The 57,671-nt window shown below is 38.8% G+C and carries 55 protein-coding genes, 1 tRNA gene and 2 other annotated features (2 of these 58 running past the window's edge); of the genes, 5 read left to right on the top strand and 51 right to left on the bottom strand.

Going from position 1 to position 57,671, the window contains the following annotated elements; all coding sequences use genetic code 11:
* From QRX23_RS07215 to QRX23_RS07370, 32 genes are all read right to left on the bottom strand, one after another.
* Positions 1-738, bottom strand: the 5' portion of a protein-coding gene (locus QRX23_RS07215) for a RecX family transcriptional regulator (RefSeq protein WP_040760478.1). It extends 57 nt beyond the left edge of the window; only the first 738 of its 795 coding nucleotides appear in the window; the start codon lies at positions 736-738; the stop codon falls past the left edge of the window.
* A gap of 91 nt (positions 739-829) precedes the next feature.
* Positions 830-1,504: a phosphate signaling complex protein PhoU gene (gene phoU, locus QRX23_RS07220; RefSeq protein ID WP_330155150.1), complete on the bottom strand. Its 675-nt coding sequence runs from the start codon at positions 1,502-1,504 to the stop codon at positions 830-832.
* 49 nt (positions 1,505-1,553) lie between these two features.
* Positions 1,554-2,312, bottom strand: coding sequence for a phosphate ABC transporter ATP-binding protein PstB (pstB, locus tag QRX23_RS07225; protein ID WP_002827753.1), 759 nt, complete (start codon positions 2,310-2,312; stop codon positions 1,554-1,556).
* A 15-nt stretch (positions 2,313-2,327) separates the two neighbouring features.
* Positions 2,328-3,092, bottom strand: a complete 765-nt coding sequence (gene pstB / locus QRX23_RS07230; RefSeq protein ID WP_330156131.1) for a phosphate ABC transporter ATP-binding protein PstB — start codon at positions 3,090-3,092, stop codon at positions 2,328-2,330.
* Positions 3,093-3,164: 72 nt separating this feature from the next.
* On the bottom strand, positions 3,165-4,058 hold the full coding sequence (gene pstA / locus QRX23_RS07235) for a phosphate ABC transporter permease PstA (protein WP_330155151.1): 894 nt from the start codon (positions 4,056-4,058) through the stop codon (positions 3,165-3,167).
* 1 nt (position 4,059) lies between these two features.
* Positions 4,060-4,977, bottom strand: a complete 918-nt coding sequence (gene pstC / locus QRX23_RS07240; protein ID WP_330155152.1) for a phosphate ABC transporter permease subunit PstC — start codon at positions 4,975-4,977, stop codon at positions 4,060-4,062.
* 12 nt (positions 4,978-4,989) lie between these two features.
* Positions 4,990-5,862 carry a phosphate ABC transporter substrate-binding protein PstS family protein gene (locus QRX23_RS07245; RefSeq protein WP_330155153.1) on the bottom strand — a complete coding sequence of 291 codons (873 nt, stop codon included), beginning with the start codon at positions 5,860-5,862 and terminating at the stop codon, positions 4,990-4,992.
* A 100-nt stretch (positions 5,863-5,962) separates the two neighbouring features.
* Entirely contained in the window at positions 5,963-7,111 is a 1,149-nt protein-coding gene (locus tag QRX23_RS07250; RefSeq protein ID WP_330155154.1) for a hypothetical protein, read from the bottom strand.
* Between the two features lie 108 nt (positions 7,112-7,219).
* A complete protein-coding gene (locus tag QRX23_RS07255) occupies positions 7,220-7,999 on the bottom strand; it encodes a TIGR01457 family HAD-type hydrolase (RefSeq protein ID WP_330155155.1) in 780 nt (259 codons plus the stop codon).
* A gap of 1 nt (position 8,000) precedes the next feature.
* Complete coding sequence (locus tag QRX23_RS07260; protein ID WP_330155156.1) at positions 8,001-8,672, bottom strand: YutD family protein; 672 nt, start codon at positions 8,670-8,672, stop codon at positions 8,001-8,003.
* Between the two features lie 18 nt (positions 8,673-8,690).
* Positions 8,691-10,067, bottom strand: coding sequence for a bifunctional metallophosphatase/5'-nucleotidase (locus QRX23_RS07265; RefSeq protein ID WP_330155157.1), 1,377 nt, complete (start codon positions 10,065-10,067; stop codon positions 8,691-8,693).
* A gap of 4 nt (positions 10,068-10,071) precedes the next feature.
* Entirely contained in the window at positions 10,072-10,692 is a 621-nt protein-coding gene (locus QRX23_RS07270) for a metallophosphatase (protein WP_330155158.1), read from the bottom strand.
* Positions 10,693-10,707: 15 nt separating this feature from the next.
* Positions 10,708-11,160: a hypothetical protein gene (locus tag QRX23_RS07275; RefSeq protein WP_002827765.1), complete on the bottom strand. Its 453-nt coding sequence runs from the start codon at positions 11,158-11,160 to the stop codon at positions 10,708-10,710.
* Positions 11,161-11,163: 3 nt separating this feature from the next.
* On the bottom strand, positions 11,164-12,261 hold the full coding sequence (locus QRX23_RS07280) for a M24 family metallopeptidase (RefSeq protein WP_330155159.1): 1,098 nt from the start codon (positions 12,259-12,261) through the stop codon (positions 11,164-11,166).
* A 39-nt stretch (positions 12,262-12,300) separates the two neighbouring features.
* Entirely contained in the window at positions 12,301-13,407 is a 1,107-nt protein-coding gene (gene menC, locus QRX23_RS07285) for an o-succinylbenzoate synthase (RefSeq protein ID WP_330156132.1), read from the bottom strand.
* Positions 13,408-13,437: 30 nt separating this feature from the next.
* Complete coding sequence (gene menH, locus QRX23_RS07290; protein WP_330155160.1) at positions 13,438-14,241, bottom strand: 2-succinyl-6-hydroxy-2,4-cyclohexadiene-1-carboxylate synthase; 804 nt, start codon at positions 14,239-14,241, stop codon at positions 13,438-13,440.
* Positions 14,238-15,917, bottom strand: coding sequence for a 2-succinyl-5-enolpyruvyl-6-hydroxy-3-cyclohexene-1-carboxylic-acid synthase (menD, locus tag QRX23_RS07295; RefSeq protein ID WP_330155161.1), 1,680 nt, complete (start codon positions 15,915-15,917; stop codon positions 14,238-14,240). The genes menH and menD overlap by 4 nt, the downstream gene beginning before the upstream one ends.
* Entirely contained in the window at positions 15,910-17,091 is a 1,182-nt protein-coding gene (locus QRX23_RS07300) for an isochorismate synthase (RefSeq protein ID WP_330155162.1), read from the bottom strand. Before QRX23_RS07300 ends, menD begins: the two co-directional genes overlap by 8 nt.
* A 204-nt stretch (positions 17,092-17,295) precedes the next feature.
* Positions 17,296-18,486 (bottom strand): DUF2075 domain-containing protein, encoded by a 1,191-nt coding sequence (locus QRX23_RS07305; RefSeq protein WP_330155163.1) that lies wholly within the window; start codon positions 18,484-18,486, stop codon positions 17,296-17,298.
* A 137-nt stretch (positions 18,487-18,623) separates the two neighbouring features.
* Entirely contained in the window at positions 18,624-18,977 is a 354-nt protein-coding gene (locus QRX23_RS07310; protein WP_330155164.1) for a YisL family protein, read from the bottom strand.
* Between the two features lie 61 nt (positions 18,978-19,038).
* Positions 19,039-19,701 carry an ABC transporter ATP-binding protein gene (locus QRX23_RS07315; RefSeq protein WP_002827774.1) on the bottom strand — a complete coding sequence of 221 codons (663 nt, stop codon included), beginning with the start codon at positions 19,699-19,701 and terminating at the stop codon, positions 19,039-19,041.
* Positions 19,702-19,721: 20 nt separating this feature from the next.
* Positions 19,722-21,176 (bottom strand): ABC transporter permease, encoded by a 1,455-nt coding sequence (locus QRX23_RS07320; RefSeq protein WP_330155165.1) that lies wholly within the window; start codon positions 21,174-21,176, stop codon positions 19,722-19,724.
* 180 nt (positions 21,177-21,356) lie between these two features.
* Positions 21,357-21,668 (bottom strand): 50S ribosomal protein L27, encoded by a 312-nt coding sequence (rpmA, locus tag QRX23_RS07325; protein WP_002827793.1) that lies wholly within the window; start codon positions 21,666-21,668, stop codon positions 21,357-21,359.
* A 25-nt stretch (positions 21,669-21,693) separates the two neighbouring features.
* Positions 21,694-21,996: a 50S ribosomal protein L21 gene (gene rplU, locus QRX23_RS07330; protein WP_040760485.1), complete on the bottom strand. Its 303-nt coding sequence runs from the start codon at positions 21,994-21,996 to the stop codon at positions 21,694-21,696.
* 28 nt (positions 21,997-22,024) lie between these two features.
* Positions 22,025-22,100: a sequence feature (ribosomal protein L21 leader region), on the bottom strand.
* A gap of 157 nt (positions 22,101-22,257) precedes the next feature.
* A tRNA-Arg gene (locus QRX23_RS07335) sits at positions 22,258-22,331 on the bottom strand.
* A 64-nt stretch (positions 22,332-22,395) separates the two neighbouring features.
* On the bottom strand, positions 22,396-22,911 hold the full coding sequence (locus tag QRX23_RS07340; RefSeq protein WP_002827796.1) for a hypothetical protein: 516 nt from the start codon (positions 22,909-22,911) through the stop codon (positions 22,396-22,398).
* A gap of 4 nt (positions 22,912-22,915) precedes the next feature.
* Entirely contained in the window at positions 22,916-23,941 is a 1,026-nt protein-coding gene (locus QRX23_RS07345; protein ID WP_040760487.1) for a hypothetical protein, read from the bottom strand.
* A gap of 1 nt (position 23,942) precedes the next feature.
* Entirely contained in the window at positions 23,943-24,821 is an 879-nt protein-coding gene (locus QRX23_RS07350; RefSeq protein WP_330155166.1) for a hypothetical protein, read from the bottom strand.
* Positions 24,822-24,969: 148 nt separating this feature from the next.
* A complete protein-coding gene (gene glnA / locus QRX23_RS07355) occupies positions 24,970-26,316 on the bottom strand; it encodes a type I glutamate--ammonia ligase (RefSeq protein ID WP_150191420.1) in 1,347 nt (448 codons plus the stop codon).
* A 35-nt stretch (positions 26,317-26,351) separates the two neighbouring features.
* The gene (locus QRX23_RS07360) at positions 26,352-26,699 is read right to left on the bottom strand and encodes a MerR family transcriptional regulator (protein ID WP_002827800.1); all 348 of its coding nucleotides are present in this window, start codon (positions 26,697-26,699) and stop codon (positions 26,352-26,354) included.
* A 65-nt stretch (positions 26,700-26,764) separates the two neighbouring features.
* Positions 26,765-27,688 (bottom strand): tRNA (adenosine(37)-N6)-dimethylallyltransferase MiaA, encoded by a 924-nt coding sequence (miaA, locus tag QRX23_RS07365; protein WP_330155167.1) that lies wholly within the window; start codon positions 27,686-27,688, stop codon positions 26,765-26,767.
* 9 nt (positions 27,689-27,697) lie between these two features.
* Positions 27,698-28,327, bottom strand: coding sequence for a glycerophosphodiester phosphodiesterase (locus QRX23_RS07370; protein WP_330155168.1), 630 nt, complete (start codon positions 28,325-28,327; stop codon positions 27,698-27,700).
* Between the two features lie 73 nt (positions 28,328-28,400).
* Between QRX23_RS07370 and QRX23_RS07375 the strand changes: the two genes are divergently transcribed.
* Complete coding sequence (locus QRX23_RS07375; RefSeq protein ID WP_002827804.1) at positions 28,401-28,583, top strand: DUF3042 family protein; 183 nt, start codon at positions 28,401-28,403, stop codon at positions 28,581-28,583.
* 83 nt (positions 28,584-28,666) lie between these two features.
* Here the strand turns inward: QRX23_RS07375 and QRX23_RS07380 are convergent, their stop codons facing one another.
* The 7 genes from QRX23_RS07380 to QRX23_RS07410 form a co-directional block, all read right to left on the bottom strand.
* A complete protein-coding gene (locus tag QRX23_RS07380; protein ID WP_002827805.1) occupies positions 28,667-29,056 on the bottom strand; it encodes a rhodanese-like domain-containing protein in 390 nt (129 codons plus the stop codon).
* A gap of 161 nt (positions 29,057-29,217) precedes the next feature.
* Positions 29,218-30,000: a COG3942 and LysM peptidoglycan-binding domain-containing protein gene (locus QRX23_RS07385; protein WP_330155169.1), complete on the bottom strand. Its 783-nt coding sequence runs from the start codon at positions 29,998-30,000 to the stop codon at positions 29,218-29,220.
* Between the two features lie 267 nt (positions 30,001-30,267).
* Positions 30,268-31,236 carry an ROK family glucokinase gene (locus tag QRX23_RS07390; RefSeq protein ID WP_330155170.1) on the bottom strand — a complete coding sequence of 323 codons (969 nt, stop codon included), beginning with the start codon at positions 31,234-31,236 and terminating at the stop codon, positions 30,268-30,270.
* A gap of 109 nt (positions 31,237-31,345) precedes the next feature.
* On the bottom strand, positions 31,346-31,564 hold the full coding sequence (locus QRX23_RS07395) for a YqgQ family protein (RefSeq protein ID WP_002827809.1): 219 nt from the start codon (positions 31,562-31,564) through the stop codon (positions 31,346-31,348).
* A 17-nt stretch (positions 31,565-31,581) separates the two neighbouring features.
* Entirely contained in the window at positions 31,582-32,262 is a 681-nt protein-coding gene (locus QRX23_RS07400) for a rhomboid family intramembrane serine protease (RefSeq protein ID WP_330155171.1), read from the bottom strand.
* On the bottom strand, positions 32,259-32,813 hold the full coding sequence (locus tag QRX23_RS07405; protein ID WP_330155172.1) for a 5-formyltetrahydrofolate cyclo-ligase: 555 nt from the start codon (positions 32,811-32,813) through the stop codon (positions 32,259-32,261). Before QRX23_RS07405 ends, QRX23_RS07400 begins: the two co-directional genes overlap by 4 nt.
* 78 nt (positions 32,814-32,891) lie before the next feature.
* Positions 32,892-34,946 (bottom strand): peptidoglycan D,D-transpeptidase FtsI family protein, encoded by a 2,055-nt coding sequence (locus QRX23_RS07410; protein ID WP_330155173.1) that lies wholly within the window; start codon positions 34,944-34,946, stop codon positions 32,892-32,894.
* 181 nt (positions 34,947-35,127) lie between these two features.
* On the opposite strand from QRX23_RS07410, the gene QRX23_RS07415 reads away from it, so the two are divergent.
* Positions 35,128-37,770 carry a YfhO family protein gene (locus tag QRX23_RS07415; protein ID WP_330155174.1) on the top strand — a complete coding sequence of 881 codons (2,643 nt, stop codon included), beginning with the start codon at positions 35,128-35,130 and terminating at the stop codon, positions 37,768-37,770.
* A gap of 110 nt (positions 37,771-37,880) precedes the next feature.
* Positions 37,881-38,366 (top strand): transcription elongation factor GreA, encoded by a 486-nt coding sequence (gene greA / locus QRX23_RS07420; protein WP_330155175.1) that lies wholly within the window; start codon positions 37,881-37,883, stop codon positions 38,364-38,366.
* A 76-nt stretch (positions 38,367-38,442) separates the two neighbouring features.
* On the opposite strand, the gene QRX23_RS07425 is transcribed toward greA, so the two are convergent.
* From QRX23_RS07425 to QRX23_RS07455, 7 genes are all read right to left on the bottom strand, one after another.
* Entirely contained in the window at positions 38,443-39,432 is a 990-nt protein-coding gene (locus QRX23_RS07425; protein ID WP_330155176.1) for a glycosyltransferase family 2 protein, read from the bottom strand.
* 18 nt (positions 39,433-39,450) lie between these two features.
* Entirely contained in the window at positions 39,451-41,592 is a 2,142-nt protein-coding gene (locus tag QRX23_RS07430; RefSeq protein WP_330155177.1) for an ArnT family glycosyltransferase, read from the bottom strand.
* 259 nt (positions 41,593-41,851) lie between these two features.
* Positions 41,852-43,675, bottom strand: coding sequence for a DNA helicase RecQ (recQ, locus tag QRX23_RS07435; RefSeq protein ID WP_330155178.1), 1,824 nt, complete (start codon positions 43,673-43,675; stop codon positions 41,852-41,854).
* A 132-nt stretch (positions 43,676-43,807) separates the two neighbouring features.
* A complete protein-coding gene (mltG, locus tag QRX23_RS07440) occupies positions 43,808-44,962 on the bottom strand; it encodes an endolytic transglycosylase MltG (RefSeq protein ID WP_330155179.1) in 1,155 nt (384 codons plus the stop codon).
* 100 nt (positions 44,963-45,062) lie between these two features.
* Complete coding sequence (pheT, locus tag QRX23_RS07445) at positions 45,063-47,486, bottom strand: phenylalanine--tRNA ligase subunit beta (RefSeq protein WP_330155180.1); 2,424 nt, start codon at positions 47,484-47,486, stop codon at positions 45,063-45,065.
* Between the two features lie 6 nt (positions 47,487-47,492).
* On the bottom strand, positions 47,493-48,533 hold the full coding sequence (gene pheS / locus QRX23_RS07450; protein WP_002827820.1) for a phenylalanine--tRNA ligase subunit alpha: 1,041 nt from the start codon (positions 48,531-48,533) through the stop codon (positions 47,493-47,495).
* A gap of 63 nt (positions 48,534-48,596) precedes the next feature.
* Positions 48,597-48,805, bottom strand: a binding site (T-box leader).
* Between the two features lie 37 nt (positions 48,806-48,842).
* Positions 48,843-49,202, bottom strand: coding sequence for a winged helix-turn-helix transcriptional regulator (locus tag QRX23_RS07455; protein WP_002827821.1), 360 nt, complete (start codon positions 49,200-49,202; stop codon positions 48,843-48,845).
* 241 nt (positions 49,203-49,443) lie between these two features.
* On the opposite strand from QRX23_RS07455, the gene QRX23_RS07460 reads away from it, so the two are divergent.
* Positions 49,444-50,574 carry an MFS transporter gene (locus QRX23_RS07460; RefSeq protein ID WP_330156133.1) on the top strand — a complete coding sequence of 377 codons (1,131 nt, stop codon included), beginning with the start codon at positions 49,444-49,446 and terminating at the stop codon, positions 50,572-50,574.
* Between the two features lie 93 nt (positions 50,575-50,667).
* Here the strand turns inward: QRX23_RS07460 and QRX23_RS07465 are convergent, their stop codons facing one another.
* Entirely contained in the window at positions 50,668-51,147 is a 480-nt protein-coding gene (locus QRX23_RS07465) for an HD domain-containing protein (protein WP_330155181.1), read from the bottom strand.
* A 42-nt stretch (positions 51,148-51,189) separates the two neighbouring features.
* The gene (locus QRX23_RS07470) at positions 51,190-51,960 is read right to left on the bottom strand and encodes a TrmH family RNA methyltransferase (RefSeq protein WP_330155182.1); all 771 of its coding nucleotides are present in this window, start codon (positions 51,958-51,960) and stop codon (positions 51,190-51,192) included.
* Positions 51,961-52,053: 93 nt separating this feature from the next.
* On the opposite strand from QRX23_RS07470, the gene femX reads away from it, so the two are divergent.
* Positions 52,054-53,070, top strand: a complete 1,017-nt coding sequence (gene femX / locus QRX23_RS07475) for a UDP-N-acetylmuramoylpentapeptide-lysine N(6)-alanyltransferase (protein ID WP_150177765.1) — start codon at positions 52,054-52,056, stop codon at positions 53,068-53,070.
* A gap of 103 nt (positions 53,071-53,173) precedes the next feature.
* Here femX and prfB read toward each other — a convergent pair whose 3' ends face one another.
* The 3 genes from prfB to gltX form a co-directional block, all read right to left on the bottom strand.
* The gene (gene prfB / locus QRX23_RS07480) at positions 53,174-54,289 is read right to left on the bottom strand and encodes a peptide chain release factor 2 (RefSeq protein WP_040760497.1); all 1,116 of its coding nucleotides are present in this window, start codon (positions 54,287-54,289) and stop codon (positions 53,174-53,176) included.
* Between the two features lie 182 nt (positions 54,290-54,471).
* On the bottom strand, positions 54,472-56,838 hold the full coding sequence (gene secA, locus QRX23_RS07485; protein ID WP_330155183.1) for a preprotein translocase subunit SecA: 2,367 nt from the start codon (positions 56,836-56,838) through the stop codon (positions 54,472-54,474).
* Positions 56,839-57,064: 226 nt separating this feature from the next.
* A protein-coding gene (gene gltX, locus QRX23_RS07490; RefSeq protein ID WP_330155184.1) for a glutamate--tRNA ligase crosses the window boundary here: on the bottom strand, positions 57,065-57,671 show its final stretch. The gene runs 890 nt beyond the window's last position; only the last 607 of its 1,497 coding nucleotides appear in the window; its start codon lies off the right edge, out of view; it ends in the stop codon at positions 57,065-57,067.

Raw genomic sequence — 57,671 nt, forward strand, 5'->3', positions numbered from 1 at the left:
CATGGCCGCTTTTAATTTGTTTTTAAATTCCCATCCTTCAAATGAAGCGTAGCGATTTGCTGCTATCGTCGCATCACGATCTAGATTTTCCCATTCTTGATCAGCATCAGGCGCTTCAATTGCCCGATGTTCACTGATTGCTTGTTGTATGAGGCGCTGGTCAAAACCCTGTTGTAGCAATTTTTGCTGCGTTTTTTGTTCTGCCAGGAATGTTGAATGACGGGCATTTTTTTCTAACAACTGACCAACCCGTTCTGCCAATGCATCAACTTGATCTGTAATCGTATATGCAGCTAATGCATCCTCAATCACAAATTGATCAATACCTGCTTGTTGTAATTTAAATTTCACACCTCGTGGACCTAACTTACCTGCTGACTTTGCTTGATCAACATAGGTCTCAGCATATGTGACATCATCAAGAACATGATCGTCCTTTAAACGACTGATTACGTCCTTAATAATTTGCTGGTCATATCCTTGTTCTTTCAGTTTAAGATAGACTTGCTGACTGGTACGCATTTGACCAGTTGCATAAATTAATGCTCTTGTATAAGCTTTCTGGCTAAATTCTGCTGACTTTATTTGTTCAATGGCTGCATCATCTAAGGTCGCCCCTTTAAACAAATTATATGTAATTAATATTTTCTCATCAACTGCAAAGGCATACTCATCATCTAAATAAATATTGTAGCGTCCCATTCGACGCTGCCGAGTCACTTTTGTCACTGTTTGCATCGTGCCCTCCATTCATTCACATCCATTTTAACCGAAATAGCAAAAAACAGCGAACCAAGATTTAAGCTCACTGTTTTAATATTATATGGTATTAGATGAATGAAGATGTCCCAGGATTTAACTCAACAATCTTTCCTGTTCGCTTATAAATAATCCATTCAGCAATATCCGTCACATAGTCAGACGTGCGCTTTAGATAGCCAGCAACCACTAAATAGTCAGTAGCCGCCGTTACCTGTTCAGGATCAGCCTTGCTGGCATCAATCGATAGCTCACGAATATGTCTCGTCGCATCCGAAACCCCTGAAGCGACTTCAGATATTCCCTCAGCTGCTACGGCATCATCATTAACATAATAATCTAATACTTGCGAAACCATCTTGGCAACGACTGAACCAGTACTACCAATTGTCTCTTCAATTTCAGCAACCCGCTTATTACCTTTAACATGAATAGTTGACATGGCAATGTTTCGTGCGTTATCCCCGATACGTTCCAAAACAGACACTGCTTTTAAAACCGTCATAATTTCACGCAAGTCAGTTGTTACTGGTTGATACAAGGCAATCATTTCAAAACTTTTCTTCTCAATTGCGATTTCGCGCTGGTTGATGGCCTTATCACGTTCAATAATGTCTTGGGCGACAACGCGATCATGATCTAAAAACGCCTGTACAGCTTCATCTAAAGTTTCAGAAACAAGTAACCCCATTTCTTTAAAGGATGTATCTAAGTCTGCTAATTCATCATCAAAATACTGTCGCATACCAATATTTCCTTTCTACTGTTTCTCTTATCATACCCTAAGAAGCAACTTATCCAAAGCGTCCTGATATATAATCTTGTGTTTCTTGTTTATCAGGATCTAAGAAAATCTTCTTTGTATGATTGAATTCAACTAACTCGCCATCCATAAAGAAGGCAGTCTTATCAGATATACGAGATGCCTGCGCCATTGAATGCGTCACAATAATCATCGTTAATTGATCGCGTAATTGCATCATTGTATTTTCAACTTTACTAGCTGACCCTGGATCCAAGGCAGCAGTTGGTTCATCAAGTAGTAAAATCTCTGGATTAGTTGCCAATGCACGTGCAATCGACACACGTTGTTGTTGACCACCTGATATTGATAGTGCAGATTTGTGCAGATTATCTTTAACTTCATCCCAAATGGCTGCTTGTTTCAAAGATTTTTCAACAATTTCGTCTAGTTCAGCTTTGCTTTTTTTCCCAGCCGTTCGAACACCAAAAGCAACATTATCATAAATTGAAAATGGAAAGGGGTTAGGTTGTTGAAAGACCATACCAATTTTTTGTCGTAAAGCAACTGTATCTGTATTCGGTGCATAAATATCATTGCCATTAAACATGAAAGTACCATTGACAGTCACATAATCTGTTAAATCATGCATACGATTTAAAGCACGTAAATAAGTTGATTTTCCTGAACCAGATGGACCAATCAAAGCTGTTATGTCATTTTTATTAAAGTCAAGGTTGATACCATGTAAGGCTTCTTTTTTCCCATAATAAAGATGAACATTCTCAGTTGTTAAAATTTTCTGTGTCATCTTCTAGCTCCCTTTTTAACCAAAGTTACCATTTACATAATCAATGGTCATTTGTACCTTAGGACGTGTAAATATCTTTCTCGTCAAATCATATTCAAGCACTTTACCAGTATGAAAGAATGCTGTGTAATCCGAAATACGACTAGCTTGTTGCATATTATGTGTCACAATAATAATCGTATATTGTTTCTTTAATTCCATCAATGTATCTTCAATTTTAGCACTTGAAATTGGATCCAATGCTGAAGCAGGCTCATCCAATAATAAAATGTCTGGCTTCATTGCAATTGCCCGAGCAATAACTAATCTTTGCTGTTGACCACCTGACAAAGATAAGGCTGAATTTTTCAAGTCATCCTTCACTTCATCCCACAACGCAGCTTGTTTTAAAGATGTTTCAACAACTTCTGCTAATTTTTCTTTATCACGCATACCATGTTGCTTTAGAGCAAATGTAATATTGTCAGTAATTGACTTTGCAAATGGGTTTGGCCGTTGAAAGACCATGCCAATATGTTTTCGCATTTCATACACATCAATATCTTGTGAGTTAATGTCTAAACCACGGTACATAATATTCCCCTTTACCGTAGCAACATCATCATTCATTCGATTTAATGAACGCAAAAAAGTTGATTTCCCTGAACCAGATGCCCCAATCAATGATGTAATCTTAAATCTTTCAAAAGATAAATCGGCATCTTGTAATGCTAAATGATCACCATAATAAACTTGTAAATTTTTTGTAGACAGAGCAATTTCATGCTCATTTTCGTTCATATGATAAATATGACGATCCGGTTGTTCACCCGTTAAGTTTAATCCTGCTGCCATAAATACCAATCCTCTTTTCTATCTTGTCGCAGTCAAGCGTTTGTATAGAACGCTACTTAAGAACCGTGCTAAAAAGTTAAATAGCAACACGGCAATAATTAAAACGGCAGAAGCCCCGGCTGAAACTGCTGTTGCATCAGGCATAATTCCTTCCGAATTAACTTTCCAAATATGAACGGCTAAAGTTTCAGCTGGTCGCATAATATTTAATGGACTAGCCGTATTGAATGGATTCCAGTTGGCAAAGTCCAAAGCTGGTGCTGATTGCCCAGCAGTATATATCAAAGCAGCAGCTTCTCCAAACACACGTCCTGCTGAAAGAACAACCCCTGTAACAATAGATGGCACGGCAGCCGGTAGAATAATGTGACCAACTGTTTCCCAACGTGACAATCCTAATGCAGAACCAGCCTCTCTTTGTAAGTCAGGTATGCTCCGCAAAGATTCTTCTACTGAACGCGTTAATAGCGGTAAGTTAAAGAAAGTTAGTGCAATGGCTCCTGATAAAATCGAGAATCCTAGCTTAAACTGAACAACAAATAGCAAGAAACCAAACAACCCAACAACTACTGAAGGCAGTGAAGAAAGAATCTCAATTGCCGTTCTAATTAGCTGAATCAATCGACTCTTTTGATTTGCATATTCATGTAGATAAATGCCAGCTCCCAAAGCAATTGGAAAGGAAATGATCATTGTAATAATCAGTAGATAAAACGAATTAAACAATTGCACACCAATACCACCACCAGCTGTAAATGAAGATGACGGTGCCGTTAAAAAGTGCCATGACAAGTGTGGTACACCTTGTACAAGAATATAGCCCACTAATGCTGCCAATATCAATATGACTAATCCAGCAATTGCGTACAAGATAGCACTTGCTAATTTATCACTTTGTTTTGGGTTTAACATCTTATATCGCTCCCTTCTTTGCAATTGCTCTAATAATGATATTAAAGATCAACGACATCAATAGTAAAATAAGCGCTAAACTCCACAATGCATTATTTTCTAATGACCCCATCACTGTATTTCCAATACCTTGCGTCAATATCGAAGTCAATGTTGATGAAGGGGCTGTTAATCCTTTGGGCATTAAAGGTGCGTTTCCAATAACCATTTGTACGGCCAATGCTTCACCAAAAGCCCGCGCCATACCGAAAACAACGGCTGTTAAAATTCCTGGTGTGGCTGACCGCAAGATAACCTTATAAATCATTTGCCATCTAGTAGCTCCCAGCGCCAATGCGGATTCACGATAATGACGGGGCACAGATTTTAATGTATCTACAGTCATTGATGTTACTGTAGGTAAAATCATAACAAATAGCACCATAGCACCAGCTAAAATACCAAAACCAGAGCCACCGAAAATGTGACGCATAACAGGTACAACGACTGATAAACCAATAAATCCATATACAACTGAAGGAATACCAACTAACAGTTCAGTAACTGGGCCTAAAATTTTGGCACCACGTTTAGGTGATATTTCTGTCATAAAGACAGCTGTTCCAATCGCAAATGGTGTTGCGACCAGTGCTGAAATTAGGGTTACCAAAAATGATCCAGTAATCATTGGTAAAGCACCAGTTAAAGGTTGTCCTTGCGCATTTTTTTGCCCAGGGGCCCATTTTGTACCAGTCAAGAAATCCCAAAGATTAACTTTATTAGTAAAAAATGTTGCCAAACCTTTTGAGGCGACAAACCAAAAAATAGAAACAACAACAACTACGATCAATAACAATGCTGAAAAAGTAATTACGCGACCGAATTGATCTTTCTTAGTAGCCTTTGACTTCTTTAATAATGATTCACGGATTAAATCCATGGCCTAAACTCCTTAATCTACTTTATTTAACTTACCATTTTCATCGCGAGAAACTTTCATATCATGAATTGATATATATCCTAACTTTGGAACAAGTGTTTTTTGAATATGTTCTGAATCAATATAAGCGAGGAATTTCTTGACTTCACCGGTTGGTTGACCTTTCGTGTAGATATGCTCGTAGGACCAAATTGGCCACTTTCCTGAGATAACATTCTCATTTGTAGCAGCAACACCATCAATTTTTGGTGAAATAACTGACTTATTCAAGTATCCAAATGAGACATACGAGATGGCTCCTGGCGTTGAACTAACCATTGATTGAACAGTTCCTGAGGAATCTTGTTCTTGAGAATCCGCTGATTTAGCACCATCAAGACCCCACTTCTCAAAAGTAGCTCGTGTACCAGAACCAGTCACACGATTAATAAGTATGATTGGCAAATCAGCACCACCAACCTGGCGCCAATTTGTCACTTTTTTTGTAAAAATTGCAATTAATTGTTTTTTAGTTAAATGATCAACGTGTGCTTCTTTGTTAATCATTGGTGATATACCGACGACGCTGACCTTATGATCAACTAGCTTTTGCGGATTGATACCGTCCTTTTCACCAGCGAACATATCAGAGTTTCCCAGGTCAACGGCACCGGATTGGATTTGTGCTAATCCAGTACCTGTACCACCACCTTGTACGTTAATATAAACGCCAAGATTTTTACCAGCAAAATCCTCTCCTGCTGCCTCTACTAGTGGCTGTAATGCTGTCGAACCAACTGCAGTGATATTCACGCCACTATTTTTTTGTCGCGTTGCGTAACCAAATGTTAATAGGCAGCCAGCAACAACCACGATTGCAGCACTTATCAACCAATTGCGTTTCATTCGTGAACGCCTCCTAAATTTATTTTGCTATGACCATATATTTATTATCTCTAATCTTTGTAAATGTGATACCTATTTTTTGTAAATTTTTCCTTTACATTTAATAATTTTCCCAAATAACCGTCCAACATTGTCGTGAACATTGTATTTTCCGGTGCTGACTCATCACGGTTAATGGTTTGCTTGGTTGCACGACCATTTGCTGGTTTGTTTGCCTGATTTTTATTTTTTGTCCATCACGGTCAAACGTTAATTCACGCCTACCTAATAAAGGTAATCGTGGCCAATTTTCAATAACTAATCGTTCATCAACAAAGCAACCACCAATTAGTTGCTGCCAAAACCCAGTAAGAATTGGTACCCAGTCACATTGCCAAGTCAAACAATTAAAATCTCCGGTAACGTCTAATGGTGGTGCCCATAATAATTGTTGAATTTCTGCAATTGATTTTACGAAATGTACTTCATACATTAAACGACGATATAATCTTGCCCAACGATAACCTGTTTCCCATTTAATATCAAATAATTGCCAGTAATCTTCCCATAATTGACGGTGATGACCAAATGTTTTTTTAAATAATTGCGTTTCTATTACTAGTTTATCATGTGCCTCATAAAAAACGTGTTTCCCATTTTTTCGTAATGGACTATTACTTATCCACTCATCTTTGGTTGATAAGCCAATTGATATAAACACCGGTTTACTAGATGTCACCATCATTCGTTGTCCTACCCACTGATTAGTTTCAACTGAGCGTATTTTCAAGATAGTTAGTTGACAGTACTGAGTCAACATATACGTTATGATTTGACAGCCGTATAAATACTCTTCGCTCACTGTCCAAATTGTCTGGTTATCAATTGGTAGGTGTTTTTGATTTAAATAAATTGTACGCAAATCTGCTGGTTTTAATGCGAACGATTGATCCGCTATGCCATAACACTGACGTTCACACCACACGGCACTATCATTCAATTCACGCCATCGATCAGACTGACATACTGTGATGTGACATAACTCCGCCCAATTATATGCCCAAATCTTTGTTAAAATTATCCACTTCATCGGATTACTCTTTGCAAATCCGTCATCGATAATTTGCATGTACCCATTTGGACCAAGTGACTCACACGTACCGCGAAATTTTAGGTACATGGTTTGATTAGTTGCATCAGTCCACTTACCTAAATAGGTCGTCTGCTCATAAACACCCATTGTCGTTAAACGAAAGATAATCTTTTTCATCAAGGTATCCCCGACATGTTTTAATTTGCCATGATTATGGCGCAACAGCAAAAATAAAACGCCAGCACTAGCTATTTTTTTACTAACCAGACTGACGATTCGTCAATGTTATTTTTCAATGGTCCAATCATCTAATGAATCAACCCAATGTGTTGGTTGTTTGGCTTGTTTTAATACATCATCTTTTTTCGAAACACCCGAATAAACTAGTAATGTATCAATGTCCGCACTCAAACCCGCCTTAATATCTGTATTATAGTTATCACCAACCATAATTGCTTCATGACGTTTAATTTGTAATTTATCTAGCGCACCATCCATAATGATATGCTCCGGCTTACCAATCACGATTGGTGCAGGTCTGACTGCTGTTGCCAAAAAGGCAACCACTGAACCAGCACCGGGCACCATCCCCCGTTCCGTTGGCAAATTGGTGTCCGGATTAGTTGCAACAAACATGGCGCCTTGTTGGATAGCCAATGTACCTTGCAGAATTTTTTCGTAAGTAACCGCTCGATCTAAGCCAATTGCAACTGCATCAGCAGGTGCTTCAGTTACTAGCTCAAAGCCCTTGGCTAATAAGGCTTGTTCTAATCCTTCTTCTCCAATCATCAATACACGATGAATTTGATCAAATTTTTCTAAGTAATCAGCCAATGCCATGGCAGATGTATAAACCTGATCTGGCGTTGTTGGAATTTGGTGATTATTGGTTAAATTTTCAGCAACCGCCTCAGGTGTTTTCGTCGAATTATTGGTCACAAATAAATATTTTGTTTGACTAGCCGCTAAACGATTAATAAAACGACGGCCACTAGGAAATTGTTTCGTTCCTTGATAAATCGTACCATCTAGATCAATTAAATATCCATCGTAGTGTGTTGCCATATTATGCCTTATCCTTTGTTTTATTTTTTGAACGTTCCCTTACTTGAAAATGGCGACGTTTCTTTGAACCAGAAGTAGCAACCGAATTTGAACGGTTTGCAACATGCTTTTCAGGATTGTGTCCTGAATTGATCCGTTCTTTCGTCACTGGCGTACTTTTATGCTTTTTATTTTCATGATGCGTACCACCATGATTCTGCTGTTTATTGGCATGCTTTTTATTTGCCGATCCATTACTACTATGACGATGTTGGCGACGACGTCTCTTAGACTTAGTACTTTCTTTTTCTTCAACATCAACAACTTCATGAGGTGCCAAATTTTCTAAAACAAAAAACGGTGCGCCAAAATTGGCTTCCTCATACAAAAAATCTTGCAAAGCTGATATTTGTTGACTACGTGCGATGCCTTTTGTACCATCCTTGTAGAACCCTTGTAGTCGTAGTTGATCTGCCGCAATATCTCCCACAATAAAATCATATTTTTCTAAGAAGTCACTAAAACGAGCTGCCATTTTTTGTTGATCATAAGCTTCCCGATAATCTTTTACTAATCGATAAGGACGTTCATTAATAAAAATATCCTCTGGTGTATCACCCGTAGTAATTGCTGTGCTAGCTTGACGCTCAATAAATTGGGCATCAGCCAATTCTTTCATACGTTCTCGATTCATAGTTTTTTCTTTCTATAATTATGGTGCAAATTCTTTATGTAAATAATTTGCAAAGTCTTCTCTTAATACAGTATCGTATGACAATGTATTTTGGCCCATAATTTCCAAAGTTGGGAAATATGGAATGAACAAATAGTGATCTAATCCACCAATCGTATAGTAAGCTGCCATATCAATTGGTTGATCATGAATAAAGACATCACCATTTTCATCAATCGTTAACCCTGACCAAACGACTTGACCCCATAGGTTACCACGGAATCCCATCCCCTTTAAGCGATGATTTTCCAAAAAACGATTATTTTTCATGATTTCATGAGCTAATCGCCATAACTCACGTCCCTGTAAAATTGTCCGCATCGGATGAACAGCATGCGGTAATAGAGAATGCAAATCATTGGCTGTCACGACACCAGCTGGTAAATCATTTAAAAACATACCTGTCGATAACATAGCAATATCGGTTTTAGTACGGGCCATTAGTGCTGCTAAGCCCAAATCAATCAGCCGATGATCAAAATCTAATTCCATATGGTAATCTTCCGGTAATGTTGCGACTACCTGTTTCGTTAGTTGCTCCTCACCGCTTGCTTGATAACCATTAATTTCGATAGCATCACCATAAACAGCTGGCAAATCATCAGTTACAATTGTGCGTGCTTGCATGCTAACTAATTTACCATCTTCAACCTCAATATCAATTCGTCCAATATGATCACCATAACGACCAGCGGCCGCTAATAATGAATTAGCATGCTTTTCACCATGATCGAGTAAATGGTGGGTATGGGCGCCAATAATCACTTGAATCTCACTATATCGCTCCGCAATATAGCGATCCATTGGCAACCCAAGGTGAGAAAGTAATATATTAAAATCAGTTTTACCTGCTAATTCAGGCAATATCTTTGCTAAGGCGATATCAATGCGCTCAGGTGTCCAACCTAGTAATGGATAAGTCAACTCGAATGGCGCTGTAAATCCCAGAACGCCAATACGGGTCCCTTTATTAGTGGTAATAATACGATATGGCATTGCCCAGGCAGGTAATTCATTAGTTTGACGATCACGTAAGTTTCCCAAAATAACAGGGAAATTTGCCTCGTCATATAAATGGTTAAGCTGATCATGGTTTAACCCAAGTCCCTCATTGTTACCAATGGTCACACCATCATAGCCAATTTCGTTCATTAAACTAATATTTGCTTGACCAAATGTTGCCTCTGTCAACGGATGCTGACGATCCATAAAATCACCAATATCAAAGGTTAAAACACTATGTCCATCGCGGACTAATTGACGTTTACGAGTTAATAAATGACGGCGAATTTTTGGCCAGCGTTCCAAATGAGAGTGCAAGTCATTCGTATGCAAAATTGCTATTTGATCCGACATTCTTTCACCTCCGTTTTGCAAAATCGTCATGTTTACGTTGCATAATCACTTCAACTTCTTCTAGAGATAGTGGACTACCCCAGATTAGCTTTTTATCAGCTGGCAGATAATCCAAGTCGGCACTATCAACACCAACGTTAATATTCTCGGGGATTGCAACCATCGTATGATGAATATGGCCATGCAAATTAATACTATTTTGCGTTTGTCCAAGAATCAATGGGTAATGCGTTAAGAAAAATTGATGATGATTGGCTTTGACAATACGCCCCACATCTTCAAAATCAAATTTTGCATTGCCATCAGCTAAAACCGGGTTATGTGCTGCCAAATACTTAAATAGCGATCGCGAATCATGATTTCCTTTAATAAAAACAATATGTCCTTTTAGTTGATTCAAGATATCGGCCACCAGTTCATGCGCATGTTTCTCGGGACGGACGTGGTTCATCATCGCGATATCACCAAGATGATAGACTGTATCCTTTTCATCAACACGTTGATTCCAAGCATCAATCAAACCAGCATGTTCATCTGGTAAATTATTATATGGGCGTGGTGAAAAATGTTCACTTAATAATAATTTTTCATGATAAAAATGTGTATCTGCAATAAAAAATTCCATTGTCAGCCCCTTTTCTTAACGCAATTTACCACCCGCATAACTATTTAGCCACTGTACAAACTGCGAAAAATTTTCTGGATAATCATTATAACCAATGATTTGGTATGGTTTTTCTTCATTATCCCGCTTTACTGTCAATCCCCATTCTTTTACAGGACCAGGGGATTGTTGCTGATATTCTGGCTGCCAATCGGCAGTTATTAATTCTAGTTGGCGTTCAATATTCGGCCATTGAAAAGTAATATTTTGCCAAACCGATGAGAATTGTCGTAAATCTTTATCAGTCAAAATATTACGTTGATTTTCTTGTGAAAAATCGAAACTCTCTGCTGTGATATCCATAATTGCTGCATCAAGGCTAGCCGGTGCATTAATATAGAATGCATGATTTTCAACTTTCTTTGCATAAATATAATCGAAGCCAGTTGCTAAATTACCTTGATAAAAAGTTAAATATTCTAATGCCATATTTTATCTATCAATCACAATCAAATCTGTTGTGATGCCCTCAGTTAAGTTTTCAAAGCCATCCGGCGTTACGATAACATCATCTTCAATTCTAACGCCACCTTTATCGGTAACATAAATGCCTGGTTCAATTGTTAGAATCATACCTGTCTTAATCTGCTCTTCTGCTGGTACATGACCAGAAAGAATCGGTCCTTCATGGATATCTAGACCGACACCATGGCCTGTCGAATGAGTATATTGCTCACCATAACCAGCATCAGTGATTATCTGACGAGCCACATCATCTAAATGACTGACCGAAACGCCATCTTTAATAGCTGCAATCGTTGCTTTTTGTGCGCGTAGTACAACATCATAAATGTTTTGTGATTCGTTATCTAGCTCACCAAAAGCAATCGTGCGCGTAATATCAGAAGTATAACCCTCAACATAATATCCAAAATCAATCGTCACTAATTCACCTTGAGCAATTGGCTTATCTGAATAAGTACCATGTGGCAACGCCCCTCGGTATCCCGAAGCAACGATTGTATCAAATGAAGGCTTGTCGGCGCCATGTTGTTTCATCTTATAGTCTAATTGATTAGCGACTTCACGTTCAGTCATCCCAACATGTAGTTCTGACAACAAATCATTGAAGCCAGCAACCGCAACATCCGCAGCATGACGTAGCTTATTCAACTCTTCAGCATCTTTGATTTCTCGTAATGCTTCGACTAAATCCGGAACTGGTGCAATGTCAGTGCCAACAAAATTTTCATCGATATAATCAAAGTCGCGAAAGGCTAATGTATCTTCAAATCCCAACTTTTCAATCTTAAAACGACGTGCTGCAGCCATTGCCACACCCCAATAGTTACGGGTGACTAATAATTCAACACCTGCTGGTAATTGATTACGGTATGCGTCCTCATATCGTGAATCTGTAATCAATGCGGCCTTATCCTTACCAATTAAAACGAGTCCATCCCCAGTACCGCCAGTAAATCCTGTTAAATACTGCATATTAGTCCCATTAGCAACTAGTAACCCATCTATCTTTAAGGGTGTAAATACTTGCCGTACATTTTCAATTCTCGTAGTCATATTAGCCCTCATTTCTATATTACTTTCATTATATCAAATTGTAACACTAGCTTATTGGTAAACGATGGGTTCATGTATTAAATACTTCGCTACAGTCTGCCAATCAATTGCCACGCCAATCCCATTACGCTCAGGTAGCGGTAAACATCCTTGATGTACGTAAGGTAAGTCGAGACCAATATCGGCTTCAAAATAATGATCAAACTGTGCACTATCAGCAGGCACATGGTTCGCTCCTGGTAGACTGGCCAATGCCAAATCCACCGCGCGACCCAGGCCACTACCTAACATGCCACCAATCCATGGATTTAATTTGGCTTTCGTTGCTAAATTAATTGCTTGGTGCGCTTGATTAATGCCTCCTAGTTTGCCTTGTTTAATTGTCAACGCACGAGTGGTGTGCTCAGTAACGGCTCGTTTAACATCTGCTAACCCATTTAACGATTCGTCCAAACTCAATTGTAACTGATCAAGCTGTTGTTGGACGCTTTTATGTTCAAACCATGCACTAGCCGGAAAGGGTTGTTCAATCAATGCTAACCCGGCACGATCCAACGTTTTTAAACGTGCAATGTCGTCTATTGACCATGAAGCGTTCGCATCCAGTGAAAACATTTGTTCTGGAAATTGTGCTAGTAATTTTTTTATACTCGTGATATCCGTCTGCTGGTCAATTTTAATTTTAATTCGCTGGTAACCCCGCCCAATCAAATTATTCGCAACAGCTTGCGTTTGCTGCCAACTATCCTGTATGCCAATTACCGAACTGACAGCAATTTGTTTTTCTTGACCACCAATCATTGACCATAGTGGCTGCTTGACTTGTTTGCCATAGGCATCCCAGAAAGCCATTTCAACAGCTGACTTTGCAAATGATAAATGACTGTTATTTGTTAACCAATTAGAAACCATCTGTGGCGTGTCAAAATCTAACGAAATTAACTGTCTAGCCATTCGCTGAACCATTTGCAGAGATTGCAAATGGGTTTCAGGGACATATTGATCATCTATAAACGACTGTATCTCGCCATAGCCAGTAACACCATTGGTTAAAGTAATTGCCACCAATGTTATTGGCCGTTGCAAGGTCGTCCCATGAGCCGTTTTAAATGGTGACTTCAAGGTTAAGGATAGTGGATAAATTTTTATTTGTTGCACCTGCAAAACGAATACCTCCCAACTATTCAACTAATGATGTATTGCATTCAAAATATCAATCACCTGATTAGGTCGTTCGAAATGAACATTATGTCCAGCTTGTGGCACTTGACACCATTGTACGTTTGGCAGTTGTTGCTGCATTTTTTGATTAATCTGAGTAAATTTATGATCATCCATACCAGTTATTAAAGTAACGGGTATATGCATATACGCTAATTCTGGCCATAAGTTTGGCATCGCCCCAGTCCCAAAAAAGCGTAATGAATTAGCAACATTTTGTGCATTTTGGTTTAGCCGTTGTTCATGCATAAATAACTGTTGTGCAGCCGACATTCTTTTTTGACTTTTAAATAATGGTAGTTGCTCCCATTCACGGATAAACGTTGACATGCCAACTTGCGTAACGTGATCTGCCTTATGACCATCCGCAATAATTCGTTGTTGTCGCAAATCTTGGGTCACCAAGCCAGCTGTACCACTTTCTAAAATTAAGTGGTCGACTCGGTTCGGGACAGTATGACCAAAAACAAGCGCTAATCTGGCGCCCATTGAATAGCCAACTAAATTCACTTTATTAATTGACAGTTTATCCAAGAGTCGACAAATATCTGTCACTTGTTGATGTCCCATAAAACGTTGGGGTTGCTTGATTGTTTTAAGCTTAGAACCAAATCCTAATAAATTCATATAAATACGAGTACCAGTAGGTGTAATGCCTTGATAATCCGCTAAACTCCCCATAAATCCATGGAAAAAAAGCCAAGTTGGTTTCCCTGTCCCCTGAATTTCTAACTCATATTCATAGCCATTTATGATGACCTTTCTTCTCATGACAGCGCCTCTTTAATTGCACTTGTTAAATCATGGTGTGCGGTCACGTTCTTTTGACGATCACTTTGTACTTCGATTATTCGTAGTCGTGTGGCTGGTTTACGAATTAATTCTGACAACGTTTCGAGCTGATCAACCAATTTATACTCTGCATCATATAAACGTGCAATCCGTTCTATCACAATAGGCAATGGTGTCCCAAACATTGGTTCAAAGTAAGCAGCTGCCTCAGCTTGTGGCAAAAATGAAAAAATACCACCACCTTGATTATTGATGACAACAATTGTCATTGGAACATGTGCCTGATGACTTAACATCAATCCGTTCATATCATGAAATAACGTCAAATCACCCGTTAATAACGTGGTTGGTTTGCCAGACATGGCCATACCAAATGCCGATGAAACCGTGCCATCGATACCATTTGCACCCCGATTAGCAGCAATTTGAATTTGTTGCTCTGGCACAAAATAATTATCCATATCTCTAATTGGCATTGAATTAGCAATAAATAGTTTGGCATTTTCAGGCAAAGTGGCTAAAGCAGCAGGTACTTGGTACTCTATTGAATCTGTTTTTTCTGCCGCGACAACTGCCATGAGTTTACTTGTTAATTCTTGCCATTGAGTTAAGAAAGCTGCATTCTTAACTCCGGGTTCAGCTAATAAATCCGAAACGACTGCATTAGGATCTGCAATAACGGTCGTATGTGTATGACGACCATGGTCGTGTCCAGCATGTTCTTGACCGATTTGAATAACTGGAATTTCTTGATCCCGTAACCATGCAATCACTTTTGCCGAGACTGGTGTCCCACCAAAACGTAGCACAACATCTGGTACCAATGAGTCATCAATGACATCAGCAGCTAATAGACTGTCAATCCCATTAATTGCATATTCACTTGGTCGGAAATTACTTAAAACATCAGCTAAAACAGGTAACTGATAATGTGCCGCTAACTGTTCTAACTTTTCAATGTCCCATCCAATTTCATCGGGTCCCAATAACATCATTGCTTTTGGCTTACGTAACAGAGCTGCAATTGCTTGAGTGTTTTGCCAACCAGCTTGTCGTTGACCAACTAAAATTCTTTGTGGTGTCACGGTTGGCCATGATTCAGCCAATTTTGGCATTAATGGTTTACGCAGTGGTAAATTAATTTGTATTGGTCCCATTGGATGCGTTAGTGCCATCCCCACTAATTCCTGAACATGATAATCAATATATGCCGTCACATCTTCATGATCATCTTGCATTTCAATAGCTGCATATGCTTTCGTATGGCGTCCATACAAATTTTCTTGTTGGACAGTTTGTGGCGCCCCAACTTGTTGCAATTCAGTTGGTCGATCAGTTGTTAGTGCGATTAAAGGCACATGTGAGATACTGGCCTCCATAAAAGCAGGTAAATAGTTACCAGTAGCTGTCCCTGACGTTGCCAATAAAACAACCGGTTGATGACTAGTTTTTGCAATACCTAATGCGAAGAACGCTGCTGAACGTTCATCGACATCAACTGTTACTCGAACATCATCACGAAGCTGTTGCATCTCAGCTAACAATAATGCAATAGGCGTTGTCCTTGATCCTGGCGAAACAACAAAATCATGAACTCCTTGTAAAACAAGTGATGTTAGTAAGTGCTTAATATTGCGTGTTAAACTGTCAGTCATTATTTATCTGCTCCTTCAATAAATTCATCATGGGTAATAATTTTAATCCTGTTTCTTGGTACTCCATCTGCGCATCAGACGCTGCTAAAATGCCTGCTCCAGCAAATAAAGTTGCTAGATTTTTACGGTACCACATCGATCTAATACCAACAATAAACTCACCATTACCATCCATAGTAATCATACCGATGGGTCCACTAAATAAACCTCGCGGCATTTTTTCTATCTGGGCTATTTCTGCAAGTGCCCAATCACGTGGCTTTCCTCCTAATGCAGGCGTCGGATGTAACTCAGCCGCAATTTCTAGCAAACTTGAATCTGATGCTAATTGACCAGTAATCGGCGTATATAGGTGTTGAACCTGTGGGGTTTTCAAAATTTGTGGTTCAGTTGGTACCTGTAATGATTTTACATTGGCGGCCTGCAATCGTTCCTTAATCTCAGCAACGACTGTTTCATGCTCAACACGATTTTTTGAATCATGCCACAATTCATCAGCCAGGGCTTGATCACTAACTGCATCGGCGCCTCGCTTAATTGTGCCTGCCACAGCTGCTGTTGATAGCTGGCCCCCTGTAACCTTAACTAACCGCTCCGGTGTTGCGGATACAAATAGCTCGCCACAATGCTTTAAAACAAAGTGATAGCTTGTTGATTGTGAATGTTGTAACTTTGAAAGTAATCGTTGTTCATCTAGTGGATCTGACAAAGTAACTTGACGTTGTCGTCCTAACACAACCTTTTCATGTTGTTTATTTTGTTTCATGTCTTCAATTGCTGTTTGAATCCGTAATGGCCAATCCGTTTCATCCGTTATTTGCATAACGTTTGTATCGAAAGTTGTTGTCTGGCGAACTAAATCAATTGGCAGACCCAGCATTTCGTGGTTGATCACATCATAAACAACTGCTGGTTGCATAAAATAGCCATTCATCAATTCCGAATCTGCAATTTGCTGTTCATCGAAGGCAAAGCCACCGAAGACTGGTTTGTTTTCATCGTTTTTAAGCGTTGCAAGCCAAGTTTTTACCTGGGTAAAAGAAGCTCCAATTAATTCAGCCTGCTTACCAAATCCATAATACTTCGTCTGACCATCAGGTGTTGCAAAATATACTGCATCATTGGCTAACGCAAAAGTCTTTTGTAGCTCTTCTTCTGTCAAAAATTTCACCATGATACCTCACTTATTTTTAATAATTGTTTCACTGTTGCAACGTTTTTTCCAACATAATTTTCTAATTTGTTACCTTTTGAGCAAAGTTTAGCGTATACTAAATTCATACAGGATAACGGTAGCGTAATACCCCTAACTGTTTTCCTGTGTCCAAAGCATGGAGATTAAGAACTAATTATTCTTAGTCTCTTTTTTGTGCTTCATTCACAGTTGCCCTAAACGATTTCTTAATTTGTCATCCGCTGCTGTTAAATATAAACCTCTTGTGCCACGGGTTAACAGTATGTTTAATACATGAAACATTACTGACTGCTTCATTTCTTCCATTGCTTTTTCATCAGTGATATGGGGTGTTTTCTTATATATTTCACGATGAGTCACTTTATCCGTATCAATAAATATCCGGTCGTTTTCCTCATCATACATAAATGGTGGCCCTAAAATAACACCCGCGTAGTTTAAATCAAATCCTTGAATTGTGTATATTGATCCCACTTCATTGATGGATGCAGGTCGTTCTGCCCACGGTGTCGTTTGAACATCATATTCATCCCAAGGCAAATTAAAATCATCGAGATAGACATTGTGCTCAGTTGCTGAACGTTTTACAAAACCAGTCGTCGCCAGCATCCGAGATAAACCGACTGCTTCATTACGCTGTTTAATTGTTGCATACATATCGGCAGCCCGTTCAAAAATTCTTAAATCATAATGCCCCATATCTTTGGGTAATGATAATATTGTCCCTGAGGCCAATGCTGATATCCATGTTTGAACACTGGCTGGTGCTTGCATTCGATATTGCATGGTCAATTCAAAAGTTTGGTGTGGATAGGGTGCTAGACACATTTCTAGTAATGCGCGATTCCAAAACATTTTTGATTGCATGACCTGGTTAAAATCAAACACAACAATCACAACCCGTGCCAGTTTAATTAACTCACTCAGCTGATTATCCTGTTTAAAGCGAATATAAGGTTCTGATTTAGAAAGTAACAAATGCCCTTCATCAACAACAATCACATCATAATGTTGTTTATTTTTATGCGCCTGATTAATTAAAGATGTTGGTCGCATATAGTCACTCTTTTTTAAACTAGTAACCGTCTCAGATAGTTCCTGATAAACTTTCAGTAATTCTGGATGATTCACAGTAAACTTATTCTTCAATCCATAGTAAGCACTATCAGGTTCTTTGGTACCCCGCTGCAATTTTTCAAATAATTTTGTTAAAATGACACTTTTCCCAGTACCCGCAGCACCTTCAATAACCACGACGCTATTAGTCGCTTGTTGCAATTGTTTTTGGATATAATTTTCTATTTTTGTTAATTGTTCCACTTGATTTTCCGTCAAAGCGGTGACATTAAATTTTTCTAGTGCAGAATTTGTCATAGTTCTAGTATACAATATGCAAGCCAAGTTTCACGGGCCATTTCACTTTTTTAAGATTAGATGATTACAGAAAAAAATGGCAAGAATTTAAAATAAACTCTTGCCATAACAAATGATATTTAATTCAAGATAAATCTTTAGAATGGGAACCCACTTGCTAAGTACATACCAAATAATCCCAGTAACAAAATTAGCACAATCACGACAATCGCAAAATTTCTGTTTAATTGTTGTCGCTTTTTCTTTGCAAAACTCATTTCGACGATTCCAATCAACAAAATCGCTAAAATCACCTTCACAATTGTTAATATAGGGTTTGACTGATAAGCATAATGAAATAACCCAATACCTGTTACAATCGCCACAATGTAATCCAGACGTGCAATCATCATGCTAATGACACTTACCCGCTTATTTGAGGTAAACACGGCTAGTGATGCAACGATAATAAGTACTACCCACGTCATGAGATGCACCCACAAATTGATCATATCCTACCCTCCTGTAGAAAGATTACCTCTATCGTACACCATAACATTGATAAATACCTAATTACCCTTTAACTGTAAATCGACGGTCCTTTAATTCAATTTGAACATCAGCTTCTTTTGCAATATCACGATCATGAGTAATCAATATGACGGTCTTACCATATTCATGGGCCAATTCTTTAAACAAATCAACAATCAGTTCTGAATTTTCATGGTCTAAATTTCCGGTCGCTTCATCAGCAGCTACAATTGGTGCATCAACAAGTAATGCACGAACAATTGCAACACGTTGCTGTTCACCACCAGAAAGCTTTTGAACATTTTTAAATGCTTTTTCTTTATCAATACCAACCCGGGCTAATTGGTCGACAATATACTGGCGATCACCTTTATGTGAAGAATCAGTCACCGCTAGCGCCGTTTCAATATTTTGATAAGCCGTCATTGATGTCAGTAAGTTATACGACTGAAAGATCGTGGCAACATAATGCTGTCGGTATTTGGTCAATCCAATTTCATTAATTGGTTGACCATCAATAGCGATTTCACCCTCACGTGGTGCATCTAAACCAGCCAGAAAAGATAAAATCGTTGTTTTCCCTGAACCCGATTCGCCAACAATTGCATAGAACTTACTTGGCTCAAATTCAAGATTAACATCACTATACAATTTATTCGATTCGTCTGTGTACCAATGCGTTAATTTTTTTATGGTTAATGTCATGTTATTTCCTCACTCTCAGACTAATCAGCCTGCAAAATTTTCTTTGGTTTCATGCGTAGAATCGTAATACCGGCACCACTAACAGATAACAAAGCGATTAATATTGCCATCCCACCTAACTCAGCAATTGCTCCCGGTGTTAATACAGTATTTATATTCGTCATCTTGCTTGCTGTTCCAGCCATTCTCATGCCACCACCATTCATTGGGGCGCGGTTGCCTTGACCTTGACCACCTGATTTATTCATGCCACCACCAGGTGCACCTTGACTCATGGCAGATTGTTGCGAACTTTGTTGTTGTTGCACGAGACTATTTGAAATTGGACCTGAGACTGCAGTTCCTGCAGCAGTTGCAATGCCTAATGCGACTGCCAAAACGATTAATAATTCAGTAAATAACTGTGCAACAACTTTCATTTTTGTTTCACCCAATGAAACTAAAATACCAATTTCACGACGACGTTCCCGTGTTATTAAGAGAATAATCAACCCTAGAATCAGAACACCGGCTATTGCAACGACCCAAACAATCTTTGATGCAAAGCTAGCAACGCCTTTCATTTGCTTGGCAGCCGCCTTATAGGCAGCAGCATCACTCGTCAAAGTCATGTCTGAATCGTTCAAAATCTTCTTAGCAGCTTTTGTAAAGGCCTGTGTCTTTGATGGATCTGACATCGTGTAAGTCACATTTGAAACCTTGCCCTCAGTTCCTGCCAATTTGTTTGACAACGTATATGATGCATAGATTGTATTTGAAGGATCTTGACGTGAGAATCCATTTGTTGTCGTCTTAGCTTTATAGATACCAACAATCTTCACCGACGTTTTCTTCGATGAATCAGAAGAATCAGCAACTTTTATGCTATCACCAACTTTTAAGCTATTAGCTGTAGCCAATTCAGATTCGATCACAACATTATTTTTATTTTCATCACTGGTCTTGATACCACGACCACTAATAATTTTCGCTGTATTATCCGAAAAACTTGATGAACCAGCAGTCGTGCTGACACCATTAACCTGAATGTTTCCAGAACTTGAAGAGTTACCAAAAATTTGTCCACCCATACCATTTTGATTTGATGAAGATGTTGTTGAAACTGCATTAAAGCCACTCGCATTAACGGAAGTACTCGTCGATATATTGTATGATGCAACATTTGATAATGCCGCAATCTTTTTTACCTTTGTCACGGTTGTCGTTGCCTGAGTAAACGTTGGTTTCTGATTACTTGATGAAGTAGCGGATGACATTTGCTTTTGCATCTTCTGCATCATTTTTTCACGATTTTGTGACAAGGTAACTGTTGATCCAACAGAATTAGTTGCGGTTTTGGCCGACGTTAATGCCGCATTTTGAATAATCAAACCTGCCATTACAAACATCAAAATAACACTGGCCGTAATCATTAACAAAATTGTACGGCCTTTACGGGCCCACAGAGTGATCCCTGCTCGCTTTATAAAATTCATCTTTGTTTCTCCCATTCCGAATAATTTCTGTAATTTCAATATCATTATTCTATGTGTCCGAACTTTCATAAAAGTTAAAGCAGGCTCAATTGAAACTTAAGTTATACGAATTAGTCGGTGAAAAAACAATAAAAAAGAACCCTACCAACCGAAATTAGTAGAGTTCTTTATAGTTGCTAATTACTTAGCGATGATTTCTTTGTATTCTTCGCGAGATACAACTGATACTTGGCGCTTGTCACGGCCCAAACGACCGAACTTTACAACACCATCAGTCAATGCAAACAATGTATCATCGTTACCACGACCAACGTTAACACCTGGGTAGATGTGAGTACCACGTTGGCGGTAAATGATTGATCCAGCTTTGATGTCTTGACCGTCAGCACGCTTTGTACCTAGACGACGACCAGCTGAGTCACGACCGTTGGCTGATGAACCACCACCTTTGTGGTGAGCAAGCATCGTCAAGTTATTCAAATTTAATTGCATGATTTAAATCCTCCTATCCGATGGCTTAGGCAATTGAGTCAATGACAACCTTAGTATAAGGTTGGCGGTGACCTTGCTTAGCATGTGAGTGCTTCTTTGGCTTGTACTTGAAAGTAACAACTTTCTTTTCCTTACCTTGCTTCTCAACAGTTCCTGATACAGTAACACCTTCAACGTAAGGTGCACCTACTTTGCCATCAGCGAAGACAACTTTGTCAAAGACAACCTTGTCACCTTCTGCGGCATCCAACTTCTCGACGTAAATAACGTCACCGGCAGAAACTTTGTATTGCTTTCCACCGTTCTCAATGATTGCATATGCTGCCATGAGTCTGTAGACCTCCATAAAAATTTTTGTAAAAACTTAGACTCACCAATACCCGCGAATTCAAAGAATTACTTAATACAGGCCATGAGTGGTTGCAGTTTGTGAGATTCCACAAACACAACGTATAATATTATAACCTAATCATTGATCAAATTCAATGATAACAAGTTGATTGCCTGAAATAGGTACCATAAATTTACTGAAAAATAAAAAACAAGTCTTAGAAACGCTGTTGTATCAACATTTCTAAGACTATATCAATGCAACTGGTGGGACTCGAACCCACAACCGCTCGGGTAGAAACCGAGTGCACTATCCAGTTGTGCTACAGTTGCATATCAAATAGATGGAGCAAATATGCATCCGCCTCATCTATTGTACGTTTATTTGCATAATGAATCAAGCATAGTTGTCATTAAAATTTTCCTGAACTGCAAGATGAAGATCATGTTGCGAAATTTTCAACTCCACTAAGCCCAATTTCAGAAAGGAACGCCAAGCGTGCGAGAAGTCTGCTTGTCGCTTTTGATGATAACTATTGAGCAACATCGTCTTAATGCCCATAAATTGATGTGCCAAATGCCTTTGTGGAAAACGTTCAAATTGTGCAATGTCTTCATCAGTCATGACCATTAGGTGTGTCCACTGTTGTTTTAAACTGATGGTTAAAAACTGTACAAAAGCCTGACTATATAAGGCTAATATTTCTTGTTCATCACGCAAAGGCTGTTGTCCAGGCACATTCAATAGCACTGACTGCGTTTTAACTGCTAGCTCACTTAAACTAACATCTAAATTCAAATAGTCATTCAACAAAATTTGTTTTGGACCAATTGGTGTTTCCCATTGCATACTGACATCGTGCATCATGACTCTAGTTTGTCGCAAATACATTGCAATATCTAACTCTGTCATCTGACTACGACTCCTCTGATGTAGTGAGTGGCTGAGGAGACAATACTTCTGGTTGCACCGTGTCCTTTTTGGCCGCTGCTTCTTCGTGTGCAGTTGCTTCTTGTAAATCCTGATCAAATACAAGTGGTGCACTTTCAACCTCAATGTATTGTCTTTCAACCAAGTACCAAGCACCAATAAAGTCATAATCTAATAGGACATCCAACCATGACACACTATCCTTGCCGTCGATAACTTGGAAGTGCCACCTTTGTGCATCGGTTGCTGTGGCATCATTAACATAAAAGACACGAACTTCAACATTATTTTCCAAAACTAATCCTGCACCATTTGGAATTGCTTGTAAGAAATAATCCGAATCGGCTGATAATACAAAGAGCCGGTCTAAGATTCCTGCAGGCATTTCTTTTTGGCGTAGTGGGTATAGGAAATCATCTGTTGTCTCCAAAATATTGTAATCCACTTGATAACCAAATGTTGCTGCCATATACCGACCAAAATCGGTTAATAGCGTGACAAGTGGCCGAATACGAGCAACCGTTGTTTTCTTACGGAAATTTTCCACCAACAAATCCGTAATTGCTTCTGCGTTAAAGAAAATTTGTTTCCGAGTTAATGACCAATAGAATAAGCGCTTATCAGTTCCTAACTCTTTAAAATAAGCACCCCCATTTTGGTCTTGATTAACTTCAAATTGGAAAGTTGCTGGTACATCCAATTCTGGAAATACAAGCGTCAATTCTTCACGATCTGCCGGTGTTAAAATATCATATGCTGAGACTTTTGCAAAACTCAACAAGCGATCGAGTGCTAACATATACCAATCCGCTTGTGAGTATTGACGTGGTACAACAACCCATTCAGTATCAAGGGTCGCTGTTGTTAGTTGTTGTGCAAGCAAATGTACTTTCTTAGGATCATCTGCATTAGCCAATTCATTAACTTGTGCCAATAATTGCTGAATACGGCCAATATCATCAGCCAGAATATTAACATATGAATCAACACGTTTTTGTAGGTGTTCAGTCATCTTAAACACCTCCTTGCTCAGAAGCAACCGCTAAGCTACCAACATATTCCTCATACAAATTACCAACTGCTTGTTGAAACGCTTCAAACGTCCCAAAAGTATCCGTGATTGCTCGTTGCTCATAAATTAAAATCGTATCTTCTTTTGAATAATTCAAAATTTGGGTATTATTTTCAGCAATCAGTGCTGGTACCGTTTGCGCTTTGGCATCAGCTGAGTCCAAATGCTTTAAACGTTCTTTCAATACTTCACGTTGCTCTGATTGACCACGGTTACCAAATAAGCCGCCACGCTCCTCAGATGCTGATAATTGTGCTAGCAATTGTGTACGTTCCGCATCACGTTGATTTTGTTCATCAACAATTTTTTGCAACGTCTCATTTGCTCGGGTAGTATCTTCAATAACTTGTGCGTTATATCGATGTCCACGTGCTGATAGTTCCACTGCCTTGACGAGCTTTTCATATTCATCATCATTAAAAATAAACTTAACAGATAATGGATCCAGGATACCAAAGTGGCGCCGATCCCACCAGTTTCCAAAGTACAATTGGAAAACACCTAACTTTGTTTCTTCATAGTAAAAGAAAGGGAATTTTTCAGATAAATAATTAATTAACTTTTGTCCCAAATGATGACTCAGTTCATCTTTCATATCATCAACTAAAACTGATAATGGTCGATTTGTCTCTGCTTCAGACTTTTGACGTATTTTTAGATCATATTTCTGACTATCTAATAGTTCATATACCTGTCGGTCGTCCCCCGCAACAACCGCTGATTGAATACTAGTCAAGTAGTCTAGTTTCATCTGCAATTTTTGTTGTAATACGGATTGATTCGACGGTAAATCTGTCTGAATGTATGGCGTACTTTCCATCTCAACCCCTCCTATTTTTATAATCATTAATAAATTGATTAGATTTGGCGATTAAAATAATGCCTACTACTATCATACAACCTAAACTTAAAAAACAGCGCGACTTGAGGACAAGTTAGCGCTGTTTTTTATAAGTTTTAAACAAATTTTAGTATTGTTCTAGGTATGTGTCAATTTCCCACTGTGAAACTTCACGACGGTAGGCCTGATACTCAAGACGCTTAGCATCAACGAACGTACGACCCATGTGTTCACCAATTGCTGCCATAACAACATCATCGCTATCCAAGAAGTTAATTGCTTCGAATAATGTGTCTGGCAAATCAGTAATACCTGCACGACGACGCTCAGCATCATCCATTAAGTAGATATTACGATCAACCGCATGATTTGGTTCCAATTTGTTCTCAATACCATCTAATCCAGCAGCCAAAATAGCCGCGAAAGCTAAGTATGGATTAGCGGTAGGGTCCACAGAACGTAATTCAAGTCGGGTTGAATTACCACGTGATGCTGGGACACGCACCATTGGTGAACGATTTGATCCTGACCAAGCAACATATACAGGTGCTTCATAACCAGGTGTTAGACGCTTATATGAGTTAACAGTTGGATTTGTAATTGCTGTAAAGTTAGCCGCGTGCTCTAATACACCGCCTAAGAAATGATAAGCTGTCTCTGATAATTGTAATTCACCATCTTCATCGTAGAATGCATTACCTTCATCAGTAAACAATGACATATTCGTATGCATCCCATTACCATTGATACCAGAAATTGGCTTTGGCAAGAAGGTTGCATATAGACCATGCTTGCGAGCGATAGTTTTAACAATCAATTTGAATGTCTGAATATTATCAGCTGCATCTAAAGCATCAGCGTACTTGAAATCTACCTCATGTTGTCCTGGGGCAACTTCGTGATGGGCCGCTTCAACTTCAAAGCCCATTTTTTCCATTTCAAGTACGATTTCACGACGAGTATTTTCACCCATATCCAAAGGTGCCAAATCAAAATAGCCACCTTTATCATTCAAATTCATTGTTGGCTTACCGTTCTCGTCCATCTTTAGCAAGAAGAATTCGGGCTCAGTACCAATATTGAATTTCGTAAAACCATCCGCAGTCATTTGCTGTAAGACACGCTTTAAGTTATTTCGTGGATCACCAGCAAATGGCTCACGATCAGATGTGTAGATATCAGCAATAAGACGTGCCACTTTTCCACCATGTTCATCAGTTGCCCATGGGAAAATCATAAATGTTGATAAGTCAGGATAAAGGTACATGTCTGATTCTTCAATACGCACAAAACCTTCAATAGATGACCCATCAAACATTAAATTATTAGCTAAAACTTTCTCTAATTGAGAAACCGGCACCTCAACATTTTTAATGTTGCCAAAAACGTCTGAAAATTGCAGACGTAAAAATTCAACATTTTCATCAACAATTTTCTGTCGAATATCATCTTTTGTGTATGCTCTACGTACCATTAGTTCAATTCTCCTTTATCCTATATAACAACATCTTAAAATCTTTGTTGACCGTTAAATCGACCAATATTTAATAATTCGTCAGCTAATATATGACGTAAACTTTCCTCGGAAGGATCTGTATTCTTTTGTTTACGCTGTTGTTTTTGATCAACTTCATGAATTTCAGCAACAGTGTAACCCGCATCCAAATACTCAGCAATCTGTAGCAGACGATCAACATCTTCCAATGAAAAACGCCGTTGTTTACCCGCACCTCTGTGTGGTTCAATTAACCCCTGCTGGTCATAATAACGTACTTGACGATCTGTTAAACCCGTCAATTCTCGCACAACGCTCATTGGTAAGACAGCTAAATCACGTCGTAATTCTCGTCCACTCATATCACTGACCTCCCTATGACTAGCATATTACCACTCTCGTGCACGTTATTGGTCATTAATGTCAGCTATTCTAACATGAAATTGTTTAATTGGTCCATAATTTGGTCTAGTTCGTCAGGTTGTTGCACTAGGTCAAACCAGTGAATATCCTGAAACTGGTTATTAAACCACGTCATTTGACGCTTCGCATATCGACGTGATGCCTGCTTTAACCTCATCACTACCTCTGCATAAGACTCATCGCCTGTCAGGTAACCGAATAACTCTTTATAGCCAATTGCTCGTTTTGCCGTACTTTCATCTGGTAAATGATAGACTAATTCTGCCTCAGCTAGAACTCCTGACATCATCATGTCATCAACCCGTTGATTAATACGTTCATATAATAAAGATCGCTCAGTTTTCAGGCCAATAATGAACGCATCATATTGGCGTTTGGGTTCTGGCTGTAATGAAGAAAATGGCTGCCCAGTCTGAGTACTAACCAATAGCGCACGGACCAATCGACGAATTTGTCCTGGTAAAATTCGCTCTTCACTGACAGCATCAACTTTTTTCAAAGCATCTCTGACAACCTGCTCACCATCCCTATGAGCAATTTCTGTCCAATATCGTACGAATTCTGGATCATCAATATCAGATGTTTTCGCTAAAGGTCGATCCCCTAATAATGCCTGGACATAAAATCCTGTGCCACCAACCAATATCGGTAATTTTCCCCGTTCGCTAATATCAGTGATTGCCTTTTGTGCAGCAGTCACAAACTTTGCTGCAGAATAATTTTCATCAGGATCTGCAATATTAATTAAGTGATGGGGAACTTCTAATTGTTCAGCAACCGTTGCCTTTGCTGTGCCAATATCTAAGTTACGATAAATTTGCATGGAATCCCCTGACACAATTTCACCGTTAAACTTTTTGGCTAATTTAATTGATAGTGCTGTTTTACCAACTGCAGTCGGACCCACAATGACAACAATTTTTTTCATGATTAATTTTTATTTCCTTCTTCGATATTTCAGTGCTTGGCTTATATTATCAGTGATAATTGCCGAAACTACCGTATGCATCAACAGCCAAGTCACGCTTGGTCGATTAATTGTCCACCAATAGGTTGGCAACCGCCAAGGTGAAAATATGCGCAGTGGCGCATAACGATAATCTAAGTTAACTTGCTGAATAATTTTATTTTTTGCCAATTGCCAGCTTAGTCGATTTGGATAGTGTCGCAAATAACCAATCGGGATTTCTTTATCTAATGCCCGCCATTCACGTAATGGTCGCTCCCAAAATGATTGCAACATCAGCTCGTTATCCAGCGCAGCCTCCTGCAACTGCTGATAAAGTTCTTTCGCCCCTTCACTGCCTTTTAATTCAATTAACAGAAAGCCACGATACTTTGATGCTTTGATTAAATTTAAAAATTCCTGAAAGGTCGGTAAATTTGCAGTTTCTTCTTCATTTATATCGTGCTTTAACACTAATCGATGATTGGCTAATTGAACATCGAGCTCTAATCCTTCTGCATCCATGTCAATTGCACGTTGGAAGGCAGCCAATGAGTTTTCTGGTGTTCCATGATCATGCACACCACGATGGGCAATGATTGTTTGTTTTGATAAATGCATTTTAATACCTCTATTTATTAAATGCTGTTAAATATGTTAGAATAATCTTAATAAAAATTTGGAGGATCATCGTATGAAAAAATTTGGGGTTGGCGTTCTTACCGGAGTAGCAAGTACTATTGCAGCTGCAGCAACTGCGGCTGTGACTTTCCATAAGATTGCAGTAAAACCAATTACCGATGAAGAGGCAAAGTTTGAAGATACTGAGCGTAAGGCTGCTCGTAAAGCCGCTCAATCACACGGTAACCGTTTCTAATAATTACATGATAACAAAAAACCAGCTAGATGGCGTATTAACCTTATTCATAAAGTTAATACAATATCTAGCTGGTTTTACTTTTACTGATTGGTCTTTACTTTACCTTTGTAGTCAACAAACCCATTTTTTAAAACATACAATTGGTTGTAGCCTTCTTTTTTTAACATCTTGGCTAATCGAGCAGCAGTCTGCATATTCTCATCGTACAAAAATACTGGTCTGTCCTTGCGCAATGCAGCATGGTTTTCCTTTAACATTACGTACTGAATGTTACGGGCACCAAAGACATGCTTTGACTTAAATTTGGCAGGTTCACGTATATCAACAATATCATGTCCGTGACTCTGTGATTCAAAATCCTCGGATGATAGAACTGTCGCAGATTTTTTCAACATGTTGTTTGTCCACAACTTGTTACCAACATACCACAAGAACCAAAGTAAAATAATCGTAAATAGCGTTATCCACATGCTATAATTCCTCATTTCTTAACTCATACTTATAATATCATATCAAAAATTCGAACAGAAATCTTTTAAAAATCCTAGAACACTCAAAAAAAGCTAGGACTCTGTTCTAAGGTCCCAGCTTTTTTGAAATTTACTTCTCATTTATTATTTAAGGGTAATAATTAATGGATGAATGTCAAACCTGAGGCAGAAATTGTACGTGTATGATAAGCCATACCAGCGTAGTTACCTTCAGAAATTGTAATTGAGTTGCCGTTAACTGAGTCAACAACAGCAACGTGTCCCAAAGCACCTGCACCTTGCACACCTGCGCCAAAGACAACTACTGAACCTGCTGATGGTTGACCATTAACAACACGGCCTGCTGCGGCAGCAGAAGCACCCCAGCCAGAAGCATTTCCCCAGTTGTTACCAACCCATGATAATGCGTTCTTCACAAACCATGTGCATTGTCCAGCTGGATATGAATTACCTGCTGTACTGTAAGTTGGTGCAGCTGGTGTTGCTACTTCAGTAGTAGCAGCTTGTGCTGTCGTAGTCGTTGCAGTTTTTTCAACATTTTGAGTTTGTGCGTTTGTGTTGTTAGTTGATGCCTTGTCATTAGTTGTAGTTGCTGAAGCATCTAACTTCAAAACTTCGCCAACGTGGATTGTATTTACGTCTGACACACCATTTGCTGATGCAATTTCATCAACTGACAAATCAGTTGCAGCAGCAATTGTTGAAAGTGTGTCACCTGACTGAACAGTGTATTCCTTACCAGCTGTTAGTAAGAAAGATTTAACATCTTCAACAGTTTTTGCACGCCATGAAGCATGTGAGTCATTGCTATCTTTTGTTTCATCAGCAGATGCAGTTGTTGTTTGTGTCATTGGTAAAATTGCAGCAGCAGTTGCGGCGGCAATCAACCAACCCTTATTTGAACGTTGTGCGTTTGAAGTCATGTGTTTATTCCCCTTGATTTGTGATTGTTCTCTCAGCGATGTTTTTATAATAGCAAGTTGATTTAACATCCGAGTTACATTGATATAACAGTATTTTAATAAAAATTTAGGGTTTACTTGTTATTGAAAAATCAAGCGTTCTTCAAAAACGTTGTTATATCAACGATTAAAAGGAATTTTAAAGACTTTATTAAGAAAATAGGCAATCTTTACAAAAAAATAATTTGTAACATTTTGTTACAAATTATTCAAAGGTGTATTTATTTTTTAAGCCTGGGCTTGTAATGCCAAGGAAGCTGCACCATAAGCACCTGCATCATTACCCAATTCTGCTAATTTCACTTCTGTCACATCACGTGTCATCTTAAAGGCAAAATCATTGAAATTCTTTTGTACTCGCGTTAGCAAGAACTCACCTGCTGCCGAAACACCACCACCGATAACAATTGCTGATGGATTCAACATGTTCGCAATATTTGCTGTGGCTAGACCAAGGTAAAAGGCAACCTTATCAACAACCTCATTGGCTAGGTAATCACCTTCCTTGGCCAAGTCAAATACGATCTTTGAAGTGATTTCATCACCATTTGAGACCATTGCCTTCAATTTTGAATCACCAGCATAGGCATCTGCATAATCATGTGCTAAGTGCACAATTCCTGTTGCTGAAGTGTATTGTTCTAGACAACCATAGTTACCACAAGTACATAGGTAACCACCAGGCTCAACGATCATATGACCAATTTCACCTGCTGATCCTTTAACACCATGGATTAATTTACCTTCATTAACTAATCCACCACCAACACCTGTTCCAAGCGTCACAAAGACTACTTCCGGTTGATTGTTTCCAGCACCACGCCATTGTTCACCCAACGCTGCCGCATTTGCATCATTATCAATTGCAACAGGGAAACCTAAACCAGCTTCCAAATCTGCCTTTACATTTTGTGGTTCTTTCCAATTTAGATTGAATGCTCCCTGTACCGTACCGTTCTTTTCATCGACAGTACCTGGTGTCCCCATACCAACACCAATGACGCGATCTTTATCTAATTGATATAAATCAAGATGATAGTTAATTGACTCAATAATATCAGGAACAATATGGCTCCCTTCGTCAAGAATATTGGTTTGAATAGACCACTTCTGTTGAATTTCACCAGTTGCCGTCATAATTGCAAATTTAATTGTGGTACCACCCAAATCAATACCAATTAATTTATCTTTCGCCATGATTTAAAACCTCTTTTTCAAAAAAATATTATAAAATCTCCAACACTTTCTGTACCATTATAACGGTATCTAAACGATTACACAATAGATTTGTGAAAACGTTTACAAATCATTCTTGCGACGTTATCCCTTGACGACGCTCCTCCATCTCGTGTTCATGAGTTAATACTAATTTAATTTGCGCATATTTCTTATTTTCTAATAACCCTGCTTTATATAAGTTATCAATTTCAATTGCTGCTAATTCAATGTCCCACAAACGATTACCTAGATGAATATAAATATCATATTTTTTCAGTAGTTGTAAAACATCTAAAAAAGTTCTCATTATTTTTACTCCTCAATTTAACGGTAACCAAAACCAACCGTTAACAATATACCGATATAAATGATCAATCCAAGTGCCGCAACGATTTTTTGTTTACCTGTGGCTTGCCCCTTTCTCAGCAGAAGTGGTGCAATTAAAAAGCCACTAGCTAACCCACCAATATGCGCACTTATTGCGATATTCGTACCCCCAAATATTGGTATTAGGGACAATATAACAAATATGCCCAACGTCTTTGCCTGTGTCAACCAAAATCCTTGTTTATCGAGTAATCCTAAAAGAAAAATCATACCAAACAAGCCAAAAATTCCGCCTGAGGCACCAGCTGAAATCGCAGTTATCGACCCAAAAGCTAGTGAATTCAAACTACCGATAATAATAGCAGTTATATATCCAATAAAATATTTCAAACTACCAAGGTACTGTTCCAATAATCGTCCCACATAATACAGCGTTATCATATTGAGAATCAAATGCATGAATGTTACGTGTAAAAATCCTGCCGTAATCAATCGCCACCATTGATGCATCATCACAACTGCTGGTGTAAACATCGCTCCTAAATGATACAGTGTCTGCGTTGAAACACCCATTTGTCCACTCACGACAACTTCACCAATAAAAATGACAACCATGCATCCGATTAATGAAGTAGTTACTGGCGCTTGTTGCCATGTTATTTTAAAGTTTCTCATCATGATTCACTATCCAATACGATTACCTGATCAACCACCTGGTCGGTTTCTTCAATTGGCCAAGTTGGTTGTTCATACAAATTTTTTGTCACAGTCGTAGAAACTTTGATAGCTTTAACTTTCGGTAGCCAACGATCATAATAGCCACCACCAAAACCGATTCGGTCACCATTACGTGTAAATGCCAAACCAGGTACTAGAACAAAGTCAATTTTACTTGGTGAAACGACCCGACCACCAACTGGCTCTAACATACCAAATTTATGTCTAGCATATACAGTTTCACGATTTATCGTTGTAAATTCCATCTGTCGCTTGGGTAGAACACGAGGCAAAACCACTATTTTATTTTGTAATAGCGCAATTTGAATCAATAGTTCAGTAGATAATTCTTCATCTTGCGACATTGTTAGTGCAACCGTCTTAGCTTGTCGCCAAGCTGGTAAGGCCGTCACTTTTTTGACCATATTCTGCATCAGGTAAGTTTTCATCATATCAGACATTCCTGATAAATTTGCTGAAGCTTGTTCTCGAATTGATAATTTTGTTGTCATATTTCCCCCGTATAGTAAAAGCACCGAATGTTGTCCCTTTCTTGATGATTGGTCCTCACTCAGTGCTTTCATTATATACTATTTTGTTGCTGAACCTGAATCTTGTACATCTTTCCAATAGGCAGTGTAAATAGCTTTTGCAATTTTTTGGTTAACATTTTCATTGGCCTGATCAACGCCAGGTACAACAATTGCCATTGCAACATCGGAATTAGGAACAAATGAAATCAATGAGCTAGTCAATGTTGAATGTCCATCAGTAAATGTCTCAGCCGTTCCAGTCTTTGCAGAAACTGCAGGTTTAATATCCTTTAGTCCAGTTCCAGTTGCATAACTCGAACTACTGTGAACAACTTCATTCATACCATCCCAAATCATCTGACGCTGTGCCGCTGTCCAGTTAACGGTTCCCATAACTTCTGTTGGTATGGTCGTTGTAATTTTATTATTATTTCGGTCACGTGTCGTAATTGCCTGTACGATATGTGGACGAATACGATAACCCCCATTTGCAATGGTTGCCGCATATTGAGCAAGCTGCATCGTTGTATAGGTATCATACTGACCGAATGATTCATCCAACGCCTTACCAATATCTGAACGCGATGTTGAACCACGAATACCTGTAATTTCACCAGGTAAATCAATACCCGTCTTAACTCCTAAACCAAAGCGAGAAAAGCCATCACGCATCGTTTGGAAAACACTAGTTGGTAATGATGCCAATGACATCCCCTCATAGTAGTTCAAACCACCAAGTTTCAGCATAATTTGCATAACATACGTATTAGATGACATCATCAACGCCTTGTCTGCAGTTAGTGGCATGTTACCACTACCATTTTGATTCCACCAAGATGTTTTAGCAGCAGTTCCGGCAACCTTAATTGGTTGGTCGGTCAATGTACTATTTTGTGGTGTAATCACGTTGTTCATAAATCCAGTTGTAATGGTTGCTGGCTTAACAACAGAACCAACAACATTAGCCTGATTAACCGTTGACAAAGCGTCTGATGTTAAGGAACCAGTCGACGAGTCACGATTAATTCCTGAAGACGCGTAAACGCCACCAGTCTTAGGATTTAGAACAACCGCATATGCACCTGTTGTATATCCACTAGGAATATTATCTTTTAAGATTTGTTCCACATCATTTTGGAATTTATTATTAATTGTCAAATTAAGATTTCCACCGGCTTGACCAGCATAGAGTGTTTCTTCTGTGGTCTTATCATCCTTACCAGTGGTGACCTTAACACGACCCTTAGAACCCTTCAATGTATCTTCATACTGTTTTTCCAAATATGATGTACCAACGATATCATCTCGTGAGTAACCTTTGGTCAATAATTCGTTAACTGAATCTGATGGTAAACCACTTTTAGAAGTTGATGTTGCACCAATTAATGACTTAATATCATTGCCACCTGGATAATCACGTGTGTAGTAAATACCAACACGCACACCTGGCATCTTAGATTGTCGTTCACCAATGTTAGCAATTTCTGATTGCTTCACGTCACTTTCCTTAAGATAAACAGTAGATAGTGAATAGGCATTGGCCATCTTTTGGAAAATTAGCGCCTTATTTAATTGTGCATCAGTCAACGTGAATTGATCTTGATGTTTTTCAACATATTTTGTCAATGCATTAACATAGGCATCTGTACCAGGCGCGGTCGCCGTACCAGAAGCTTTTGCAACTTTTTGAGCACGCTTTGTAGATTGGATATAATACATGGCAAAATTAGCTCCAGATAATTGCTCAGAGCTTGTATCAATCGTGACATATTTACCAACCTGATTAGCAACTTTATACATTTGCTTATTTGTAATCGTCCGTGGCTTCGTGTAAGTAATGGCCTGTGAACCCTTATTCGTAACCAATACTTTACCAGTACTATCGTAGATTAATCCACGTTGCACGTTGGTTTTCTCAATGCTGGATTCAGCGCTAGTTACCTCTGTTTTATATTTGGCACTATCCGTGATTTGTAAATTAACCAATCGCCATCCTAATGCTACCAACATTAAAATCACAATACCCATTAAAACATTTAGCCGAACTGGTATCCGAGACATTGAACCCTTTTTGGTTTTACGACGGCTACCATGGCGTTTAGGAGATCGCATAATCTAAACCCTTTCCTTCATTCTCTAGTCTACTCATTGTAGCATAAATCAAGACGACCAAGCCTTAATCGAGCAACTGGATTTTCAAAACTCTCTAACAACTGATTATAAATCATAGTCGAGTGCCTGTCATTTTTATGTTTTAATAGTATTAACTGAAATTAACTTGGAGAACTATTTTATGTTTACAAATATTAATCCTCTCAAATGGCGAACATCGACCAAGGCACTTTGGATTAGTTTCCTATTACCAATAGTGATTATGCTTACCTATTTTGCAAGTCGTCATATGGCACCATTTGGGTCAAGTTCCATATTAACAGTCGATCTTGGCCAGCAATACATTGACTTCTATGCTGGTTTTCGTCAGACAGTATTACATGATCCCTTGCGCATCTTCTATGATTTTTCTAAAGGATTGGGTGGTGAGACTTATGGTGATTGGGCCTATTATTTACTAAGTCCAACAAACTTTTTATTACTCCCTTTCTCAAATGTACATTTACCAGCTGCAATCCTCTTGCTAACTGTTCTAAAATACGGATTAGCTGGTTGGAGTTTTGCTTTCGCATTACGCAAAATGCACTGGCAAATTGGCTGGCGCCTACCACTATTTGCCGTTTCTTATGCTTTCATGGGCTGGTTTGTTGCAAATGATTTAAACTTATTGTGGTTAGATGCTGCCATTCTCCTGCCACTAATTGTCACTGGATTAGAATACTATCTTACTCATGAAAAAGGCTGGCCATTCATGCTCGCACTAACAGCGGTCATTATTATCAACTACTATATGGCCTACATGATTGGTATCTTCTTGATTCTGTACTTTATCTGGCGTCTAACTTGGCAACCCTATCGTTTAAAAGAGCGCTTGACGATGTTACGCCGCTTTATTTTAGGTGGTGTCATTAGCATTGGACTAGCGACATTTGTCTGGTTGCCAACAGCTTATACACTAATGAACAGTAAGGGCCAGCATATGTTGGCTAACTTAAGTTGGAAGTTTGACTATCAACCAGCAGATATTATAGGAAAACTTTTTCTAGGCACATTTAACTTTGAACAAATGCCTACCGGTTTACCTAATATCTTCATTGGTAGTCTTCCCATTATCATTCTATGGTTTTTCTTTACCTTAAAAAATATTCGCTGGCAAACACGGCTAACCGCACTTATTATTACTGCGATTCTTGTTATCTCAATGATGTATGCCCCATTAAATCTCTTTTGGCACGGATTCCAATTTCCTGTTTGGTATCCCTACCGCTTTTCATATTTGTTCAGTTTTTGGATTTTATGGTTGGTTGCATCTGTCTGGTCACCATATTTACGATTATCTTGGTTCCAGTTTTTAACATTATTGATTCTTACTAGCGGTGGTTTCATTTACTTATTCTCACGAATGTCGAGTCTCAATTTCTTGACAACTGCCCAACTATATATTGGTGGTGGTTTCTTTATTGTTCTGCTACTACTACACGTGATGCCTGCAAAAATTAAATTCTGGTTACCAATCGTTACCTTATTAGTGATTGGGGAAATGACAACCAGCACTGTTTGGACCTTAAATAATTTTAGTTACCTGACCAATACTGAATATCAAACATATATTCGTAGTCTTAACGCGATAACCAAGGATTTACCAAAAAGTAAAACTGACTTTTACCGGGTTGCACAGTCTTTCCAACGAACAAAGGGTGATCCGCTTCAAGGCAATTTTAATGGTGCATCAACGTTCAGTTCGGCATTAGAACACCAGCAAAGCGATATTATGGCTGCACTGGGACAACCTGAAGGTGATAACTATATCGCCTACTCAAGCGGTACATTAATGACCGACTCTCTATTAGGTATGCGTTATCTACTGCAACCCACTGGTAGTCAACCAGCAGTTAATGGCACACCAACAAATATGCAAACATACTCACGATCAGATACGAATGGCACGTATCGTTTAGTTAAGCAAACCAAACAGACCATTCTATCCCAGAATCCGAATGCATTACCATTGGGATTTGCCGCAAGTGATAATGTTCGAAACGTCAAATTTAAGGAAAATGATCCTTTGCGCAACCAAAACATTTTGTGGGAGAGTTTAAATGGGTATAATCAACAACCCATTTTTACGAGTGCTAATTTTTCAAAATCAAGCGCAAGTAACTTGAATGCACCATCAACTATTACCGGTGCCTATTTAACAAAGACAAATGCTGGTGAAGGTGCCTCACTAACATTAACCTATGTACCAACATCAAATAATCCATACTATCTGACACTAGGTAATGCTGTGACAAATGATAATTTGGAAATTCAACTAAACGGGCAAACTCTACCTGCTATTCCAAGTCATCGCCATACGATTATTGTGCCACTGCCTGCTGATACAAAAGGACAATCTCAGGAAATTACACTTTCACTGAAAAAGAAAGATATTTGGTTACAAAACGTTTCATTGTACCAAGGTAATAAAGCACAATTAAATCGACAATCAAAATCATTGCAACAGCATCCATACAAAATTAATCATCAATCACCGATTAAAATTAGTGGTGATATTACGATTCCTAAAAACGATAGTATGATGATGACAACTATTCCTAAGGCAGCCGGTTGGCAAGTTTATGTTGATGGCAAAGCAACGGACACCGTTACTGTTGGTAAATTCTTTATCGGTGTACCACTTGAACCTGGTCACCATGAGGTAACTTTCAAATTTAAAACGCCTTTGTTTAAACTCGGTGCGATTATAACACTAGGTTTTCTTCTAATTATCATGGGCTTCAAATGGTCTGAAAGTAAGAAAAGACAGCACACATTGTTTTAAAAACCCCGAAAAGTTCTTTACACACGCATGTCTGCGTGGTAATGTAAACCTTGAAACTTTGGGGATACCATTAGTCTAAATAAATTTTTAATGCACAGGAGAACTTAGTCATGGCTGAAGAAAAAACATTTCCAATGACTCTCGAGGGAAAAGCCAAAATCGAAGAGGAATTAAACACACTAATCACAGAAACACGTTCTGAAATTACTGGACGTATTCAACTAGCACGTAGTTTTGGGGACTTATCAGAAAATTCTGAATATGCTTCAGCAAAGGATGAACAAGCCTTTGTTGAAGGTCGTATCAAAACTCTACAAAACATGCTTGATAATGCTGAAATCATTGATTCTTCAGAGATTGCTGATGATGAAGTTGCTGTCGGTAAGAAAGTGACTTTTAAAGAATTACCAGATGAAGAACCAGAATCATATAGTATTGTCGGAGCTGTTGAAGCTAACCCATCAGAAGGTAAAATTTCAAATGAATCACCAATTGCGGCTGCCCTAATCGGTCACAAAGTTGGGGATACAGTTTCCGTAACATTACCTAATGGTTTTGACATGGATATTGAAATTCTTTCTGTTGAAATTGCTTAATTCTTAAAAAATAAAAGGCGAGCACAAATTTTTTTAAAATTTGTGCTCGCCTTTTTTATTGTCAAATCATATTTGCTTAACTAACCTGTTTACTGTTCTTTACAAAGCTACCGGTTTCATCTTCAATATGAAATAATGGACGTTGCTTTACCTCATTAAATATTTTACCGATATAAACACCAACTATTGAAATGGCAATCAAGTTAATACCACCGAGTAACCAAATCGAAATCATTAATGAAGACCACCCAGCCTCCGTATTTCCGAAAATCTTAGCAAATAAAGTATAAATTATCTCTAACCCGGCCACACTAAGAATTAACGTTCCAATACCAAATAATAGCCGAATAGGTTGCACACTGAAACTAGTAATGCCGTCAATTGCAAAACTCAACATTTTTTTCAATGGATATTTTGATTGTCCTGCCTGCCGTTCTCGCCGTTCATAGAACACCTGTGTTGATTGATATCCTACCAATGGTACCATCGCTCTTAAAAACACATTTCTTTCCGGCATTTTTAACAACTCTTGCACAGCTGTCCAACTCATTAATCGAAAGTCAGCATGATTCGGTATCAATTTTACACCCAGTAAAGACGATATCTTGTAAAAAAACAAAGCAGAATTTCGTTTAAACCATGTATCTTCCTTCCGGCTAGATCTGACACCATATACGATTTCATTACCCTCATTGTATTTCAAAATCATGTTCTGAATAACTTCAGGACTATCTTGTAAATCCGCATCCAGTGTAATGAGAATATCTGCCAATTTAGCACCTTCTGTCATCCCCGCTAATAAAGCAGCCTGATGTCCAAAATTACGTGACAATTTAACACCAATCAAGTCAGCATGTGTTAATTCCTTCTGCTGAAGAATTTGCCATGTCTCGTCAGACGAACCATCATCAACTACCAAAATAAAGCTATTCATACTAATTAAATTATTTTTTATCAGCTCCAATTTAATATCATGTAATCTTGTTAAGGTCGTTGGTAACACTTCTTGTTCATTATATGCAGGTAAAATTAGACCTAAACGCGGTTTCTCTTTTCTTAATGTCATATAATGTCACTCCTTTCATTAATTATAGATAGTTGATAGATCATAAAGAGTCGCATTTTGTGATTGCATCCCCATGCCTTGCATTGGGTTTTGCTTCGTCTTTGAAGTTGCAGTAGTCGATGAGTATTTCACAGTTGTTCCGTTCTTTTTAACCCAAGACAAAATCTTTCCAATTTGTCCGCTAGTCGCTTTACTATTATTTCCCATCACAAAGTACTTTAGTTGTCCCGACTTAACAAGTTGCTTAAACTCTGACAATGTCATTGTTGGGTCCGTACCATTGTAACCACCAATAGCCATGACGGATTTACCAGTCTTAATGATATAACCAGAAGCTGAATTTGAATCTGTAGTTGCAAACAAGTACTTCGCACTACCTTGATGTTTTTCAGTATAGTTCATAAGCTGCGTATTTACCTCGCTACCCATTCCCATTGCAGTACCACTTGTTTGTCCCAATAAAGTTGGACTGGCTGCAGGAATTGCATCCGAACTATGTGACAGGGTTGGTGTTAATGACCACCAACCAGCCATGGTAACGATACTGATTAATGATACAAGAATTTTAATCTTGTAATTTGTTTGCTTTGGTAATAACCACCAAATTGCCAACAATACTGCCACAATAACCAAGATAATACTAATAATTTGATAATATGACCAAACATAATAAGCTTGTAACAATAGAGTTGAGACAGTTCCCAAACTAATGAAAATCCGAGCAATCAGTGGTCGATAGCCATCTTCCTTGGCAAGTTTAGCAACTGCGGCACCACCAATAGCAGTTAAAGCAGCAATTGCTGGTGCTAACATAATGGTATAGTATGGATGGAAAAAACTTGCAACCGAGAAGAAACCATAAACTGGTACAAACCAACCAGCCCACAATACAACTTCCTTTTGTTCATCCGAAATTTGGTACCATTTATCTTCTCGACGTTTAAATCCAAACAAACCAGCTAACAATCCTAGTATTGCTAATGGTAGATACCAACCAATCTGTGAACCTAGGTCTGATTGAAATAATCTAAAGGGTCCAGCTGTCCCAATTGCAAAGGCATTATTACCACCGCCTTGGGCCATCTTTCCCATCTTGCCAGTCTTTACCTTGCTATTTGGCATCTTTACTTTACTATTAGCCGATTGCTGTCCTGGCTTTTTTCCGGTCATTCCCTTCCCGGTGTTTCCACCCGGCTGTTGACCATTCATAGGATTACCATTCGTTGCCCCAGGCTGTTGACCTGTGGTTGGCTTGCCACTTGGTTTCTGGCCTTTACCGCCTTTGCCACTTGGCTTTGTACCTGTCATGCCTTTTCCGCTAGCTTTTTTTGTACTACCCATTCCTGGAAAAGCACCACCAGTACCAGTAGATTGACCTAACAATCTTTCTGTACCGTTATAACCAAATGCAAGTTCTAGCAAAGAATTCTTTTGTGAACTACCAATATATGGACGATTTGATTTATTGACTGAATCTACTGCCACCGGATATGCTAGCGTAAAAATAGCCAAAGAAGCTACTGCTGCAAATAACCAAGCAACTTTTTTCTTCCACGGAATCTTGATTGCAATCCAGTAATAGACCAACATAGCTGGTAAAATCATAAATGCTTGGAGCATTTTAATATTAAAACTAACACCAACTAATCCAAAACTAAGAATTACTAACCAAATGTTTTTCTTACTAACTGCCTTTTGTAGAATAAAAATTGCTAGCAATAAAAAGAATACTAAAATAGCATCCATATTATTAGTACGACTATTCGCCACCACTGTTGGGGTTAACGTCATAACAAGTGCCGCAATCCTACCTGGCCATGCACCAAACTTTGGTGCAATTAACTTATACATGAAATAAACAGAACCAATTCCGGCTAAGACACTGGGTAATACAACTGACCACCCATGTATACCAAAAATTTTGGCTGATATAGCCATGAACCATAGTGCTACCGGTGGCTTATCAACAGTGATAAATCCAGCAGGATCAAATGCGCCATACCAGAAATTTGACCAACTTTTAGTCATTGATGTAATAGCAGCAGTGTAATAACTATTGGCACTACCAGCATCCCAGATCCCCCAACCATATAGAAAAGCACTTAACACCAAAATAGCAACTAAATACCAATCAAATTTAGGCTTTATTTTCTCTTTCAAAAGGATCACCTCTTTCTTACGATATATGAAATAAATATAATGACTTAAGAATAACTTAACGATCATTTATAAAAGAGTGTTTATACACGATAAACATTCTTGCGATAAACTATTAACCTCCTCATTTGATTAGCATTATTCTAGAAAATAATCTATAGAATAATGTTAAATAAAAGTTAACGCAACATTAAAAGCATGATCATTTGTTAGACAATAAAAGCCAGGACATTGCTTCTCGTCCTGGCCTATCTAATGTTTATTAGTTTGTTGTCTGAGCAATTACCTGTAGAACATCTTGCCCATATTTATCTGCTTTTGCTTGACCAATACCTGAAATATTAAGTAGCTCAGATAGTGTTTTCGGCTGCTGGCGTGCTAATTCAACTAATGTCCGATCATTAAAAATGATAAACGATGGTATCGCTGTTTTTTTCGATAATTCTAAGCGCCACTTTCGTAATGCAGTAAACACAGCTCGTTCAGCTTCATTTAAATCATCTTGTGTCAATGGCGATCCTGTTGTAACCCGCTCATCAATCGTTTGTTTTGACTGTCGTCGCATAACCTGGTGTTCTCCACGCAAAACCTGCAAACCCGTTTTTGAAACCATTAAACCACTATATTCGCCAGTTACTTGTAAATAACCCGATGCCAACAAAAAGTCAATTAATGATGTAATTCTAACTCGTGGTACACCATGCATTAAGCCAAATGTTGGTAATTGATCAAAATGGGCCCATTTAAATTTTTCCGGTACATGCCCTCGCAAGGTATCAGCTGTCACCATCTTGCCAAAGGCATCTTTATTTTGATGAGCATTTCGCATTCGGACAACATGACTCAACACCTTTTGTGCATCAGTCGTCACATCAACTGCCTGTCGTGTATCCAAACAATTGGTACAATGGCCACAAGGTAAAGTTTCTTCACCGAAGTAACGGGTAATATACTGTTGCAAACAAATTGTTGTTGCCCCATAGTTCGCCATTTCTTGCAATTTATTTTTTTGCAAACGCTGGTATTCTGGCGTTTGGTTATCACTATTTTCAATAAAAAAGCGTTGCGTTTGCAAATCAGCCGCCGCGTAAAGCAAAATTGCTTCTGCTGGTAAATGATCCCGACCGGCACGCCCAATCTCTTGATAATAAGCCTCAACCGATCCAGGCATGCTGTAATGGATTACAAAACGTACATTGGATTTGTTGATTCCCATCCCAAAAGCATTCGTAGCAACAACCACATTCGCTCGATCAAACAAGAAATCATCTTGTGCTTGATTACGTTCATCATCTGTCATACCTGCATGATATCCCACAACTGATAAATGTTGACTAGCCAAAAATGTTGTTAAACTAGTCACCAACTTTCGTGTTGGTACATAAATAATACCAGCCTCGTCAGCATGCTTTTGCAAATAACGTTTTACATAATCATCTTTGTCCTTCTTTTTTAACCCAGTTTCAATCCGAATTGTTAGATTATCTCGAACCACACTTGTACGAACAGTATGTTCTATTGCCAAACGTTCTTCCAAATCATTTTGGACACGTTTCGTTGCCGTAGCGGTTAATGCCATAATTCGTGGTGCCGAGTTAAGATTGTTGATTAAATGAACCACTTCTAAATAACTTGGTCGAAAATCATGCCCCCATTGTGACAACACATGAACTTCATCGATGACCACTAATGAAATTTGCAATCGATTTAATAAGGCATAGGTGCCCTCACTTTTTAACCGTTCAGGCGCTAAATAAAGCAATTTTGCTTGCCCGCTCAATAAATGATTCATGGCGTGACGATAAGCTTCTTCATCCTGTGTCGAATTCAAAGTAACCGCATCAATGCCGTTGGCAATTAACTCATCAACCTGGTTTTTCATTAATGAAATCAACGGCGAGATAACTATAGTAATACCCGGTAGCATCAAGGCAGGAACTTGGTAAGTAATTGATTTACCACCACCCGTTGGCATGATGCCTAGCGTGCGTTCACCAGCCAGAACTGCATCAATAATTTCAGCCTGTCCTTCACGAAAATCATCATATCCAAATGATTGTTGTAATATCTCTCGTGCTGACTGCATGTTCTCGCTCCTTTGTTGATTAATTAAATGACAAATAGAAAAGTCACATGTTAAAGTTTGACGACATAACATGTGACTTTATCTGTGTTCCGAAAGATTTAATCTTAATACTAAACCTGTCGTCCTTCTTTTTTAATTATCTGCACTATTTCCTACGGCAGTATTACCAGCTTCTAGGTCGCTAGATTTACCTAAGTGTTCGTCATAAGTTGCAGAGTAATAAACTTTACCCGTCTTCAAATTAGCAACAAAGTATAGATAATTCTTATCTCGGTCCTTTGGATTCAACACCGCTTCGATAGATTCAGCTGATGGATTATTAAATGGTCCTGGACCATAACCCGAATACTTATAAAGATTATATGGATTTGTACTTTGTACGTCTTTATTAGACAAATTAGTCTTATTAGTCTTAAGTGCATATTTTGTTGCAATATCCGATTGTAGTGGCATATTCTTGTCAATTCGGTTCAAGAATACACCCGCAATGGTACGTCGACTATCTTGGTCAATTCCTTCACGTTCAACCAACGAAGCAAGCGTCAATGTTTCATGTACGGTCAAGCCAGCATTCTTGATTGCGTCAAACTTACCCTTTAATTGTGTGTATGATTGGGCAACCATTTGATTGACTAATTCACGAGCATTATTAGAATCTTTCCAGTTATAAGTTGCTGGATATAGGTATCCTTCTAAGCGATAGCGAATATCCTTTACTTGTTTACTAGATGCCTCAGAATCAAGCAATCCTGGGTATGCAGCCTTCAAACGATTAAAGAATGCTTTATCGTTAACTGCCTTTAAAAACTCTGCCTTAGTAAACTTTGTCTTTTCGCCCACCTCAGTCGCAATATCATCTATTGTTTCACCTTCACGAACCGTAACCGTATCCTGATTATTTAATGGTGCAGAAGCGCCACCTTGACGTAAAGTTTTAACAATGGCACTAACTGAATCTGAAGGTGCAAATAAGTAATAACCTGACTTCAAATTAGAAATATTATGTGCTGAGAGATAGTGCATAAATGCCTTTTTTGAACGGATCAAACCAGCTTTGTCCAACTTATTAGCAATCTCTTCTGAGTTTTCCCCGTCTTTAATTTTAACCTGCTTATTTTTCTTATCTTGGCTATTCAAAGCTGAATAATCGCGCTTATCTTGATAACTCATTACGAAGCTAACACCACCAGCAATAAGGGCTATCAATATCAGAAAAAGAATGATTAACCGTCCTTTTCCTTTCCGACTACGCCGCTTCTTATTACGCGTACGTTTACCGTTGTTCATAATTATTCTCCTAAAATCATCTTTAGTCCATAACGAAAACAGTCGCTATTACCCAAGTATATCAGTAATAGCGGCTATTTATATTTTTTTTAATTAATCTTTAACGAATTTCGGCCCCAAATTGTTCAGCTAAAGCACCGGCAATGCGATCAACTGTTTGATTGGTTTCATCATCAAGCATCGTTTGTTCTGCATTAATGAATGTTAGGCCAAAGGCGATTGACTTCATGTCACTTGGAACGTTCTCACCAGTATAGACATCAAAGGTAACAATATCGTGCAGATGCTTACCACCAACTTGCTGGATAGCCTCCTCAATGCGTGATGCAGGCACATCACGATTGACCAATATCGCTAAATCACGTGACACAGCTGGATAACGTGAAATGACTTCATAGCGTCCTTGATTCTTTGGCAAGGCAATAATAGCATCCAAGTCTAATTCAAAGGCAAATGTTTCATTGATACGGTATACCTTCGCCGTTGTTGGGTGAATTTGGCCAACAAAGCCGATCAAAGTATTGCCAACATAGATATCAGCCGTACGACCTGGGTGCATATCTTCACGTACAGTATTTGCCACAAAGTGAATAGGCTCAACAAAATCATAGTTCTTCAACAATCGTTCAACAATTCCCTTAAGCATATAAAAATCAGCAGCTTGTGCTTTTTGTGCCCAGGTACGCTCAGTAACATTGCCAGAAAGAACACCAGCAATGTGCTCAATTTCTGCTGGTTGCTTTGTCAAATCCCCATCAGAAACGAAGACACGTCCTTGTTCATATAAAGCAACATCCGTTTGCTTACGAGCCACATTATAGGCAACATCGTCTAAAAGACCCGTTAGTAAACTACTTCGTGTTTGTTGACGATCTTGTGACATTGGGTAATCCAATTGAATTGGCTCACCATCATGTAACTTAAAGCGGTTGGCCTTTTCTGGCGTTGTCAAAACATACGAAATTGCTTGATTTAATCCCAAGCCTTCTAGTGCATGACGACTAGCACGAATTAATTGTTGTTTTGGTGTCAACTTACCCGGTGTGGTTTCACCAGTAGGTAAAGTTGCTGGCAAATTATCAAAACCATACAAGCGAGCAATTTCTTCAATCAAATCTGCTTCAATGGTAATATCCCATCGACGGGCTGGAATTGTAACTGAAAAGACGCCGTTATTTTCTTCGTAATCAAAGAACAGACGATCAAAAATAGCTGAAATTTCAGCCGTCGTAATGTTCGTACCAAGCACATGGTTCACACGATCAACACTCACATCAACAACTGGTGCTTCATAGGCGTAGTCTTGTGCGACCACACGTCCGGCAGTGACTTGTCCACCAGCCAATTCAGCAACTAAGGCTGCAGCATGATCTAGCGCTGTAAAGGTATCTTCAACATTGACACCACGTTCAAAACGCATTGAAGCCTCTGAATGTAGATTTTGATCACGTGCAGTATGACGAATTGATTTTGGTTCAAAAATAGCCCCTTCAAGGACAATGTCCGTTGTTTCACGGGTAACTTCTGTTGTTTCACCACCCATAACACCAGCAAACATCAAGGCTTCATCACCAGAGGCAATCACAATGTCTTCAGCAGCTGCTTCACGAGTTACGCCATCTAATGTCTTAATCGTTTCCTTATCATGTGCCCGACGAACATGGACTTCTTGTTCAGGTAAGGCATTCAAATCAAAGGCATGCATTGGTTGACCGTACATTAATAACATATAATTGGTGATATCAACAATATTTGAAATTGGTCGAATACCCATTGTCCACAAACGGCGTTGTAACCATAATGGTGAATCCTTAACAGTGACATTCTTAACCACACGAACAGCATACTTGGTTGCCAATTCGGCAGGTGCCGTTGCTGAAATCAAGTCGCTTGTTTGCTCGGCTGTCTCAGTTAATTCAAAATTAGGTAAAGTTGGTTCTTCTGAAAGAATGGCAGCAACTTCCCATGCTGTACCATTCATTGAAAATAAGTCTGCTCGATTAGGTGTAATTCCTGTCTCAAGGACATCATCATCTAATCCAAGCACAGTCAAAGCATCTTCACCTGGTTTCAAATCGGCAGCATCAACATCATTGAATACCCAAATTCCCTCTTCAAAATCTTTTGGTGCAACTTTATCTTCAAAGCCAAGCTCTTGTAATGCAGCTAACATACCATTTGATACTTCACCACGTAGTTTACCTTTACGAATTTTTTTATTATCGCCAATGACCGAACCATGCTTGGCCAAGATAACAGTTTGGCCCTCAGCAACATTTGGTGCACCAGTGACAACTTGAATTGGTTCATCTTCACCAGCATCTAGTTGCGTAATTACCATATGGTCTGAATCTGGGTGTGGCACAACTGATAAGACCTTAGCAATAACAACCTTTTTCATATTTCCCTTTGGTTGATACTGTCCCTCGATTTCAACCGCTGTACGAGAAATTTTTTCTGCTAATTGTGATGCAGGTAATGCAATTGGTAAATAATCACGTAACCAATTTACTGAAACTTTCATTTTGTCTTATCCTTTCTGATCAAATTGCGTTAAGAAACGCACATCATTCAAGTAGAAGTTACGAATATCTTCTACCCCATACTTAAGCATTGCGAAACGATCAGGGCCAAGACCAAAGGCAAAACCGCCATAAACGTCTGGATCAATACCAGACTTACGCAAAACATTTGGATGTACCATTCCTGCACCAAGGACCTCAATCCACTCAATATCCTCTGGATTCATATCTGGTGTCACTGCATGCCATGAAATATCAACCTCAACGGATGGTTCAGTGAATGGAAAGTATGATGGACGCAAACGAATATCATGGGCTTCACCAAATAAATTATGGGCAACTGCTAATAAGGTACCTTTTAAATCACCCATGGTAATATGCTTGTCAATCACAAGACCTTCCATTTGATGGAACTGATGTGAATGTGTCGCATCATCAGTATCACGACGGTACACACGACCAGGAGAGACCATTTTCAAAGGTCCTTTGCTAAAGTCATGCGCTTCCATCGTACGTGCTTGAACTGGAGAAGTTTGCGTGCGCATTAAAATTTCAGGTGTGATGTAGAACGTATCCTGCATATCCCGGGCTGGGTGATCTTTAGGTAAATTCATGCGTTCAAAGTTATATTGATCTTCTTCAACCTCTGGTCCTTCAATTACTTGATAACCCATGCCGATAAATTGATCTTCCAGATTTTCAATAATTTGTTGTAGCACATGTGGCTGACCTTGTTGGACAGTACGTCCTGGTAAGGTTACATCAATTGCTTCAGCTGCTAACTGCGCATCCAAAGCAATTGCTTCTAAGCGTGTTTGCCGCTCAGCAATCGCTGCCGTCAATACATCACGTACCTCATTGGCCAATGCACCAACTACTGGACGTTCCTCTGGTGTCAAATTTTTCATGCCGCGTAGCACTTCAGTTAGCGGACCTTTTTTCCCTAACCAATGTACTCGTACTTGATTCAATGCTTTAACATCGGCTGCATCATTAATTTGTGTTAATGCTTCATCGCGCAATGTCGTGAGCTCATCTTGTAAACTCATTTCTCTTCTCCCTTAATATTCATAAACTTTTGCAAATAAAAATCCCTTCGATAAATAACTTATCGAAGGGACGCTAATTAACGTGGTACCACCCAAAAAATTCAGTAATCTTACAAAGATTACCCTCAGTTATCTGTTAACGGTGATAGACCGCATCAACTTTTCACTGATGAACTCCTGACTGAAATTCAGTGCTTCCAAAGACAGGCTCTCACCACTTCCTGCTCGCTAATCTTTAAAAAGGTACCTACTAGGTCATTCATTGTTTCTTGCTCTATTGTACAAACTTTATTTTAACTTTTCAAGTTTCTATTTTGCAGGGCACTGCCACTTATCTGACCACTCATGAATTGCCGTCATCATATCACGCATTGATTCACCACGTGCTGTTAACGCATATTCAATCAAAGCCGAATCATCATAAGTACGTCGCTCAACAATATCTGCAGCTTCTAACTCCTTCAAACGTTCAACTAACACGCGGTCTGAACATTTTGATACTGATTGTGCTAGGTCTTTAAAACGGCGTGGTCCATTGACAAGCAATGTTTCAATAATCATACCATTCCATTTGCGACCAAGAATCTCAAAGGTTGCGACAAACTTATCACATAATTTATTTTCACATAATTCTGCAGCATCGGTCGCCTTATCGGTTACAACTACCATATTTTTTCTCCTTAACTAGCTATATTTCTCTTCTCGTATATTCATTCTATGCTTTACTTACAAAAAATGCACGGAATAACTTCTAATTCCCACATGACCCATTATATCGTCATTTATTGCGCACGAAAAGAGGCGATTTGACAGAAGGTGTATACTTATCTAGGAAAATTTTTTGAAAGATAGGTACAGTATTACGTCAAATAGTGACTCCTCTAGCATTTTTAATGCAACTTTTATTCAATTGTTTATTATTCAAATTCTTAGTATGATGACTTTTTACAGTCTATTTGTCATCATTGGTCCATATGCGGTTCATACCTACCATGTTAGTACAACCATTGCTGGCTTAATAACTGGTATGACCATTATTGGTACAATGGTGGCCCGCTTTAGTGCCGGTATCATGACTGCAAAATTTAGTGCTAAAAAATTAACGATTCTAAGCATGATTATTCTCGTACCAATCCTACTTGCTTATCAATACGAAGGTGGGATTATCTACCTGTTGATCATTCGTTTTATTCAAGGATTAGCAGTGGGCTTAACTGGTACAGTTACTAACACAGCAGTCATTAATGTGATTCCTCTTGCACGACGAGCAGAAGGCATCGCATACTTCTCATTAGCCACTATCTTAGGAACCGCATTTGGTCCTTTCTTAGCACTATTGATTGAACAACATTATTCATATACCATCTTATTTTGGTTAGAATTTATTACCGGCGTGATTGCTTTGATTGCTTCATTTCTAATTGACGCAAAAAAAGTCACTATTCAAGCAACGTCAACAAATAAAAAATTTAATTTAAAAACATTGATTGAGCCAAAAGTTCTGGGTATCTCTTTGACCCTTGGCTTTGTTACATTTGGTTATGCTGCTCTACAATCCGAACTAGATTTTTATGCCAGTGATTTAAACTTAGTAACTTTTGCATCTTATTTTTTCTTGGTATATGCCCTGGCCATACTAGTTTCTCGGCCGCTAGTTGGTCGATTAATGGATAATAAAAATGAAAATTATGTTGTTTACCCAGCATTAATTATCTTGGCGATTGGTTTATTTATTCTTGGTAAAATGTCAAACGGCTGGATGATGTTACTTGCTGCCATTTTGATTGGTTTTGGATTTGGTAATTTTCAGTCTGCCGTACAATCAACAACGACACAAATGGTGCCTGCTGATCGTTTAACACAGACAACCGCCACTTATTTTATTTGTTATGAATTTTCATTGGGATTTGGCCCCTCTATCATTGGTTTTATCCAGCCAATGCTCGGTTACCAAAACTTATTTATCGTGATGGCAGTGATTGCACTAATTGGTATTATCCTTTACTACTTTATTCACGGTCGCAAAGTCAGTGCTCACTGATTAAAACAATAAAAAATTAAAAGGCTAGCTTTATTCTGATGATTAATACATCAAAATAAGGCTAGCCTTTTCTATTGTCTGTCACTTTTATCGTTAATTCGTATGGAATAGACGTTTCATACGAGCTGATGCTGGTGAGAAAAATTCAGCAACTGCCAAATAATCATCAACCAAATCAACTAATAAACTTTCACGATAATGTGGTAATTCACTCGTGGCACCCCACATATGTTTTAAAATAATATCCTTTTCCATTGGAGAAAGATTGGTTATTTTTTCAGCATTACGCAGAGCAACTCGCGGATGAATAAACGCATGTGAGCCTAGTTCAAACTTTGTTTCACGCCAATCGTAGAAAAACAAATCATGCAACACTCCTGCGCGTGCGACTGCTGTAGCATTTAAACCAAAGCGTAAAGCTAAGCGATAACTAACGTAAGAGACTGTAATACAGTGTGTTAATCGATCAGAATGATGATGTTGTGTATAATTTGCCATTTCCTGTACTTGCGGATGTGACAACAAATCTTTCACAATATCACTATATACTTCATCTTTTTGCCAATCTAGCATTGCTCTTCCCCCTCGCACAAACCTAGATTACTTTATAAATCTTTAACGAGCCTTTAATGCAAACATTGCGATACCAGCTGCAACTGCAACATTTAACGACTCAGCCTGACCAGAGATTGGAATATATAGATTCTTAGTTGTCATCTTTGCCAATTCTGGTTGCATGCCTTGCCCTTCATTCCCCATAATTAAAGCAAATTGTGTCTGCGCTGGCACAGTAAAGACATCTGCAGCTTCTGGATCTAATTGCGTGCCATAGACGTTCATACCATTTTGTGTAAATGATGCTGTCCAGTCTGCTAAATTACCAGTTGTCGTTGTTAGATGGAATTGTGAACCTTGCATCGCACGCAATGCTTTTGGTGAATATGGATCAACTGAGCCATGACCAAATACAACACCCGTAAATCCAGCAGCATCTGCCGTTCTTACCATTGTACCGACATTACCCGGATCTTGAATCGCATCCAAAAACAGCCAAGCACCATCGTGAATAAATTGTGGTTCACGTGTGGCACTAGGTAATGACACTTCTGCAAAAATGCCTTGTGGTGTCACCAAATCCGATAGCTTTTTCGCAATGTCATCTGTAATTTCAAAAACGGGTACGCCTAGCGGTAATTCCTCCTGGTGTTCTGCTAATTGTTCTGCCGTTCCCATCACTGCGTGTAATTTACCATCATGTTGAATAGCTTCTTGCACTAAATGCCAACCATCAAGTAGATAAGTTTCACTGGCTTGACGGCCTTTTTTAGTCTGTAATTTTTGCCATGCTTTGACACGGCTATTTTTTGCTGATTTAATAGTTTCCATAAAGTTCATTATACGCTAAAAACAATTTTATTGCCTATGTTATAATTCATAAGGAGATCTAAATTAGCCATATGCTAAAGAAAGAAGGATAACATGCCAGTTTTAGATTTAAGTGACACGGCAGCTGTCAAAAAATATGAAGAATTTGTGCAACACTCACCTTATGGCCAAGTCGGACAAGATCTAGGTTGGGCAAAAATTAAAAATAATTGGGAGCCACGTTACGCTTACGTCACTGACGAAGCCGGTAATATCATTGCTGCGATTTCAATGTTATTGACCCAAACAAAATTAGGTAAAAAATTTGCCTATGCTTCAAAAGGTCCGGTCATGGATATTACTAACCTTGATTTATTAGAACAATTAATGACCGAAGCAAAAAAAGCACTAGCTGATGATGATGCTTATGTCATCCGTATGGATCCAGAAGTTCTTTATTCTGATGAATTGAATACGCAACTTCAGGAACATGGCTTCGAAACACGCAACCGTAATGTTGCTGATGAAGGGATGCATGCAACGATTCAACCCCGTCTAAATATGGTATTGGATCTAAAAGCAAAACCAGATGCAAAAGAGACCTTTGATTTATACCCATCAAAAACAAAGTCAAAATTAAAACGACCAATGCGTGATGGTGTAACTGTCCGCTATGGTAGCGATACCGCCGCAATGGATGCCTTTTATGAAACTTATGTCAATATGGCCAATCGTCATGGTATCACTTATCGTCCGAAGGATTACTTCGAACGTATGCGTGATGCTTTTGGTGACAATGGTATCATGCGCGTTTACATAGCAGAACGCGAGGGCGAGTTACTCTCAACTGGTATTGGTTTTAAATACGGTCGTAAAATTTGGTACATGTATGCAGGTTCAAATGATGGTCCTACTTACTATGCCCCTTATGCTGTTCAAACGGCAATGATTCAATGGGCTCTCGATGAAGGTGTCGATTTGTATGATATGGGTGGGATTGAATCACAATCAACTGACGATGGACTCTATGTCTTTAAGCACACTTTTATTAAGGCTGATCCACTAGAATACATTGGTGAAATTGATTTAGTATTAGACGATGCTGCCTATACTGAGTTAGTTCGTAAATAGATACTAAAATGAATGCAACAAAAAACTGAATCCATCAACCTGTCCATCTCAATTTGGTAGGTTGGTGGATTCAGTTTTTTTGCAATAACCTTCAACACACTTTTTATTCAGGGTTTTGTTCTGATAAACGCCAACGTAGGTAAGCATTAATAAATGGATCTAAATCACCATCCATCACTGCTTGCGGATTGCCCGACTCGAAACCATCACGATGGTCTTTTACCATACGATAAGGTTGGAAAACATACGACCTAATTTGCGAGCCCCACCCATTTTCTAAATGGTCACCAGCAATCGCTGCACGTTCCTTTTCTTTTTTATCCATCTCTAATTGGTACAGCTTTGCACGTAACATGGCATAAGCTGTATCTTTATTTTGAAATTGTGAACGCTGTTGTTGTGAAGCAACCACAATACCAGTTGGTATATGTGTCAAGCGGACCGCAGATGATGTTTTATTGATATGCTGACCACCTGCTCCTGATGCACGATAAACATCCATCTTAACATCAGCCGGATTAATATCTACCTCTACCGAATCATCTAGTTCAGGCATCACATCAATTGACACGAATGATGTATGCCGACGACCAGCAGAATCAAATGGTGAAATACGCACAAAACGATGTACACCACGCTCTGAGCGTAGATATCCATAGGCATTATGTCCCGTAATCATTAGTGTCACTGAATCAACACCAGCGACATCCCCAGGATGATAGTCCATAATATCTACTTTAAATCCGTGTTGCTCTGCCCAACGTGTGTACATACGCTGCAGGTTGGCACCCCAGTCAGCAGATTCAGTCCCACCTGAACCAGGATGAATCTCTAAAATAGCATTATTTTTATCATATGGCTCATTTAGTAACTGTGCTAAGCGATAAGCAGATAAATCTTCACTTAGCTTATCCAGATCATCAGCCATCTCGGTTGCCATATCTTCATCATAAAGTTCACTTAACAGATCAATGGCTGCCTCTACATTTTCAACGCCGTTTGCCAATTTTAAATAATCATCACGGCGCCCCTTTAAGACATTATTTTCATCAATAATTTTTTGTGCCGCAACATTGTCTTGCCAAAAATCAGGTTCAACCATTTTTGCTTCATTTGCTGCGATCTCATCATTCAATGCGTCTAAATCCAACGAATCACCGAATTTTTCGATTTCTGCGGACATGTCAGCTAATTTGCGACGTGCTTCAGATATTTCCATTATTTCCTCCCTGTAAGAATTACAAATAAACGCCAGACAAATGATGTCTCTACCAAAAGACCTCTTTTGTGACACATAAAAGCCCGCAATCTAACATTAACTACCGCCAGATTCCGGGCTTGCCCGACTAAGAAATTATTCATTATTCTTAATCGCATCACTTTGTTTCAATAGATGTTTATTTACCGAACATTTTGGCGGATTTCTGACTTCATAAATAGTCGCGTGACATCATATTCAACACCCGCAATCATTTCATCAAACATACGGAAACCTTCATTCTGATACTCAATCAATGGATTCAATTGACCGTAACCACGCAGTTGAATTGCATCACGAAGTTGGTTCATCGCTTCCATATGGTCAGTCCATTGGGCATCGACCACACGTAGAATAACTACTCGAGTAAATTGTAAGAGACGTTCTTCATCGTCACCAAGCGCATGGCGCTTTTCATCATACATATCCTTAGCGCGACGATAGATTTCATCCTCAATTTCTTGGGCTGACTTACCTTGTAAATCTGCAACCTTAATTGAATTAACCGGTACGATGGTTGCTTGCGCAAATTCAACAATTGCATCAAGATGCCATTCTTTTGGTTTACCGATTGTTTGATTCTTGACCACTCGATGTATCGTACGTTCAACCATTGGTAGCAATACGTCTCTTAAGGACTTTTCCTCATCAATGACTTGATTTCGGTTTGCATAGAAGGCGTTACGCTGTTGTGACATGACGTCGTCGTACTGCAACACATGCTTACGAGAATCATAGTTATTTCCCTCAACACGCTTTTGAGCAGACTCAACTGAACGCGTAATCAAACCATTACGGATAACAGCATCTTCATCACCCATATTCATACTTTCCATCAAATTCTTAATACGTTCACCACCGAAGCGAATCATCAAATCATCTTCTAGTGACAAGAAGAACTGTGAGTATCCTTTATCTCCCTGACGTCCAGAACGACCACGGAGTTGGTTATCAATTCGACGAGATTCATGTCGCTCAGTACCAATAACCGCTAAACCACCCATCTCAGCTACACCAGGGCCTAATTTAATATCGGTACCACGGCCGGCCATGTTGGTAGCAATCGTAACCGCACCACGTTGACCAGCATTAGCAATGATTTCAGCTTCACGGGCGTGATTCTTCGCATTCAACACATTGTGTGGAATACCTGCTTTATCCAATAATTGTGATAGCAACTCTGAAGTTTCCACGGCAACTGTACCAATTAGAATTGGTTGTCCTTTTTCATGCAAGTCAATAACAAGCTGTAATACTGCGTTAAACTTTGACTTTAAATTAGGATACAACAAATCAGGTTCATCCACTCGTTGGATTGGCTTATTTGTTGGAATCGTCGTAATTTCCATATTATAAATTTCACGGAATTCATCCGCTTCAGTCTTAGCCGTACCAGTCATACCTGATAATTTGTTGTATTGACGGAACAAATTCTGATAGGTGATTGACGCCATGGCACGATTATCTTCTTGAATTTGTACTTGCTCCTTTGCTTCCAAAGCTTGATGCAAGCCATCAGAGAAGCGTCGACCTTCTTGAATACGACCTGAAAAGGCATCAACTAATACAACTTCACCATCACGAACAACATAATCTTTGTTATTAAACATGGTGTAATTTGCACGCAATGCTTGATCAATGTGGTGAGTCAATGCGACATTTCCGGTACCATAAAGATTCTCTAGGTTAAAGTATTTCTCACCCTTGGCAATTCCTTCATCGTTCAACAGAACTGATTTTGATTCATGATCAACCTTGAAATCTTCATCTTCAGTTAATGACTTTGCAAAACGATCTGCGCGAATATATAGTTGCGTACTTGTTTGTGCTGGTGCACCAGAAATAATCAAAGGTGTACGAGCCTCATCAATCAAAATAGAATCAGTCTCGTCAACTAGCGCAAAATTTAAGCCGCGCTGAACACGATCTTCTTTACGTGCCACCATGTTGTCACGTAGATAATCGAATCCAATTTCTGAATTTGTTGTATAGGTAATATCGCAAAGATATGCTGCGCGTTTTTCATCTGGTGATAACTCAGTCAAGTTGATACCAACTGTTAGTCCTAACCACTTGTAAAGTTGACCCATTTCTTCACCATCTCGTTGGGTCAAGTATTCATTGACTGTAACAACATGGACACCTTTTTGAGGTAAGGCATTCAAATAAACTGCCATTGTTGCCGTAAGTGTTTTTCCTTCACCAGTCTTCATTTCTGCAATATTACCACCATGCAAAACTGCTGATCCCATAATTTGTACCCGGAATGGATACAATCCTAACACACGTTTTGCACCTTCACGAACAACCGCAAAGGCTTCTGGTAAAATATCGTCTAATGTTTGACCATTTTTCAATAAGTCTCGAAAATATGGTGTTTTTGCTTGTAGTTCTTCATCAGATAAGGCTGCCATTTCGTCGGCATGGGCTTCCACTTTATCAGCCAAGTGACCCAAGCGGCGCAATTTTCCTTTATCACTTTCAATAATTGTACGTAATGGATTAGCCATCTTTATCTTCCCTCTCATCGGTCATTATTAGCTATTTTTCGCTAATTATACTAAGTAACATTCTAACATACTGATGACCATAGTGACATGACTTTTAGTATAAAAGTGCCTGAAACATTATTAACAATATATAAACTGAAAAAGACCATCAGCCTACCGCTTTAAAGCCAGTAAACTGATGATCTTGAACAAATCTTTATTACATTCTCATCTAAACAAACATTTATTATAAGAACTCGCGGATATTTGCTAAGGTCTGCTCACGACCTAGTAATTCAAGCAATTCTCCTAGATTAGGACCTTGCTCTTCACGAGTTGTTGCAATACGTAATGGATTCCAAAGTGCGCGACCCTTAACATCCATCTCATTTTGAATCTCACGAATTGCATATAATACCGCAGTCGCTGTAAAGATTGGCATTTTTTCAATCTTATCGATGAATAGCGTCAACATATCCTTAACATTATCCCCATTCATCCACTCTTTAGCAGAATCAGGAATATCAGCAGCAGCTGGCATTTCAAAGAATACTGGCTTAATAAGTGGTACAATTTGTGCAGTGTATGAAACACCGTCCATATAGACATTCATCACTGAACGCAACCATTGCATCTTTTCAGCTGTCAACTCAGCAGGATCAACAACCTTTGAATAAACCAATTGTTCAATCAACTTATCAAAAACCATATTTTGGTCAGCAGTCTTGATCCATTGGTTATTAACCCATTCCAGTTTCTTATTATCAAATTTAGCAGGTGACTTTGATAAACGATTTTCATCAAAAATCTTAACCAATTGTTTCTTGTTGAAGATTTCCTTTTCACCAACTGGT

It is taken from the genome of Weissella paramesenteroides, from assembly GCF_036327715.1.
In the GTDB taxonomy this organism is placed as follows: domain Bacteria; phylum Bacillota; class Bacilli; order Lactobacillales; family Lactobacillaceae; genus Weissella; species Weissella paramesenteroides.

Excerpts from the sequence above, each read along its gene's own strand:
- QRX23_RS07255 (WP_330155155.1), bottom strand. The coding sequence starts at position 7,999 with ATGGCAACACACTACGATGGATATTTAATTGATCTAGATGGTACGATT.
- greA (WP_330155175.1), top strand. The coding sequence starts at position 37,881 with ATGGCTGAAGAAAAAACATTTCCAATGACTCTCGAGGGAAAAGCCAAA.
- QRX23_RS07250 (WP_330155154.1), bottom strand. The coding sequence starts at position 7,111 with ATGAAAAAGATTATCTTTCGTTTAACGACAATGGGTGTTTATGAGCAG.
- secA (WP_330155183.1), bottom strand. The coding sequence starts at position 56,838 with ATGGCTAATCCATTACGTACAATTATTGAAAGTGATAAAGGAAAATTG.
- QRX23_RS07345 (WP_040760487.1), bottom strand. The coding sequence starts at position 23,941 with ATGACTGAACACCTACAAAAACGTGTTGATTCATATGTTAATATTCTG.
- rpmA (WP_002827793.1), bottom strand. The coding sequence starts at position 21,668 with ATGCAATTAAATTTGAATAACTTGACGATGCTTGCTCACCACAAAGGT.
- QRX23_RS07385 (WP_330155169.1), bottom strand. The coding sequence starts at position 30,000 with ATGACTTCAAACGCACAACGTTCAAATAAGGGTTGGTTGATTGCCGCC.
- QRX23_RS07300 (WP_330155162.1), bottom strand. The coding sequence starts at position 17,091 with ATGGTGAAATTTTTGACAGAAGAAGAGCTACAAAAGACTTTTGCGTTA.
- QRX23_RS07415 (WP_330155174.1), top strand. The coding sequence starts at position 35,128 with ATGTTTACAAATATTAATCCTCTCAAATGGCGAACATCGACCAAGGCA.
- pstC (WP_330155152.1), bottom strand. The coding sequence starts at position 4,977 with ATGGATTTAATCCGTGAATCATTATTAAAGAAGTCAAAGGCTACTAAG.
- QRX23_RS07320 (WP_330155165.1), bottom strand. The coding sequence starts at position 21,176 with ATGAATTTTATAAAGCGAGCAGGGATCACTCTGTGGGCCCGTAAAGGC.
- QRX23_RS07400 (WP_330155171.1), bottom strand. The coding sequence starts at position 32,262 with ATGATGAGAAACTTTAAAATAACATGGCAACAAGCGCCAGTAACTACT.
- QRX23_RS07310 (WP_330155164.1), bottom strand. The coding sequence starts at position 18,977 with ATGATCAATTTGTGGGTGCATCTCATGACGTGGGTAGTACTTATTATC.
- QRX23_RS07425 (WP_330155176.1), bottom strand. The coding sequence starts at position 39,432 with ATGACATTAAGAAAAGAGAAACCGCGTTTAGGTCTAATTTTACCTGCA.
- pheT (WP_330155180.1), bottom strand. The coding sequence starts at position 47,486 with ATGAAAGTTTCAGTAAATTGGTTACGTGATTATTTACCAATTGCATTA.
- QRX23_RS07275 (WP_002827765.1), bottom strand. The coding sequence starts at position 11,160 with ATGGCATTAGAATATTTAACTTTTTATCAAGGTAATTTAGCAACTGGC.
- QRX23_RS07390 (WP_330155170.1), bottom strand. The coding sequence starts at position 31,236 with ATGGCGAAAGATAAATTAATTGGTATTGATTTGGGTGGTACCACAATT.
- QRX23_RS07340 (WP_002827796.1), bottom strand. The coding sequence starts at position 22,911 with ATGACAGAGTTAGATATTGCAATGTATTTGCGACAAACTAGAGTCATG.
- pstB (WP_002827753.1), bottom strand. The coding sequence starts at position 2,312 with ATGACACAGAAAATTTTAACAACTGAGAATGTTCATCTTTATTATGGG.
- menH (WP_330155160.1), bottom strand. The coding sequence starts at position 14,241 with ATGAGAAGAAAGGTCATCATAAATGGCTATGAATATGAGTTAGAAATT.
- pstA (WP_330155151.1), bottom strand. The coding sequence starts at position 4,058 with ATGTTAAACCCAAAACAAAGTGATAAATTAGCAAGTGCTATCTTGTAC.
- miaA (WP_330155167.1), bottom strand. The coding sequence starts at position 27,688 with ATGAAAAAAATTGTTGTCATTGTGGGTCCGACTGCAGTTGGTAAAACA.
- QRX23_RS07375 (WP_002827804.1), top strand. The coding sequence starts at position 28,401 with ATGAAAAAATTTGGGGTTGGCGTTCTTACCGGAGTAGCAAGTACTATT.
- QRX23_RS07350 (WP_330155166.1), bottom strand. The coding sequence starts at position 24,821 with ATGGAAAGTACGCCATACATTCAGACAGATTTACCGTCGAATCAATCC.
- QRX23_RS07270 (WP_330155158.1), bottom strand. The coding sequence starts at position 10,692 with ATGGAATTTTTTATTGCAGATACACATTTTTATCATGAAAAATTATTA.
- QRX23_RS07470 (WP_330155182.1), bottom strand. The coding sequence starts at position 51,960 with ATGGAAACTATTAAATCAGCAAAAAATAGCCGTGTCAAAGCATGGCAA.
- rplU (WP_040760485.1), bottom strand. The coding sequence starts at position 21,996 with ATGGCAGCATATGCAATCATTGAGAACGGTGGAAAGCAATACAAAGTT.
- QRX23_RS07360 (WP_002827800.1), bottom strand. The coding sequence starts at position 26,699 with ATGAGTGGACGAGAATTACGACGTGATTTAGCTGTCTTACCAATGAGC.
- mltG (WP_330155179.1), bottom strand. The coding sequence starts at position 44,962 with ATGAACAACGGTAAACGTACGCGTAATAAGAAGCGGCGTAGTCGGAAA.
- QRX23_RS07465 (WP_330155181.1), bottom strand. The coding sequence starts at position 51,147 with ATGCTAGATTGGCAAAAAGATGAAGTATATAGTGATATTGTGAAAGAT.
- QRX23_RS07455 (WP_002827821.1), bottom strand. The coding sequence starts at position 49,202 with ATGGTAGTTGTAACCGATAAGGCGACCGATGCTGCAGAATTATGTGAA.
- QRX23_RS07265 (WP_330155157.1), bottom strand. The coding sequence starts at position 10,067 with ATGTCGGATCAAATAGCAATTTTGCATACGAATGACTTGCACTCTCAT.
- pstB (WP_330156131.1), bottom strand. The coding sequence starts at position 3,092 with ATGAACGAAAATGAGCATGAAATTGCTCTGTCTACAAAAAATTTACAA.
- phoU (WP_330155150.1), bottom strand. The coding sequence starts at position 1,504 with ATGCGACAGTATTTTGATGATGAATTAGCAGACTTAGATACATCCTTT.
- QRX23_RS07260 (WP_330155156.1), bottom strand. The coding sequence starts at position 8,672 with ATGAATCGAGAACGTATGAAAGAATTGGCTGATGCCCAATTTATTGAG.
- glnA (WP_150191420.1), bottom strand. The coding sequence starts at position 26,316 with ATGGTACGTAGAGCATACACAAAAGATGATATTCGACAGAAAATTGTT.
- menD (WP_330155161.1), bottom strand. The coding sequence starts at position 15,917 with ATGACTGACAGTTTAACACGCAATATTAAGCACTTACTAACATCACTT.
- femX (WP_150177765.1), top strand. The coding sequence starts at position 52,054 with ATGCCAGTTTTAGATTTAAGTGACACGGCAGCTGTCAAAAAATATGAA.
- recQ (WP_330155178.1), bottom strand. The coding sequence starts at position 43,675 with ATGCAGTCAGCACGAGAGATATTACAACAATCATTTGGATATGATGAT.
- QRX23_RS07410 (WP_330155173.1), bottom strand. The coding sequence starts at position 34,946 with ATGCGATCTCCTAAACGCCATGGTAGCCGTCGTAAAACCAAAAAGGGT.
- QRX23_RS07280 (WP_330155159.1), bottom strand. The coding sequence starts at position 12,261 with ATGAGGGCTAATATGACTACGAGAATTGAAAATGTACGGCAAGTATTT.
- prfB (WP_040760497.1), bottom strand. The coding sequence starts at position 54,289 with ATGGAAATATCTGAAGCACGTCGCAAATTAGCTGACATGTCCGCAGAA.
- QRX23_RS07370 (WP_330155168.1), bottom strand. The coding sequence starts at position 28,327 with ATGCATTTATCAAAACAAACAATCATTGCCCATCGTGGTGTGCATGAT.
- QRX23_RS07405 (WP_330155172.1), bottom strand. The coding sequence starts at position 32,813 with ATGACAACAAAATTATCAATTCGAGAACAAGCTTCAGCAAATTTATCA.
- QRX23_RS07245 (WP_330155153.1), bottom strand. The coding sequence starts at position 5,862 with ATGAAACGCAATTGGTTGATAAGTGCTGCAATCGTGGTTGTTGCTGGC.
- QRX23_RS07305 (WP_330155163.1), bottom strand. The coding sequence starts at position 18,486 with ATGACAAATTCTGCACTAGAAAAATTTAATGTCACCGCTTTGACGGAA.
- QRX23_RS07395 (WP_002827809.1), bottom strand. The coding sequence starts at position 31,564 with ATGAGAACTTTTTTAGATGTTTTACAACTACTGAAAAAATATGATATT.
- QRX23_RS07315 (WP_002827774.1), bottom strand. The coding sequence starts at position 19,701 with ATGACATTAACCATAAAAAAATTAACGCATTGGTACACAGACGAATCG.
- pheS (WP_002827820.1), bottom strand. The coding sequence starts at position 48,533 with ATGAGTTTACAAGATGAGCTCACGACATTGCGCGATGAAGCATTAACA.
- QRX23_RS07380 (WP_002827805.1), bottom strand. The coding sequence starts at position 29,056 with ATGTGGATAACGCTATTTACGATTATTTTACTTTGGTTCTTGTGGTAT.